This window comes from Paraburkholderia phymatum, assembly GCF_038900715.1.
GTDB lineage: Bacteria > Pseudomonadota > Gammaproteobacteria > Burkholderiales > Burkholderiaceae > Paraburkholderia > Paraburkholderia phymatum_A.
Genome location: NZ_JAYMRZ010000005.1, coordinates 169,706 through 227,376, shown reverse-complemented (window position 1 = coordinate 227,376; position 57,671 = coordinate 169,706). Strand labels below are relative to the sequence as shown.

The following is a 57,671-nucleotide window of genomic DNA, read 5'->3' as shown; positions in this document are numbered from 1 at the left end:
GTATGCCGCTCGATCATCAGCCGTTCGGAATGCGCATCGGGCAGCGCGTCGCGGCCGAAGCGGATGTTGCAGTGACAGTCGTCGGTGGGCTCCGTGCGCACCGAAAGCACGACGTCGGGCAGCTCGATCGCGAGCGAGCCCAGGCGCGGCGAAAACCATTGCGTCGCGAAGGTCGGCGGCACGGAGAGCACGAGCCGCCGGCGGCCCTTTGCCGTCGTGACGAGGAGCGTGCCGCGCTCGAGCGTATCGAATGCTTCGGACACGCACGGCAGCAGTTGCTGGCCGGCCGTCGTCAGGCGGATGCCTTTGTGATCGCGCTCGAACAGCTTCGCGCCGAGCGATTCTTCGAGAATCTTGATCTGCCGGCTGACGGCGCCCTGCGTGACGCATAGCGCGACGGCCGCGCGGTTGAAACTCATGTGCCGGGCCGTCTCATCGAAAAAGCGCAACGCAATCAGCGAGGGCAGACGCCGCATGGATTTTCCTTCAGTCTCATCGTTCTTTTGTGTCCCGCTTCCGGCAGACAGCCCGCGGGCGCGCTTCCCCCTGGCCCGGCAACTCGAGTGCAACGTGAGCGCAACCTGAATGCACCTGAGCGCGCCGGCCACGGCGCCGCAACGCAGAGCCGCGCCGCGCGTCGTCGGGCGATTCTACATGGTGCGCAAGACGGCGCGAAAGCGGGCGCAGGCCGCATTGCAAAAGGCGCGGCGGGGTGTCGCATTGGCGGAATGCAAGCTCTGGCCCCAAAGGCATCCGCTAACATCGGACGCAAACCGGCGGCGATAGCGCACGACGGGCGGCACCGTGCCCGCGCGGACATCACGGTGTCGTTGCTCTTCGCCTATCCTGATGAAATCGCGCGCGCGTACTGGGCAAAGCCGGTCAAACCCGGTCAAACCCAGCCGAACCCAGCCGAGCCTCGCCAAATAGCCGGGCCGAACCCAGCCGCGCGCCCACCTCACTCGCGGAGCGACCGTGACCGTACGCAATCTCGACGCGTTGTTTCGACCGAAATCCGTCGCCGTGATCGGCGCCTCGAATCGCGAGGGCAGCACGGGCGCGATGGTGTGGAAGCGCCTGATCGAAGGCGGCTTCGACGGCCCCGTCTGGGCCGTCAATCCGAAGTACGACATGCTCGACGGCCACGCGTGCGTCGGCAACGCGGGCGATCTGCCCGATGCGCCGACGGTCGCCATCGTCTGCACGCCGCCGTCGACGTGGCCGGGCATCGTCCACACGCTCGGCGGCCACGGCACGCGCGCGGCGATCATCGTCGGCGAGGCGCGCGACGACGACGGCCGCGCCGACGTCCGGCACACGCTCGCGGCCGCGCGACCGCATCTGCTGCGCGTCGTCGGGCCGGGCAGCCTCGGCATCGTGACGCCCGCGCTCAAGGCGCATCTCGGCGCGCCTTCCGTGACGGTGCGCTCGGGCGGCGTCGCGTGGGTATCGCAGTCGAACGCGCTGACGAACGCGGTGCTCGGCTGGGCGCATGCGCGCGGCCTCGGCTTTTCGCACGCGGTGGCGCTCGGCGACGAAGCCGACGTCGATGCCGGCGACGTGCTCGACTATCTCGCGAGCGACCCCAGCACGCGCGCGATCCTGCTCGAAGTGGATTCGGTGAAGGCGGCGCGCAAGTTCATGTCGGCGGCGCGCGCGGCGGCGCGCAACAAGCCGGTGCTTGCGCTGCGCTCGGGCCGCAGCGATCCCGCCGATGCGCTGTACACCGCCGCGTTCCGCCGCGCGGGCGTGGTGCGCGTCGATACCCTCGACGATCTGCTCGACGAAATCGAAACGCTCGGCGTGGGACGCGTCGCGGCGGGCGCGACGGCGACGCTGATCACGAGCGACCGCGGCGTCGCGACGCTCGCCACCGACGCCTTCAAGGCCGCCGGCGACACGCTCGCGCCGTGTCCGCCTGGTGCCGTCGATGCGCTCGCACAGGCGTTGCCGCGCGCGAGGCCGGGCAATCCGCTGCTGCTCGGCAGCGACGCGCGCGCCGAGCACTTCGGCACGGCGCTGAAGGTGCTGGCCGACCAGCGCTCGACGGGCACCGCGTTCGTCGTGCATGCGTCGACGCACAGCGCGCCCGTCGAGGAAGTGGCGCAGGCGCTGATCGCGAATCAGCGTTACGCGTATCGCGGACTGCTCGCGTGCTTTTTCGGCGGCGTGAAGCGCGAGACGCGCGATGCGTTGCACGAGCACGGCATCCCCGTGCACACGACGCCGCAGCGGCTCGCGCGCGCGTTCGAGCGTCTCGTCGAATACCGGCTCGTGCGCGAGCTGCTGATGCAGACGCCCGAAGGCCAGCCCGCGCGCGTGCCCGAAGCCATCGATGCGGCCCAGGCGCAGGCGTGCGCCGCGCTGTCGTCGGGCGTGACGGAGCTCGACGGCGACGAAGCGGCGCGGCTGCTTGCGCACTTCGGCCTGCGGACGGTGCCCGACGACGCGCGCGACGATGCCGTCGTCGATATCACCGTCGAGCTGCGCGACGACGACAACTTCGGCCCCGTGTTCCGCTTCACCGCGCCGCCCGAGCACGACGAGGCGCGGCCGATGTGCGTGTTCGGCCTGCCGCCCCTCAACCCGGTTCTGTCGGACGACATCCTGTCGAATTCGGCGTATGCGCGCGAGGTCGCGCACGAGCCGGTTCTCAACGCGCTGACGTCGATTTCGCAGGCGGTGTCGGAGATCCGCGAGATCGTCTCGCTCAAGCTCGTGCTACGCGTGATGCGTAACGGCGTGGCCATCGTCGGGCCGCGTCTGCGGCTGTCGGCGAACCGCACGCGCTTCGCGATCATGCCGTATCCGCGCCGCTACGAAGAAACGCTCGACTGGCGCGGCCAGCGCATCACCGTGCGGCCGATCCGCCCCGAGGACGAGGACGCGCATCGCGAGTTCGTCGAGTCGATGACACCCGACGATCTGCGCTTGCGCTTCTTCGGCGCCGTTGGCCGGTTCGACCATTCGCAGCTCGCGCGCATGACGCAGATCGACTACGACCGCGAGATGGCGCTGATCGCGACGACGCGAAACGATGACGGCTCGATCCGTACGCTCGGCGTCGTGCGCGCGGTCGCGGACCCCGACAACGAAACGGCCGAGTTCGCGATGGCCGTGCGCTCGGACCAGAAGGGCAAGGGACTGGGGCGTCTGCTGATGGAGCGCATCATCGCGTACGCGCGCTCGCGCGGCACGCATTGGCTCATCGGCGAGGCGCTGCGCGAGAACTCGGCGATGATCGGGCTCGCGACGGCCGTCGGCTTTACGGCCTCGCGGACGGAGGATCCGGGCGTCGTGGGCTTCAGGATGGCGCTCGATCAGCCTGAATCACCGCGAGGCGGCGACAAGGGCGGCGCGCCCGGCTATGGCGCATCGCGCGCGTGCCAAGGCGCGCGTTGACGAAGCACGCAGAAGCGGCGAAGTCACGACTCGTGAGCCGGCGCGCACTGGCTTCCGATCGGGCAAGGCTTTCTGTCGTCGCGCTCGTTTCCGTCATCGATAGGGTGTGCCGCTGCCCGTCGAATCGGCGTGAGTTCGAATACAGCGGTGCCGTCTCACGCATAAAAAAACGGCGCGCCGGATTTCGGCGCGCCGTTTTCATGTGCTGTCATGCGCTGTGATGTTCTGGCAGGCACCGACGAAGCGTCTGCCGTGTGGAAACTCTCATCAAGCCGCGAGCTTCGCCGCCGCCGCATCGACCTGTTCGCGCGACACCGACAATTCCTCCAGCCACTCGGGCGCGTACGCCGCGCCCGCTTCGCGCTCCAGACGCGCGATCGTCGCGGCGCAGCGCATCGCGTCCTTCGGCGTCGCGATGAACGCCTTCACCGATTGCCCCGCCGTGAACGCTTCGAAGAGCGGCACGCGCACTTCGTCGGGCAGCGCGCGCGTCCATTGATACGGCTTGCCATTGAACGTCACCGTCGGCGGCAGCACGCGCTCTTTCTTTGCAGCGGGAATCAAGCCGAAGTTGCGGGCCGCGTCGCCGATCTGATCGGCCGAAAAGAGTTCGTCGGGCGTGATGTCGAACTGCGCGATGAAGGTCTCGATCTGCTGCATCGCGGCGGCGCGGTCGTCGCGCTTCTGCTGCGCGCGAGCCACGATGTCGCGCAGTTCATCGGCTTCAACGCTCGTGATCGTGAAGCTTGCCTGCTTCTGCTGGAGTTCGGAAAAACGCTGGAATTCGAGGTCGGACAGAAGTTTGGCCATTGCGTATCAGTGAGCGCGCATGCGCGAGAACGCATGCGGCGAAAGTCGTCGATTCGGAAAAGGGCCGACATTCTAACGCAACGTGTTTGCCCATTCGGATCGAATGCGCGCGCGATGCACGACAGCTCGCGCATCGGTCGCGCATCGGTCGCGCATCGGTCGCTCAGGAAGCCGCGCGCATCTCCGGTTCCGCGAACACCGACAGGCCCTGCACCGTCTCGCGCAGCATCTGCGTGACTTCGTCGAGCGACGGCGCGACGTATTCGTCGATGCGCTTGAGGAACGGACACGTCATCGCCGCAATCGCCTGGCCCGATGCCGTCAGCAGCGGAAAGGTCAGATCGGTCACGCCGAATATCTGCTGGCTGTCCTTCTGCGAGAAACCGGCCGCGCGGATTTTCGCGCACGCGGCTTCGAGCGCATTGTGATCGACGGTCACTTCGCCCTTGACCTTCGTGTGCTCGGCGAGCATGTGCGTGCGCTGCTCGGGCGTCTGGAACGCGAGCATCGTGCGTCCCGAACTCGTGTCGATCAGACCGACGCGCGCGCCCAGCCGCACCGAAATGCCCCACGTGCCCGGGCCGTCCACCTGCGCGATCACGAGCAGATTGCCTCGGTCGTAGACGGCCAGGTGGCACGACTGCTCGGCTTGCGCCGCGAAGCGCTGCATCAGCGGCAACGCTTCGGAAATCAGCCGGTTCATCGGCGGATGACGATGCGCGAGCGCATAGAGCTTCAGGCTCAGCGAGTAACGGTCGCCGCCCGCCGAGCGAACGACGTACTGGCGCGCGACGAGCCGCTCCAGCATCCGGTACATCTCGCTGGCGTTGCGTCCCAGCAGCTTCGTGATCTCGGCGCGCGTCAGGCCGCTTTTCTGCTCGGCGAGCAATTCGAGTATGTCGAGCCCCTTGTCGAGCGCGGGGGCGCGATAACGGTCGGCGTCTTCCTTGTCTTCCACGTCCATCGTCGGAAATCGGTTGGTGTTTGACATTTGCATCGATTATCGGCCGTCAACGGACTGACACACAGGGCACGGCGCGCCAGGGAAAACACCCACGCCAATCAGTCGGCCACCGGTTGACTTGCCAAAGTTCGAATATGAATAATACGTTCATTAATGAATTAAGAGAATGGCATGACCGATCCCCGCCTGATTTTGCTGAACCCCGACGACAACTGCCTGATCGCCGCCGTGCGGCTGGATGCAGGGACGCAGATCGATATCGAAGGCGAGCGCGTGACGCTCGCGAAGACGATCGATCTCGGCCACAAGGTCGCGCGCCGCCCGTTGCGCGCCGACGAAAAGGTGCTGCGCTACGGCGCCGCGATCGGCCATGTGACGGCCGACGTCGCGCGCGGCGAGCATCTGCATACGCACAACCTCGAAAGCGACTACCTGCCGACGTACACGCACGAAGCAGGCCACGCATTCGTCCATCACTGACACGGGCAAGGAACTCATGACCCACACTTCAGCAACAGAAAACGGCGCCGAGCTGCAAGGCTATTTGCGCAGCGACGGACGCAAGGGCATCCGCAACGTGGTTGCGGTGGCGTACCTCGTCGAATGCGCGCATCACGTCGCACGCGAGATCGTCGCGCAGTTTCGCCCTTCGTTCGATGCGTTCGACGATCCTTCGGCGGATCAGGAGCCCGTTCATCTGATCGGCTTTCCCGGCTGCTATCCGAACAGCTACGCCGAAAAGATGATGGAGCAGCTGACGACGCATCCGAACGTCGGCGCCGTGCTGTTCGTCTCGCTCGGATGCGAGAGCATGAACAAGCACTATCTGGCCGATCTCGTGCGCGCGAGCGGACGCCCCGCGCACGTGCTGACGATCCAGGAAAAGGGCGGCACGCGCAGCACGATTCAATATGGCGTCGACTGGGTGCGCAACGCGCGCAGCGAACTCGCGCAGCAGCAGAAAGTGCCGATGGCGCTGTCCGAACTGGTGATCGGCACGATCTGCGGCGGCTCGGACAGTACGAGCGGCATCACCGCGAATCCCGCCGTGGGCCGCGCGTTCGATCGTTTCATCGAGCAGGGCGCGACCTGCATCTTCGAGGAGACGGGCGAACTGGTCGGCTGCGAGTTCCATATGAAGAGCCGCGCGGCGCGCGACGATCTGGGCGACGAGATCGTCGCGTGCGTGGCGAAGGCCGCGCGCTATTACTCGATCCTCGGCCATGGCAGCTTCGCGCCCGGCAATGCGGACGGCGGACTCACGACGCAGGAAGAGAAGTCGCTCGGCGCGTATGCGAAGAGCGGCGCATCGCCGATCGTCGGCATCGTGAAGCCCGGCGACGTGCCGCCGACGGGCGGCCTCTACCTGCTCGACGTCGTGCCCGACGGCGAGCCGCGCTTCGGCTTTCCGAACATCAGCGACAACGCGGAAATCGCGGAGCTGATCGCGTGCGGCGCGCATGTGATTCTGTTCACGACGGGGCGCGGCTCGGTGGTCGGCTCGGCGATCTCGCCCGTCATCAAGGTCTGCGCGAACCCGAACACGTATCGCAATCTGTCCGGCGACATGGATGTCGATGCCGGGCGTATCCTTGAAGGCCGCGCGACGCTCGACGACGTGGGCCGCGAGGTGTTCGACGTCACGCTCGCCGTCGCGCGGGGCGCGGCGTCGAAATCGGAGTCGCTCGGGCATCAGGAGTTTATTCTTACGTACAAGACTTTCGAGCCCGTGGGGCCCGCGTGCTTGCCTTTCCATGCGGCTTCGCTACAGCGGGTCGTTGGATTGACGGAGCGGTGAGCGCTGCATCGCTTCACGCGCACGACATGAGTCACGACAGGAGAGACTCGTAATGACGAACACGCCGGGTTCTAACGTGTGCAAGCGCCGCAGCATCGGCGCACGCGCGCTGCAAGTGACGGGCCTCGGTCTCGGCACGGCGCCGCTTGGCGGGCTCTATCGCGATCTCTCCGACGACGAGGCATTCGGCGCCGTCGAGGCCGCGTGGGACGCCGGCGTGCGCTTCTTCGACACCGCGCCGCATTACGGCCACACGAAAGCCGAGCATCGTCTCGGCGATGCGTTGCGCCGCTATCCGCGCGGCGATTTCGTGCTGTCGACGAAAGTCGGGCGCCGCTTCGTGCCGCGCAGGAATCCGTATGACGGCAGCGAAGGCTGGCAAAACCCGTTGCCGTTCGAAGCGATCTACGACTACACGCACGACGGCATTCTGCGTTCGTTCGAAGACAGCCAGCAGCGGCTCGGCATCGTCGATATCGACATTCTTCTCGTACACGACATCGGCCGCTTTACGCACGGCGACAGCAACGCGCACTACTGGCAGCAGCTGACGCAAGGCGGCGGCTTTCGCGCGCTCGACGATCTGCGCTCGCAAGGCGTCGTGAAAGCGGTGGGCCTCGGCGTGAACGAAGGCGCGGCGATACTCGATGCGATGCGCGATTTCGACATCGACTGCGCGCTGCTCGCCGGCCGCTATACGCTGCTCGAACAGGCGACGCTCGACGATCTGCTGCCCGAATGCGAAAAGCGCAACGTCAGCATTCTGCTCGGCGGCGCGTTCAATTCGGGGATTCTCGCGCGGGGCGTCGAAGGCGATCTGAAGTTCAATTACGGCGAAGCGCCCGACGACGTGATTGCGCGCGTCGCACGTCTCGAAGCGGTGTGCAAGGTGCATGGCGTGCCGCTTGCTGCCGCTGCATTGCAGTTTCCGTATGCGCATCCCGCCGTCGCGAACGTGCTGACGGGCGCGCGCAATGCGGATGAACTGCGTGAGAACGTCGCGTCGTTCGATCGACCGATACCCGCTGAACTGTGGCAGGCGCTGCGCGACAAGGACTTGCTCGATCCGCGCGCGCCCGTGCCGAAGAACTAGTTGCTCAACGACATCATGCAAATCGACGCACATCAGCATTACTGGAATCCGGAGCGCGGCGACTACGGCTGGCTCACGCCCGATCTCGCCCCGCTCTATCGCACCTTCCGTCCCGCCGATCTCGCGCCGCTGCGCGAAAAGGCGGGCGTGGCGCAAACGGTCGTCGTGCAGGCCGCGCCAACCGTCGAAGAAACGCGCTATCTGCTCGAACTCGCGCGCAACGAGGCGTCGATTGCGGGCGTCGTCGGATGGGTGCCGATGCTCGACGCCGATGCGCCCGCGCTGATCGAAGCGCTCGCGCGCGAGCCGAAATTCAAGGGCGTGCGGCCGATGCTGCAAGACCTGCCCGACGACAACTGGATCGCCAATCCCGCGCTGAAGCCGGCCGTCGATGCGCTGATCGCGAACGATCTCGCCTTCGATGCGCTGATCTTCACCCGCCACGTCGACGCGCTGGAGACGTTCATCAAGCGCTTTTCGCAGTTGCGCATCGTCGTCGATCACGGCGCAAAGCCGGCGATCCGCGACGGCAGCGCGGGCTGGCACGCATGGGCCGAAGGCATCACGCGGCTCGCGCAATCGCCGCATGTGCACTGCAAGCTGTCGGGCCTCGCGACGGAGGCCGCGCAAGGCTGGACGGAAGCGACGCTGCGCCCATACGTCGATCATCTGCTTGCCGCGTTCGGGCCGAAGCGACTGATGTGGGGCAGCGACTGGCCGGTGCTGAACCTGAACGGCGACTATCTGCTGTGGCATTCGATCGCGACGCTGCTGCTCGCGCAACTCTCCGACGCGGAGCGCGATGACATCTTCGGCGGCAACGCGGCCGCGTTCTATCGCCTCTGAATCGAGCCTCTGAATCGAGCCGCTGAATGCGGCCTCTGAATCGAGCCGCTGAATCCGCACGGCGACATTTTCACGATCGCGCCGGTGAGCAGCCGCTGCAATACCCGGTATGACTCAAACGCCAATCCAACAGGAGCCGTAGATGATACAAAGACTGGCCGGCAAGACGGCCTTGATCACCGCCGCGGGGCAAGGCATCGGACTCGCGACGGCCGAGCTTTTCGCGCGTGAAGGCGCGCGCGTCATCGCGACCGACATCCGCATCGACGCGCTGAAGGACAAGCCGGTCGAAGCGCGCAAGCTCGACGTGCTCGACGGCGCGGCGATCAAGGCGCTCGCCGACGAGCTAGGCGCGATCGACGTGCTGTTCAATTGCGCGGGCTACGTGCACGCGGGCTCGATTCTCGAAGCGAGCGAGGAAGACTGGGACTTCGCTTTCGCTCTGAACGCGAAGGCGATGTACCGGACGATCCGCGCGTTTCTGCCCGCGATGCTGGAGAAGGGCGGCGGGTCGATCATCAACATGTCGTCGGCGGCATCGAGCGTGAAGGGCGTGCCGAATCGCTTCGCGTATGGCGCATCGAAAGCGGCCGTGATCGGACTGACCAAGTCCGTCGCCGCCGATTTCGTCACGCGCGGCATACGCTGCAACGCGATCTGTCCGGGCACGGTACACTCGCCTTCGCTCGAAGAGCGCATCGCGGAACAGGCGAAGGCGCAAGGCGCGACGGTCGAAGCGGTGCACGCGGCGTTCGTCGCGCGCCAGCCGATGGGCCGCGTGGGCAAGCCGGAAGAGATCGCGGCGCTGGCGCTGTATCTGGCGTCGGACGAATCGGCGTTCACGACGGGCCAGGCGCATGTGATCGACGGCGGCTGGTCGAACTGAGCCGCGCAGCGTAGGCATCGATGAACCTGAATCACTGAACTGAGGAAACTGCAGCGATGAAATTGCTTCGTTATGGACCGAAAGGCCAGGAAAAGCCGGGCTTGCTGGATGCGCAAGGCAAGATTCGCGATCTGTCGAAAGTGGTCGCCGACATCGACGGCAGCACGCTGACGGACGCCGCGCTCGCGAAACTGCGCGCAGTCGATCCGGCGTCGCTGCCGGTGGTCGAAGGCAATCCGCGCATCGGGCCGTGCGTCGGCAAGATCGGCAAGTTCGTGTGCATCGGCCTGAACTACGCGGACCACGCGGCCGAATCGAATCTGCCCGTGCCGACCGAGCCCGTCGTCTTCAACAAGTGGACGAGCGCGATCGTCGGTCCGAACGACGGCATCGAAATTCCGCGCGGCTCGAAGAAGACCGACTGGGAAGTGGAACTGGGCGTCGTGATCGGCAAGGAAGCGAAGTACGTCGACGAAGCGAATGCACTCGATTATGTGGCGGGCTATTGCGTGATCAACGATGTGTCCGAGCGCGAATGGCAGATCGAGCGCGCGGGGCAATGGGACAAGGGCAAGGGCTTCGATACGTTCGGCCCGATCGGTCCGTGGGTCGTCACGCGCGACGAGGTGCCCGACCCGCAGAACCTGAAGCTGTGGCTCGAAGTGGACGGCCATCGCTATCAGAACGGCAGCACGAAGACGATGGTGTTCGGCGTCGCGAAGCTGGTGTCGTATCTGTCGCAGTGCATGAGCCTGCAACCGGGCGACGTGATCTCGACGGGCACGCCGCCGGGCGTCGGCATGGGCGTGAAGCCCGAGCCCGTTTATCTGAAGGCGGGGCAGACGGTGCGGCTCGGCATCGAAGGTCTCGGCGAGCAGCAGCAGAAGACGTATGCGGCGGAGTGATTCGCGCTGAGTCCTGATCCATCGAACGGCGCGTTGCGCGTTCATTTGCGCATACAGAGCATCATCTACGAAGAGAAAAAGCCGTCCGGACACACGATGTCCGGATGGCTTTTTTCTTTTCATTCGCGATGACGTCTTTCGTCCGCGCGCAAGGGTTCGTCTTCCGTGCCGTCGCCGATCCGGTTGATCGTGCCCTGTGCGACGGCGATCAGCCGTTCCCTGTCGCCATCGGTGACGAACACGTTGCACTGACACGTCGCCTGCTGCCTGCCGACGTACACCACTTCCGCGCGCGCCATCAGCACGCCCGTCACCGCGGGCCGCAGATAGTTGATCTTGTACTCGCCCGTCACGACCCTCGGCCCGAGGGCCAGCGCGCCCGCGAAGGTCAGCGCGTTATCGGCGAGATAGCTGATCACCCCGCCATGCACGAAACCATGCTGTTGCCGCAATTCATCGCGGATCGGCAGACACAGCGTCAGTTCGTTCGCCCCGACGTACATCAGTTCGGTGCCGAGCAATACGCTGAATGGCTGGGCGTGCAGTGCGCCGCGCGCCCGATCGAGTAGATCGGTCATCGTCGTTCCTTCGGGCAGGGCCCGCATGGCGATGTCCCCACTCTAGGAAGCATGAATGCGGCGCGTCAAGGGAATTCGAAAAGATTGCGCGGCAATTATTGCGGAATTCGATGCGACGCAACGGCGCGCCTTTCAGAATTCGCATGTACGGGTAATTTTTCCGGCGAAGGCTCAAGGGCACGGCGGGCACTGCCGTAAACCCGGATGCACTCCCGTCCTCTCAGCTATTCAGGTGTCTCGATGTTCAGCAAGATCAAGGTCGCATCCGGCCTGCTATGTGTTCTGGCCGCTTTCTGCATTTTCCAGCTGGTGACGGCGGGCCTCGGTTTCTGGTCGATGACGCGCACGCATGACGACGTCGGCGATCTGGCGAATGTCGCGCTGCGCCAGGTGAACGCCGTCAACGAGACGACGCAGCATCTGATGGACGCGCGCATCAACCTCTCGCGCGCCGGCACGCGGATGGTGCGCGGCGGCGCGGAGCCGACCGACATCGTTCAGCATGCGCGCGAGCAGATCGCCGCCGCCGAGCGTTCGTTCGCGGTGTTCATGAACGCGCAGAAGCTCAACGACGAAAACAGCGCGCGCGCCGCCGCGCTCAACGAGAAGTACCAGAAACTGCATACGGCGCTCGGCGAGCTCGCGCAGTATCTCGACACCAACAACATCCAGGCGTTCCTCGATCAGCCGACGCAAGGCATGCAGGACGCGTATCTGACGGAACTGCGCAACTTCACGCAATTCGGCGATGCGGCGGGCCGTGCGTCGCTCGACTCGATCGATGCGCGCGAGACGATGTTCCGCGCGGTCGGTCTCGTGATTCTCGCGCTGCTGCTGGGCGGCACGATCGGCGTACACGTGGTGCTGCGCCGTGGCGTCGTCGGGCCGCTCGAAGAAGTGGGCCGCCATTTCGAGCGCATCGCGCAGGGCCGCCTGAACCAGCCGATCGCCGAGCGCGGCACGAACGAAATCGGCCGTCTTTTCCTGGGCCTCTCGCATATGCAGGCGAGCGTCGCGCGCACCGTGAAGACCGTGCGCGAAGCAGCCGATTCGATTCATATCGGCGCGGACGAAATCGCGACGGGCAACGCCGATCTGTCGGCGCGCACCGAGAACCAGGCGGCGTCGCTCGAAGAGACGGCGTCGAGCATGGAGGAGCTGACGGCGACCGTGCGCCAGAACGCCGAACACGCGCGCGAAGCGAACACGCTCGCCGAGACGGCGCTCGATGCAACCTCGCGCGGCACGGATGTCGTCAACCAGGTCGTGACGAAGATGCACGGCATCGCGCAAAGCTCGGACCGCATCGCGGAGATCATCACGGTGATCGACGGAATCGCGTTCCAGACCAACATCCTGGCGCTGAACGCGGCCGTTGAAGCGGCGCGCGCGGGCGAGCAGGGACGCGGCTTTGCCGTCGTCGCGGGCGAAGTGCGCGGGCTCGCGCAGCGCAGCGCGCAGTCGGCGAAGGAAATCAAGGAACTGATCAGCGAATCGGTGGCCGAGATTCAGGGCGGATCGGCGCTCGTCGAACGCGCGGGCGAAGCGATGCGCAACGTGTCGGATTCGATCTCGCGCGTCACGCAGATGATGGCCGAGATCAGCGCGTCGTCGCACGAACAGAGCACGGGCATCGAGCAGGTCAATCAGGCCGTCGTGCAGATGGACCAGATGACGCAGCAAAACGCGGCCCTCGTCGAGGAAGCGGCGGCGGCGGCTTCGTCGCTGCATCAGCAGACGCGGCAGTTGAAGGACGCCGTGTCGGCGTTCGAGATCGCCGATGTCGTGTTCGCGTCGCAACGCACGCGTCACGCGATCGCGCCTGGGTTCAGCGAGCCGGTTGGCAGTTGAGCGCATGCGTTAGCGCCTGGGGCGCGGATAGATCGCAGATCGCAGATCGCATATGACAAAGCCCGCGAAGCGACTTGCTTCGCGGGCTTTGTCTTTGCGGTGCTCGTGTTGTTCTGCGTCGCCGCCGTCGTTAAAGGCGCCTGTTATGCGGAAGGCAATGCGGCGTAGGCGGTGGCGAGGTGATAGGGCGTCGTCGAAGGCATGTCGGCGCGAGCGACCTCGCCCGCGAGCGTCTTGCATTCGACCCAGCCCTGCGCGTGCAGGAAGCGCGGCTTGAAGCGCTCGATCTGTTGCGGCAGCAGCGCGCGGATGGCGGCGTCGTCGTGCACGGCCAGCGCGCGCAGATATTCCGTCTGCGCCCAGATGCGCTGCGTCGAGTCCTTGATGCCGCCCGTCTCGTCGAGCGCGGCATGCACGCCGCCCGTGGCCGCATCGACGCCCCGTTCGTGCGCGAACGTGAACGCGCGCGCCAGCGCTTCGCGCAAGCCCGAGCCCGCGAGCACATCGCCCGCCTGCTGCACGAGCCAGAACCATTCGAACTGATGGCCGGGCTCGAGCCTGTTGTCCGCGCTGCCTGTGCCGCCTGCGCCGCCCGCGCTGTCAACAGGCAGTTCAGCGATGCAGCCCGTCGGCTCATGCACGAAGGTGCGCGCAATCGCTTCGCCGAGCTTCACGAGCGCCGTGTCGAACGCGGCGTCCTGCGTGGCCGCGCGCGCTGCGAGCCACGCTTCCGTCAGATGCATCAACGGATTTTGCAGCGGCATCTCGCCCTTCGTCGCGAAGTCGGCGCCGAGTGCCGCGTGCAGCAGGCCATCGTTCGCGGCGAAGCGGTCTTGGATCAGCGACGATGCGCGATGCACGACGTCGAGCGCATCGCGGTTGCCCGAGCGGGCGCCGTATTCGGCGCATGCGAACACAACGAACGCATGCGTGTAGAGATCCTTGGTCGTGTCGAGCGGCGCGCCTTGCGCATCGACGCTATAGAACCATCCTCCATGCTTGCTGTCCTGAAAGACACGCATCAGCGATTCGAACAGGCGCAGCGCATGCTCCATCTCACCTGCAAGCGCAAACACGAACATCTGCCGCGCGCACGCCATCGCGCGATAGCGGACGACGGGCAGCGGCGTGTGGCCATCGGCTGCGACGGCTTCATACGGCAGGCCGAGCGACGCGTTGAAGCCCGGCCCTCGCCAGATCGGCAGGATGACGCGCGCGAAGTGGTCGCGCAGCGCGGCTGCAAGTTCGGGCGTGGATGCGGTTGGGTTCATGGTTGCAGGAATTCGATGAGTGGAGTCGTGGGCGCGATGTGAAGCGCATGCGGGCCGTATGCGCGCCGGGGCTACAGCATAGCAAACCGCGCGCGATGCTTATTGCGCAAACTGGGGCAGCGGCGATGTCGCGGTGAGGTTGTTTCTGGGGCGGGGTGATGCATGGGGCTTGGAGTAAGTGCTTTGCATGGGGCTGGAGTAAGTGCCGACGCATTAACTCCAGCCGACAGCTAAAGCGCCGACTCTGGTCGACCGCTCTGCGTGCGGCTGGGTAAGTGCTAAAGGACCAACTCTGGCCGACCGCTCTGCATGGGACCAGAGTAAGGCGCCAAAGCACCAACTCCAGCCGACCGCTCTGCGTGGGGCTGGAGTAAGTGCTAAAGCACTAACTCCAGCCGACAGGAGAACAACATGATTAGCAACGTCGAACTGATCTCCCGGCTCGTCCTCGCGGCGGTGCTCGGCAGCGTGATCGGCTTCGAACGCGAGCGGCTTTCGTGGGCCGCGGGGCTGCGCACGCATATGCTCGTGTGCGTCGGCTCGGCGCTCTTCATGATCGTCTCCGCGTTCGGCTTCGCGGACGTGCTAGGCACCGAGCACGTCGTGCTCGATCCGTCGCGTGTCGCCGCGCAGGTCGTCTCCGGGATCGGCTTCCTCGGCGCGGGCTCGATTCTGCTGCGCGGCTCGATCATTCGCGGGCTGACCACGGCGGCGAGTCTGTGGTCCGTCGCGGCCGTCGGCCTTGCTGTCGGCGGCGGACTGTACACGGCGTCGATCGCCGCGACGATCATCGTTCTGGCCATCCTCGCAGGCGTCAAGCCGATCGAAAAACGCTTCATCACGGTCAAGCAGCGCCGCCAGCTGACGCTCGTCGTCGAGCGCGGCTCGATGACGTTCCATTCGCTGCACGAAGCGCTGGGTCCGGCGAGCCCGCGCGTCAAGCAATTCGTGATGCAGCAGAGCGACGACGATCCCCAGTTCGACGAAGTGCTGATCACGCTGAATCGCGTGTCGACGACGGAATACACGGCGATTTGCGATCAGCTGAAAGCGCTGCCGGGCGTGAAGGACTTTCGCGAAAACGGGGAGCCGGCCTGAGCGGGCATCAGCGGACGCGGACCTGCGCCGAACGGATCAACGACGCGCGCCGCTCGCACGCGAAGCCCGTCGCAAAAAGGCCAGCGATCCATTTCTGTGTCCCCTTTTGCGTGAGACAATGCGGGCTCTAAAACACGCTGACGGCATGTTGTAGCGGCGCCTGACAGGCGACGAACGCTGCCTTTCCCGCTTTCCTTCATGGCAGATTCCGCAGATTCCACGATTTCCCGCCCGGCGCGCGCCCGTTCGCAGAAGCGGCGCGCGTCCGCTGTCTCTCCCGAAACGGAAAACAAGCTCGCGCGGGCGGCGCGCTCGGCGCAGCGTCTCGCGCAATTGAGCGATGCCGTGCGCGACGACAGCACGCTCGACCTGTTTCCCGACGACACGGCCCGCGCCGAGCAGCATGCGATGAACATCGACGTGCGGCAGGGCACGCTGGCCGGCTTCGAGTTGCCCGATGTCGTGCTGGCTGCGGCGGGCGCGTCGGATGCGAGCGGCTTTGCGGCGGGGCCGGTGGAAGCGAAAGCGGGGCTGCGCGCGGCGCGCGCGGCGGCGTCGCCGTCGAAAGAACCGACGCCAGCCGATGATCCGCACGCCGGGCAGATGCTGATCGAAACGGAAGCGGGCTTGCCGGAATCGGCTGCGGCTGTGGCTGAAAGCAGTGCAGCTGATGGACAAGCGTCGCGTGCTGCTGCGGCTGAAGACGGCATGGCGACGCAGACGGCGACGTCGGCGAGCATTGCAAAGGTGACGGGCGATACGGCGTCGCAGACTGCATCGCTGGCAGCAGCAAGCGTGATGCGAAGCGTGGCGGCGCTGCGCCAGGCTTCCGCAACGGCGGCTGAATCTGCCGAGCCGAAGGAAGGCGCAAAGGCGTTGGCGTCCGGCGGCGCGGCGCAGCGCTCCGTCGCGGCGAACGCCAAAGCCGCGACGGCTGAGCGCGGCGTGACGGCATCGGATGCGTTGGCGGAGCCAGGTGGTGGAAGAGGGGCAATCGACGGAAAGGGCGGGAACGGCGCGACAGGCACGACAGGCACGACAGGCACGACAGGCACGACAGGCACGAACGCGACGGCCTCAGCCACGCAGCCGACCCGCGCAAACGCAACCGGCCCAGCCGCACAAACGACACGCGCAAACGCACCCGGCCCAGCCACGCCGATGACCCGCGCGCCCTACGTCGCAACGGCGTCGCATCATCATTCGCCGCGCGCCACGCCCGAACTGGATCAGGCTCGTGCGACCGCCTTCGCCGATACCGTCGACGCCTTGTATGGCGTGATCGCCGACCAGCGCCGCGCTGCCGGCGACCACTCGCGGCGCATGAAATGGCTGCTGACGATCGTCGTTTGCGCGCTGCTGATGACGATTGCAATCGGTATCGCGCAGACGTTGCTGCTGTTGCGACTCGCGCATCAGTCGACGGCGCAGGAACAGCGCATCGAGCAGATGATGCTGAACCAGCAGGCCACGCTGGCGACGCTGCTCGACACGGATTCCTCGACGACGAGCCTTCCCGTCAGTGCGCAAGCTCCGGCGCCTGCTTCACCGGCTGCCGCGACCGCGCCGGCAAAGCCCGCCGATACGCACGTCGCGCACGCCCAGCACGCGCAGCGGCGGAAGTCAGCGCACGCTCACTAGGCATCGACGCTGGCTGCGTCGGTGCGCGGCCGGCAATCCCTCCTGTTTCGACATCGGCGATTTACGCGCGAACGATATGACGGCGTTTCGCCATTGGGCCTTCCGCAGGCGCAAAACGCATCTAACGGTCTACTCCGCGCCGACGCCATCAACGCTCAGCGGGCTGTTGCATTTACACATCGACGTCTCGAAAAAACAGGGGCGGGTCTGCAAGCCTGATTTAGCGGGCTTGACGCATCGCAACATCCTCCCAAACGCCCTGCGACGAAAGACTGTGCCCGATAAATTGCTGCATTGCACTAGCTTTTGACTAGGGAAAACCCTATACTTCTTCTTACGGGAAAACCCTAGATCACCACCAACCGGGAGTCGCCATGAACTATCTTTTCGCGCTGTTCCAAAAGGTTAGCGAGCTCTTCGCGTCGCCTCACTTGCCTCTGGATTCGGATTACTCGTACGAAGCACGCCATCGCGAAGCGGAGCGTGTTCGCAAGTCGCAATCAACGCTGTTCGGCATCCGCCTGACCGACTGATCGCTGATTGGCCGGCCGTCGGACAAAAAGACGTCGCACTGCGCATGTCGCCGCCATCCAGAAGCGGCGAACAATTCAAGGAACCTGGCTACGCCGGGTTTTTTGTTATTTGCGTTGCTATTTGCGCTTTATGCCTCGATTGGCGTGAATTCAGTCCGTAGCCAAGTTCCGTATTGCGCGCGGCGTCGCAATCCGTCGCTCATTATTTCGATGGCGAAATGAATGTAACGCGCGATTCGCGCCCGGCCAGCCAGGAAAACGATCGGAAGCGCATTTAGCGTTGTGAAATCAGGGCGTGTCGGCTTCAAGCCTCATCCGTTGATGTGTCTCGCTTTTGAATGTGCGCTTACAAGTCCTCACGTCTGTGAAAGGTCTGCGCCGCTAAAGTGCTTCTCAAGCGAAGGGCACGAATCTCAGACCAACCCGGTCGATTCAGCCGTCGCTCGCAACGAAACTCGATAGGGAGAATAGTCATGAAGGCCTTGAATAAGACAACGCGTTCGATCATCGCGGCAGTGCTTGCAGGCGGCGCACTGCTTGGCGCGACCAGCGCCTTTGCGCAGCATGCGCCCGTCTACGGGCAGCCGCACATGATGCCGGTGGGCGTGCAGATCAACATCGGCTGGCACGGCGACCGCTACTGGGACGGCCACCGCTACTGGGCGCACGACGACTGGATGCGTCACCACCCGCATGACCGCGATCCGTATCACGATCGCGATCACGGCCACCGTCCGCCGCCCCCGCGTTACTACTAACGCGTTGAGGTCAGCCTGACGGCATCGGCTGGAGATGCCGCCGGGGCGAAAACAGGGCCGGCCGCTCGCAAGAGCGCGCCGGCCCTGTCGTATCCGGCGTCGGAAAAACGCATGCTGCGCTATGCTTTCGTGCTTTGATCAGCGGCACGGTACCAGCAAGGGGAATGAGGATTGAGCAAGCCAGTCGTAGGCGTGGTGGGAACGGGATTGATGGGCGTCGGCATCGCGACGCAGAGCGCGCTGCACGGACACCGGACGATCGTCAACGACGTCGACCCCGCGCGGCTCGCCAGCGTCGCGCCGAAGGCACAGGCGGTGCTCGACGAACTGATCGACGCCGGCTGCATCGATGAGCAGGCGAAAGCGGCGGCGCTTGCGAACATCGAAACGAGCGCATCGCTCGACGTCATGGCCGATGCGCACTTCGTCATCGAAGCGATCCCGGAAGTGCTCGACCTGAAGCATCGGCTTTACGCGGCGCTGACGGGCATACTGCGCGACGACGCGATCCTCGCGAGCAACACAAGCGGCTTTCCGCCGGATCAACTCTCGGTGCCGCTGCGCGCGAAAGAGCGCTTCCTGATCGCGCACTACTGGAATCCGCCGCATATGATCCCGCTCGTCGAAGTGGTGCCGGGCAGCGATACGTCGCAAGAGGTCATCGATGCGACCGTCGCGCTGATGAACGCGACGGGCATGGAGCCCGTCGTGCTGTCGAAAGCGATTCCGGGCTTCGTCGGCAACCGTCTGCAGTTCGCTGTGTTGCGCGAAGCGCTGAACATCGTGCGCTCGGGCGCGGCGACACCCGAAGTCGTCGACCGCGTGATGAAGGCGTCGCTGGGCAAGCGCTGGGGCATCGTCGGACCGTTCGAAGGCGCGGATATGGGCGGCCTCGATACGTTCGTCGATATCGCGAGCCATCTGATGCCGGCGCTCGCGAAAGACGAAGACGTGCTCGATCTGCTGCGCGAGCAAGTGCGGGCGGGACGCGTCGGCGTGCGCAGCGGCGCGGGCTTTTACGACTGGGACGACGCGCAGGCCGCGAAGGTGAAGGCGGGACGCAGGCGCGTGATCCAGTCGAACGGGCAGAAGCGCGGAGAACGCTGAGCGGTGGCGCAGAGCAGCGCCGCCGAGCAGCGCCGCTGAGCATCGCGAACCAGATGCAGGCGAGCCGGATGCACGCAAACCAGGCCCAAGCGAACCCGGCGCAAGCGAATCCGACGCAAGCGAATCCGACGCAAGCGAACCAGACGCAAGCGAACCAGGCCCAAGCGAACCAGACGCAAGCGAACCAGACGCAAGCGAATCAGATGCAGGCGAGCCGGATGCACGCGAACCCGGCGCACGCGAACCCGGCGCACGCAAACCCGGCGCAAGGGAACCCGGCCCAAGCAAACCACGCGCAAGCGTACGAAACCAAAGCGAAACAAAGGAAGCGACATCATGTCGGACGTCTATTTCTACGACCCTGCCGCCGGTCACGGCCTGCCACACGATCCGTTCAAGGCGATCGTCGCGCCCCGCCTGATCGGCTGGGTCTCGACGCGCGCGGCAAGCGGCCAGTTGAATCTCGCGCCCTACAGCTTCTTCGGCGCGTTCGCGACGTTTCCGTCGATCATCGGTTTTTGCAGCGAAGGCCGCAAAGACAGCATCCGCAACATCGAAGAGACGCGCGAGTTCGTCTGGAATCTCGCGACGCGTCCGCTCGCCGAGCAGATGAACCGCACGTCGGCGCCCGTTGCACCCGACGTCGACGAGTTTCAGCTTTCGGGCCTCACGCCCGCGCCGGGACGCAACGTGTCAGTGCCGCATGTCGGCGAATCGCCGGCGGCGCTCGAATGCAAGCTGCTGCAAATCGTCCAGTTGCACGACCTCAGCGGCAAGCCGATGGACAACTGGCTCGCGCTCGGCCAGGTGGTCGGCGTGCATATCCGGAGCGAGTATCTGAAAGACGGCCTGTTCGACACGCACGCCGCGCAGCCGATCATGCGCGCGGGCTATCGCGCCGACTACGCGCAGATCGGCGACATGTTCCAGATGATCCGTCCGACATCCTGACGATTCCCGCTTCAAGTCAGCGCGACGAACGCCACGTTCGTAGCAGCAGCGCGTTCGTCACGACGCTGACGCTCGAAAACGCCATCGCCGCGCCCGCGATCATCGGATTCAGCAGCCCGAACGCCGCGAGCGGAATGCCGATCAGGTTATAGACGAACGCCCAGAACAGGTTCTGCCGGATCTTGCGCCACGTGCGCCGCGAGATGTCGATCGCATCGGCGACGAGCGCCGGGTCGCCGCGCATCAGCGTGATGCCCGCCGCGTGCATCGCGACGTCGGTGCCCGTCGCCATCGCAATGCCGATGTCGGCGGCGGCGAGCGCGGGCGCGTCGTTGATGCCGTCGCCCGCCATCGCGACGACGCTCGACGTGCGGATCTTCAGGTCGTGTACGACGCGCGCCTTGTCGGACGGCAGCACCTGCGCGTGCACTTCGTCGATGCCGAGCGCTGCCGCGACGCTTTTCGCACTGCCTTCGTTGTCGCCCGTCACGAGCGCGCTGGTCACGCCCATCCGCGACAGGCGCTCGACGGCGGCACGCGCGCCGGGCTTCAACGTGTCGCCGAATGCGATCAGCGCGAGGACTTCTGCCGACGCGTCCGCGTCGCCGCGCTTCATCAGCCACGACACGGTATTGCCTTGCGCTTCGAGTTCGCGTGCCCGCTCGGCGAGCGCGGGCGGCAGCGCGGCATTCAGTTCGCGCAGCCAGCGGCTGCTGCCGATCGCGACCGTTGCTCCGCCGATGTCCGCTTCCACGCCGCGCCCCGCGACAGCGCGCGCCTCGCCTGACGCGGGCAGCGCGTTGGCGCTGGCCTGCGCTTCCGGCTCTGCGTCGAACGCCTTCACGACCGCCTTCGCAAGCGGATGATCGCTGTGCCGCTGCACCGCGGCCGCCAGCGCGAGCGCATCCGCGCGGTCGATGCCCGGTGCCGCGTCGAAGGCCGTCACCGACGGCTGGCCGACCGTCAGCGTCCCCGTCTTGTCGAACGCGACCACGCGGATCTGATGCGCGATTTCGAGCGCCTGCGCATCCTTGATCAGCACGCCGTGACGCGCGGCGACGCCCGTGCCCGCCATGATGGCCGTCGGCGTCGCGAGACCGAGCGCACACGGGCACGCGATCACCAGCACCGCGACCGCGTTGAGAATGGCCGTCTCCGCGTCGTTCCCCGTCAGCAGCCAGCCTGTCAACGTGACGAGCGCGATCGCGAGAATCGCCGGCACGAAGATCTCGCTGACGCGATCGACGAGCCGTTGAATCGGCGCCTTCTCCGCCTGCGCCGTCTCGACGAGCCGGATGATCCGCGCAAGCGTCGTCTCCGCGCCGATGGCCGTCGTCGTCACCGTGATCGCGCCCTCGCCGTTGATCGAGCCCGCCGTCACGCGGTCATCCGGCTGCTTCGGCACGGGCAGGCTTTCACCCGTGATCAGCGATTCGTCGATATGCGTGCGGCCTTGCAGCACGGCGCCGTCGACGGGCACGCGCTCGCCCGGCCGCACCGCGACGATCATGCCGACGCGCACCTGCGCAAGCGGCACCTCGTGCTCCTGCGCGCCGACGACGATGCGCGCGCGATCGGGCCGCAGCGCGTTGAGCGCGCGGATCGCGTCGGTGGTCTGGCGCTTCGCGCGCGCTTCGAGCCACTTGCCGAAGCGCACCAGCGTAATGACGACGGCCGACGCTTCGAAGTAGAGATGCATCGTGTCGCCGGGATGGAGCGCCATCTGATAGACGCTCACGCCATATGCCGCCGACGTGCCGAGCGCGACCAGCAGATCCATGTTGCCCGAGCCTGCGCGCACGGCTTTCCACGCGGCACGGTAGAAGCGCGCGCCGAACGCGAACTGGACGACGGTGGCGAGCGCAAGCTGCAACGAGGCGGGCAGCATCGCGTCAAGGCCGAGCGGTTCCGCGATCATCGGGACGATGAGCGGCAGCGTCAGCAGCGCGCAGAGCACGACGGCGCCCAGCTCGCGGCGCACGGCCTGGCGCGCGAGGGCGTCCTTGTCGCGACCGGCGGGCGCGGTGCCGGCGTCGGCAGCATCGGTCGCGACGGGCATCGCCTGATAGCCGGCTTTCGTGACAGCCGCAATCAGCTGATCGATGCCGACCGCGCCGTTGGCCGTCACGGCGGCCTTTTCGGTCGCGAGATTGACGGACGCCGACGTCACGCCCGGCACTTTCGCGAGCGCCTTTTCGACGCGCAGCGCGCACGCCGCGCACGTCATGCCGCCGATCGCGAGTTCCGCGCTCGTGCTGCTCGTGGCTGCGACATCGTTCGCGGACAGCGGCGCTTCCTCCAAGGCTTGCGCGTCGTAGCCCGCCTTACGCACAGCGGCGATGAGCGTATCGACGGCAACGGAGGCGTCGGCCTCGACGCTGGCCTTTTCCGTCGCCAGATTCACCGACGCGCCCGAGACGCCCGGCACTTTCGCGAGCGCCTTCTCGACGCGCAGCGCGCATGACGCGCACGTCATGCCGCGGATGTCGAGTTCGGCGGTTTTCACGTCGACGTGGGAAGTGTCGGCGGCGCGCGGCGTGGCGAGATCGGTCATAGCGGCGAGGCTCCGGTTACGGCGCATGAGTTCTTGATGGAGCCAGTATCGACCTTCCCATGATGGGAAGGTCAAGAGCTGTCGAAAATCGGTTGTTGCGCGTGGTCAATCGAGGTCGGGCGGCGCGGCCAGCATCGCGTCCGCGACGGCGCGCTGCTCGTCGCTGTTGCGTTCGTTGAGTGCGTCGGCGGCGCCGCGCCGGTCGGCGGAAGCCTTGTTCTGGCTCAGCTTCCATTTGCCCGTCAGCTTCGTGAGCTCGATCTCGATGCCGACGATCGCGCCCAGCATCTGCGAGATGTAGTCGGACGGCGCGTCGCCCATTTTCCACGGCACCGGCTCGCCCGCTTCCATCTTGCGCGTGAGCCGCGCGACGAGTCCGCGCACGAACGCTTCGTCGTCGCGCACCGTGATCGGGCCGTGCGCATGCACGACCATGTAGTTGTACGTCGGCACCTGGCGATGCGTTTCATGCTTGCTCGGATACCACGTCGGCGAAATGTACGCGCTCGGTCCCTGGAAAATCACCAGCGCATCCGGCCGTTCGGCCACTTCCTGCCAGACGGGATTCGCTCGCGCGACGTGCGCGCGCAACGTGCCGTGCGGACCTTTGCCGGCGTCGAACTCGAACGGCACGTGATTCGCGTCGAGTCCGTTCGGGCCGACGGTCACGAGCGATCCGAGCGGATAGTCGGCGATCAGCCGATGGAGAACTTCCAGACGGTTCTCTTCGAAATGGGCGGGAATGTACATGAATCGGCTCCGGGTAAAAGGCGGCGACGGCGATGCTCAGAAGTGTGCTCAGAAGTGTGCTTAAAAGTGCGCGTAAAAGTGCGCGTAAAAGCGCAACCGTATCTCAAAATGCAAGGCAATGTTCACGTTCGTGCCTTATTGCTTGCCGCCGCGCCGCGGATAAGATAAAACGCGGTGTCGGAAAAGCAATGTCAGGACAATGCGACGGGTTGACGCGAGCGGGGGCTCGGCGGATCTAGTCGGTTCTGACCCGAGAGATACATCCAGGACCGCGGTTCATCGAATGATAAAAAATCGCCGAGAACAGTTTCCGTTTCGCCTTGCCTGTGCGGCGCTCGCAGGCGTTGCACTTCTTGCCGGCTGCTCGTCGACTCCCACCGTGGCGCCCAAGCCTACTGGATGGATCAAGGACGAGGTTGCCGATTCCTACGTTTTTGCGTATCCGCTCGTGCTGATGGGCACGGCGCGCGATGCCGCCGTCGGCACGGGCCCGGGCCAGGCGCCCATCAACACGGTGCGCCACGCGACCGCGCTGCCGCCCGTCGGCGCGCACAATCCGCCGACGCCCGGCATCGATACGCTCGACTCGACCGCATGGCTCGACGTCGGCGACGAGCCGGTGATCGTATCGCTGCCGGCGTCGCCGGGGCGCTACGTCGATGCGCGCGCGCTGGACATGTGGACCAACGTGTTGTGGTCGACGGCGGCTTCGCAGGGCGCCTCCCGGGCGACGGGCGTCAAGGCGCAGACGGTCGCGTTCGCGAAGCCCGACTGGAAGGGCGATCTGCCGAAGGGCGTGAAGCGCATCGACGCGCCGACCCGCAATGTCTGGCTCGACGTGCGCATCCAGACCAGCGGCGCGCACGACCTGACGGCCGTGCGCAAGGTGCAGCGCGGCATCCGCGTGGCGCCGCTGAGCGTCTATACGGGCGACGCGTCCGCGGCGTCCGCGGCGTCCGCGGCGCCGCGCAGCCTTTCCGCCGATACGGGCGCATCGGGCTCGCCCGCCGACCAGGTCGCCGCGCTCGATGCGAAAGGCTTCTTCGATCGCGTCGCGCAACTGCTGCCCGATAATCCGCCTTCGCCCGCCGACCCGCATGCGCTCAAATTTCTCGCGGACCTCGGCGTGCAGCCGGACGAGCCCGTCGAGTTGCCGTCGTCGGCGACGGGCGCGATCGCGGGCGGTCTGGCGGACGGCCACGCGCGCGTCGCCACGCCGCCGACCAACATGGTGATGGGCAACGGCTGGAGCTGGTTCGGCGATGGCGTCGGCAGCTACGGTCCTGATTACGCATTGCGCGCGTATGCCGCTTATGCGCAGCCGGGCATCGGTACGAAGGACGACGAAGTGCGCGCGAGCGTGTCGCTCGACAGCGACGGTCACGCGCTGAACGGCGCGAACCGCTACGTGATGCATTTCGCGCCGAAGCAGGTGCCGCCCGTGCGCGGCTTCTGGTCGGTCACGGCCTACACGAAGGACGGCGCGCTCGGCGAAAGCGCGCCCGCGCATGCGGCCGTCGGCGACAAGGCGGGCGTGCGGCGCAATCGCGACGGCTCGATCGACGTGACGGTGTCGTCGGTGCGGCCGCGCAAGGCAGCGAACTGGCTGCCCGCGCCGCGCGGCGATTTCCAGCTCGTGCTGCGTCTCTATGCGCCGAAGCCGGAAGCGAGCGATGGAACCTGGGCGCCGCCCGCCGTCGTGCGTCAATAGAGAATGAAGGCGGCGGCCGCATGACGGCGATGGTCGTGCGTGCGACCAGAGCAGGTGCTCTGCATGGGGCTGGAGTAAGTGTCAAAGCACCAATTCCAGCGGACAGTCGAAGCGCCCACTCCAGCCGACCGCTCTGCGTGGGACCGGAGTAAGTGCTGTGCATGGGGCTGGAGTAAGTGCTAAAGCACCGACTCCAGCCGACAGCTAAAAGCGCCCACTCCGCTTAACAATACCCTTGGTTCGACGGGTATCCGCGGCTTTACACTTTCTCACCTTTATTTGCCTGCAACGGTCGGCATTCCCATGACATTTGATGGTTTGCCCGAAGTACACGACTTATACTTTGGGCAAGCTGGATCTTCGTCACAGCGGCGAGCTTTGCGCCGCACTACCCGCGACCGAGCATGGCAAGCCCCACCAAAGCAACACTCATTTCTTCCATTCAAACCGTCCGCGAAGTCGCGCAAGGACGACGCGCCCGGCGCATCGTACTCATCCTGTTCATCGTGGTGGCCGTATTCGGCCTGCTCGGCTTTTTCGCCGCGCCGCCGCTGATTCGCCACATCGCCGAACAGCAGCTCAGCGAGCAACTGGACCGGCCCGCTACGATCGGCCGCATCGCGCTCAACCCGTACACGCTCAATTTCGAAGCGGACCGCGTGCATATCGGCGAGCGCGGCGGCAAGGGCGATTTCGTCGACATCGAACGGCTGATCGTGCGCACGTCGTGGAGTTCGATTTTCCGGCTCGCGCCCATCGTCGATGAAGTGCATCTGGACTCGCCGCGCTTCACGATCGTCCGCTACGACGCGCAGCACTTCAATTTCAGCGACCTGATCGAGAAGTTCGCGAAGCAGCCGTCGAAGCCCGAAAGCAAGCCCGCGCAGTTCTCGGTTTCGAACATCCGGATCGAGAACGGCAAGATCACCTTCGACGACCGCCTGCTCGGCGTCACGCACGTCGTCGATCAATGGAAGCTCGGCATTCCGTTCATCGCGACGCTGCCTTCGAAAACCGATATCTTCGTCGAGCCTTTGCTGCGCGCGCGCATCGACGGCAGCCCCCTTGCCATCGACGGCCGCACGAAGCCGTTCGCGAAGTCGCGCGAGTCGGAAGTGTCGCTGCGCTTCCAGGGGCTCGACGTGCCGAAGCTGCTGTCCTATTCCCCGACGAAGCTGCCCGTCACGGTGCAGGCGGGCAAGCTGTCGAGCGATCTGAACGTCAACTTCGTGATGGCGGGTGATGCGCCGACACTGCGCATCACGGGGACGACGGATCTCGCCGACATCGACGTGCTCGACGAGCACAAGGCGCCGTTCTTCGCGGCGCGCTCGCTGCATGTGGCGGCGGCGACGCTCGAGCCGCTCAAGAGCGTCTATCACTTCGACGATATCCGTCTCGATGCGCCTGACGTACACCTCGCGCGCGACAAGAGCGGCATTCTGAGCGTGCAGCATACGTTCGCCCCGGCGCCCGCAGCCGGCGCGGCGAATCAGGCCGCGTCCGCGCCCGCACCCGCGTCCGGTGCGCAGGCGAAGCCGGAAGCGGCGAAGGCCGCGCCGCCCATCGACTTGCAGATCAAGCGCTTCGCGCTCTCCAACGGGACTGTCGACGTGCAGGACGACGCGGCGTCGCGACCCGTGTCGGCGGGGCTGGCGAATCTCACCGTGTCGCTCGACGACTTCTCGACGCTCGGGAAGACGCCCGCGCGCTATAGCGTCAACAGCGGCCTCAAGAACCAGCCGAAGAGCGCGCTTGCTGTGACGGGCAACCTGACGCTCGCCGCGAAGACCGCCGATGCGAAGATCGACTTGAAGTCGCTGTCGCTGCCCCTCGCGCAGCCGTATCTCGACACGGTGACGGCGGCCAAGCTGGTCGACGGCACGATCAGCGTGCAGACGAACCTCACGGCGAACTGGTCGAAAGAGCCCATCGACCTGCAGATCGGCGAAAGCCAGATCGGCCTGCAATCGGTCAAGGTGGCGGCGGCGGGCGAGAAGCAGCCGGCCATCGCGATCGCGGACGGCAAGGCGAGCGTGAAGCACGTCGACCTGCCGGCTCGCAAGGCGGAAATCGACGGCGTGGACCTGACGGGCCTGTCCGTCGATGCACAGCGCCTTAAGGACGGCACGATCGATCTCGCGACGCTCGCCGGTCCGCCGCACGAAGACGTGCACCAGCACACGGTGATCCATGCGGCGAAGAAAGCATCGCAGGAAGGGCCGGCCTGGCGTTACAGCATCGGCGAGCTGAACGTGAAGAACTCGTCGGCCACGTTCACCGACAACACGACCGCGCGTCCCGTCAAAGTCGTCGTGACGCCGCTGCAGCTGAAAGTGCAGAAGATCAGCGAGGACATGAGCCACGCGCTGCCCGTCGAGCTCCAGGCGACGGTGAACGGCAAGGGCACGCTCGGCGTGACGGGCGACGTGACGGCGACGCCGCTCAAGCTCGGGCTCAAGATCAACGCGAACCGGCTCGATGCCGCCGCGTTCGAACCGTACTTCGGCAGCAAGCTGAACGCGACCGTCGCGAGCGCGCTGCTGAACGCGAACGGCGAAGTGACGATGGCGCAGGAAGAAAAATCGAAGGGCGTGCGCGCGACGTATCACGGCGACGCGGCGCTCGTCGACGTGCGGATGATCGACAAGGCGACGTCCGACCCGTTCGGGGGCTGGCGCTCGCTTGCGCTCACGGGCCTGAAGGCGAACTACGACGCGCATGGCACGGATGTCGATGCGGCCAAGGTCACGTTCACGAACTTCTACGGCCGCGTGCTGCTCGATGCGCAGGGCAAGCTGAATCTGAAGGACGTGGTCGCGCAACAATCGGGCGAGTCGCAGTCGCTTACGCGCGAGAAGAACGCCAAGGGTCGTGAGCCGATTCCGCTGAGCCCGCCTGCCGCATCGGAAGCGCGCGTTGCTGCCGCACCGGCGGCGGCGTCGACTGCCACGTCGGCGGCTGCGCCGGCTGCGGCGTCGGCGGCCTCAAGCGCGGCCGTGACGGTGACGGGGACGCCGCAAAACCCGGTGCGTCTGCATTTCGGTCAGCTCGTCTTGCAGAACGGCCGCGTCAACTACACCGACAACTTCATCAAGCCGAACTACTCGGCGACCCTGGTCGCGATTCAGGGGACGGTCGGCGCGTTCGGCACGGACTCGAAGCAGCCGGCGCCCGTCGATGTGTCGGCGAAGCTCGCGGCCAATGGACCGATCACGATCCGCGGCTCGGTCAATCCGCTGATCGCGAAGCCGTCGCTCGATCTGACGGCGACGGCGCACGACATCGAACTGACCAACCTCACGCCGTACTCGGCGAAGTACGCGGGTTATCCCATCACGAAGGGCAAGCTGAACGTCGATCTGCACTATCAGCTCGCGAATGACCAACTGACGGCGAACAACCACATCTTCATCGACCAGCTGACATTCGGCGATCACGTCGACAACGACACGGCAACCAAGCTGCCCGTGCGGCTCGCGATCTCGCTGTTGAAGAACTCGCGCGGCGAGATCGACGTGAATATTCCCGTGTCGGGTTCGCTGAACAATCCGGAGTTCAGCATCGGCGGGCTGATCTGGCATGCCGTGCTGAACCTGCTGCAAAAGGCCGTGACGGCGCCGTTCTCGCTGCTCGCGCATGCGTTCGGCGGCAATGGCGAGGAACTCGGGTATGTCGAGTTCGATGCCGGTTCCGCCGCGCTCTCCGACGCGTCGCAGAAGAAGCTCGACGCGATCGTGAAGGCGCTCGCCGACAAGCCGTCGGTGCGTATCGAAATCATCGGCCGCGTCGATCCCGCCGTCGATCAGCCTGGCCTGCGCACGGCATATGTCGATCGGCTCGTGCGTCAGCAGAAGATCAAGGACGTGGTGGGCAATGGCGAGAGCGTCGACCCGATGAGCATCAAGGTCGACGACAAGGAATACGACAAGTATCTGACCAGGGCCTACAAGGATGCGGACTTCAAGAAGCCGCGCAATTTCGTGGGCCTGACGAAGACGCTGCCCGATGACGAGATGAAGGCCGCGCTCGCCGAGCATGCGCCCGTGACGGATGCGAGCTTGCGCGACCTCGCGCAGCGGCGCGCGCAGGCGGTGCAGCAGTACTTCGAAGGCAAGATCGACAGCAGCCGCGTGTTCATCGTCGCGCCGAAGCTCGACGCGTCGGGGATCAGCGACAAGGGCGCGACGACGCGAGTCGATTTCGGCCTTAAATAAGGCGTCGGCGCGTTCACGTGCGTATGGCGTCGCCGGCCGTGTGCCGGCGGCGGTTAGCAACGTGCTCGCATACGCACATTTGCGCGCGTGAAGCACACGAAGCACACGAAGCACCCGCACAAACCGCCGCGCGCACCCCCCAGCCTCACCTCAGGCGGCTCGCGTCGGCGCCGCCGGTGTCTTCAATGCCGTCTGCTCGATCACGCGCGCGAGCGTGTCGAACGCGGGGCCGATGCGATCGTTCGGCACGCACGCATAGCCGAGCAGCAGACCGCGTCGCTCAGGCGTCTCGCTGTTGTAGTACGACGCGAGCGGCCGCACGATCACGCCGGCGTCGTATGAAGCCGCCGTCACTTCGCGGTCGTCCGCATGATCGGGCAGGCCGAGCACCAGATGCAGCCCCGCTTCGTCGCCCATCACGGGCAGCGTGTCGCCGAAGCGCGCGGTGATCGCATCGATCAGGATCTGGCGGCGCTCGCCGTACAGCGCCCGCATGCGCCGCACGTGCGACGTCAGATAGCCGTCCATGATGAACTCGGTCAGCACGGCCTGCTGCATCAGCTGACCTTCGCGATACAGCTCGGCGAGGCCCGTGCGAAACCTGTCGACGAGATGTTCCGGCGCGATCATGTAGCCGATCCGCAAGCCCGGAAACAGCATCTTCCCCAGACTGCCGACGTAGATCACCTGGCCCGCGTCGTCGAGCCCTTGCAGCGACGCGAGCGGCCGGCTGCCATAGCGGAACTCGCTGTCGTAATCGTCCTCGATGATCCACACGCCGTGCTGGCGCGCGTATTCGAGCAGCGTGCGGCGGCGCGCGAGGCTCATCACCATGCCGAGCGGATACTGATGCGACGGCGTGACGAGCGCGATGCGCGGCGGCGACTTCAGATCCGGCTCGCGCGGATTGAGCCCTTCGTCGTCGACGGGCACGGGCACGAGCGTCAGCCCCGACGCCTGCAGCACGCTGCGTGCGCCCCAGTAGCACGGCTCCTCGACCCACGCGCGGTCGCCGACGTCGGTCAGCAGCCGCACGGCGAGATCGATCGACTGATGAATGCCCGTCGTGATGATGATCTGGTCCGGCGTGCACTTCGCCGAGCGCGCGACCCGCAGATAGTCCGACAACGCCCGCCGCAACGGACGATAGCCGCCGCCCGGCGCGTACGTCAGCAGATCGGGGTTCGCCTGCTTCCACAGCTTCGATTGCAAGCGGCTCCACGTGCGTGCGGGGAATTCGGAGACATCCGGCACGCCCGGCATGAACGCGCCCCATTGCCGCGCCGACACGCCCGCCTTGCTGATGAGCCGCGAGCCGCGCATCGACAGGCCGCCGCGCTCTGGCGCGCCGGATTGCGCTGGCGCCGTGCCCGTGACGACGCCGACGGGGCCACTTGCCGCGCGTGGCGCCTTGCGCGCGTTGACGGCGGTCGTATCCGGACGCGTGTCGGCGACGTAGGTGCCGCTGCCCGTCGTCGAAATCACATAGCCTTCGGCCGTGAGCTGGTCGTAGACGTGCAGCACCGTGTTGCGCGCGATGCCGAGATCGACGGCGAGCGTGCGCGAGCTGGGCAGCTTCGCGCCGGGCGGCAGCTGGCCCGTGAGGATGGCCTGCTGCATCAGCTCGAGCACTTGCCGGTAGACGGGTTCGGTGGCCGTCCGGTCGAGCCGCGCGGCGAGCCAGTCCGACAGGATGACAGTGTCCAAGTGGTTCTATCCGGAATTATGAAATGGTTCCCTATTGTAGAACCGTAAGCGGCTATAGTGGATCACGCAATCGATGCGATTCTGCGCGATGAGTAGAACCATCTGGGTAGAAACCCGTACATGCGACGGCAGGCCATGGAGACGGACACGATGAGAACCGAAGACGTAATCGTCAGCTTTCGGGGTGTGCGCAAGACCTATGACGGCGAAACGCTCGTCGTCAAGCAACTCGATCTCGACATCTATCAGGGCGAATTCCTCACGCTGCTCGGGCCGTCCGGCTCCGGCAAGACGACCTGCCTGATGATGCTTGCGGGCTTCGAGTTTCCGACGGGCGGCGAGATCTGGCTCGACGGCCAGTTGCTCAACAACGTGCCGCCGCACAAGCGCAACATCGGCATGGTGTTTCAGAACTACGCGCTGTTTCCGCATCTGACCGTCGAGCAGAACGTCGCGTATCCGCTGACCGTGCGCAAGCTCTCCGCCGACGAACGCGCGCACAAGGTCAACAACGCGTTGAAGATGGTGCGCATGGAGGGCTTCGCGAAGCGTTATCCGGCGCAACTGTCGGGCGGCCAGCAGCAGCGCATCGCGCTGGCTCGCGCGCTCGTCTTCGAGCCCAAGCTCGTGCTGATGGACGAGCCGCTCGGTGCACTCGACAAACAGTTGCGCGAGCACATGCAAATCGAACTGAAGTCGCTGCACGAAAAGCTCGGCGTCACGTTCGTCTACGTGACGCACGATCAGGGCGAAGCATTGACGATGTCCGATCGCGTCGCAGTGTTCGACAAGGGCATCGTGCAACAGCTCGATACCGTCGACCGCCTCTATGAATCGCCGTGCAACGAGTTCGTCGCGAACTTCATCGGCGACAGCAACCGGCTGCGCGGCACGGTTGCGAATGTCGACGGCGATTACTGCGAGTTTCACCTGATCGACGGCACGCGGCTCGTCGGGCGCAATATCGGTGGCGCAAAAGCGGGCGCGCAAGGCATCGCGTGCATCCGGCCCGAGCGGATGAAGCTCGCGGCGGGTGCGTCGAAAGCCGGCGCGAATGCAGTGGCAGGCGAAGCGCGCGGTCTCATCTATTTCGGCGACCACGTGCGCATGCGCTGCCGTCTGCCGGAACAGGACGAGTGCTTCGTGAAGGTGCCGCTCGGCACGGAAGCGCTCGAAGGCTTCGCGCCGGGCGTGCCCGTCGCGCTCGAGTTCGCGCCGGAGCATCTGCGCGTGTTCGCGTGAGCAGAAGCGGGAAACGGTAAACACCAACGAGAAACGCAAACCAGAAACGCAAACCAGAAAGAGAAGAACGTCCACGTCGTAAGCAACACTCATCACACCATCACACACGGAAGAGGAACCACCATGAAGAAGATCGTGCAATCGCGCTGTGCCGTGGCTGTCGGCGCATTCGTCCTCGCACTCGGCTCGGCGGCGATGAATCAGGCGAACGCGGCGGAACTGACGGTCGTGAACTTCGGCGGCGCGAATGGCGACGCGCAGAAGGCGGCCTTCAACCAGCCGTTCGAAACGCAAAACGGCGCGAAGGTGACGGCCGTCGAGTACAACGGCGAGCAGGCCAAGGTGAAGGCGATGGTCGAGGCGAAGCACGTGAACTGGGACGTCGTCGAAGTGGAATCGGGCGATCTGGGCCGCGGCTGTGACGAAGGCCTGTATGAAAAGCTCGACTGGTCGAAGCTCGGCAAGAAGTCGGATCTGATTCCCGAGGCGCCGCAAACGTGCGGCGTCGGCATCTTCGTGTGGTCGACGGCGATGGCATACAACGCCGACAAGCTGAAGACGGCGCCGGCAAGCTGGGCCGACTTCTGGGACACGAAGAAATTCCCGGGCAAGCGCGGCATGCGCAAGGGCGCGCGCTACAACCTCGAGTTCGCGCTGATGGCCGACGGCGTCGCGCCGAAGGACGTCTACAAGGTGCTCGCGACGAAGGAAGGTCAGGACCGTGCATTCAAGAAGCTCGACGAACTGAAGCCGAATATCCAGTGGTGGGAAGCGGGCGCGCAGCCGCCGCAATTTCTCGTGGCAGGCGACGTCGTGATGTCGACGGCCTATAACGGCCGTATCGATGCCGCGCAGAAAGAAGGCAAGAACCTGAAGGTCGTGTGGAACGGCAGCATCTACGACCTCGACTACTGGGCGATGCCGAAGGGCACGCCGAACAAGGCGCTGGCCGAGAAGTACATCGCATACACGATCTCGTCGAAGCCGCAGCAGGAATACGCGAAGCACATCGCGTACGGCCCGGTGAACGAATCGGCCATCAAGTCGCTCGACGCGAAGACGCTCTCGAATCTGCCGAACTCGCCGGCCAACGGCAAGAACGCGGTGCTGCAGAACCTCACGTTCTGGACCGATCACGGCGACGAACTGGAGCAGCGCTTCGCGTCGTGGGCGTCGAAGTAAGCATCAGGAGAATGCGATGCGGCGTCTGTTGAAAGAGGCCGCATCGCGGCGGTACTGAAGTGACGTCAGATGGAGAAACGTGTGACGACGATGACGATCGCCGCCGACTCGGCACCCGAGTCGGCGAACAAACTCAAGCGCGAACTGAAGGCCGCGGAAGCGAAGAAGCGCGCGATGGCGCTGCTGCTGATCGCGCCGCTCGCGATTTTTCTGCTGATGATCTTCGTCGTGCCGATCGGCGCGCTGCTCACGCGCGCCGTGCAGAACCCGGAGATCGCGACGGCGCTGCCGCATACCGTGACGGCGCTGCGCGACTGGGACCGCAAGTCCGCGCCCACCGACGCTGCGTATGCCGCGCTCGCCACCGATCTGACGGCCATCGCCGACGGCGAAGCAATGGGCGCGCTGGCACGCCGTTTGAACACGGAAATCCCCGGTTATCGTTCGCTCGTCGCGAAGACGGCGCGCGCGATGCCGCTGAACGACGATGCGGGCCATGCGCTGCCGCCCGCTCAGACGAAGGCGAAGATTCTCGAAACGGATGAGCGCTGGGGCGACGTGAAGTACTGGCAGGCAATCGCGAAGAACGGCGGCACGTACTCGCCGTTCTATCTGCTCGCCGCGCTCGATCACAAGCAGGACGCGTTCGGTCAAATCATTCCGACCGACCCCGAGCAACAGATCTATCTCGCGGTGTTCAGCCGCACGTTCGTGATCGGCTTTGCCGTGACCGTGTTCGCGCTGCTGCTCGGCTATCCGCTTGCGTACTGGATCTCGACGCTCAATGAACGGCGCGCGAATCTCGTGATGATCCTCGTGCTGATTCCGTTCTGGACGTCGATTCTCGTGCGCGTCGCTGCGTGGATCGTGATTCTGCAAAGCGAAGGGCTCGTCAACAAGGCGCTGCTCGGCACGGGGCTGATACACGATCCTCTGGCGCTGCTGTTCAACCGCGTCGGCGTCTATATCTCGATGACGCATATCCTTTTGCCGTTCATGATCTTGCCGCTCTACAGCGTGATGAAGTCGATTCCGCCGAGCTATCAGCGCGCGGCGATCTCGCTCGGCTCGCATCCGTTCGCGGCGTTCTGGCGCGTGTACGTGCCGCAGACATATCCGGGCGTCGGCGCGGGCGCGCTGCTCGTGTTCATTCTCGCGATCGGCTACTACATCACGCCGGCGCTGCTCGGCGGACCGAACGACCAGATGGTCAGCTACTACGTCGCGTACTTCACGAACGTGACGATCAACTGGGGCATGGCGTGCGCGCTCGGCGGTCTGCTGCTCGCGGCGACGCTCGTGCTGTATGTGATCTACGGACGCTTCACGCGTTCGCAAGTGAGCCTCGGCTGACGGCAAGGAGCATGCGATGAAACTGGCCAAACCGATGTTCGCGCCGCACACGTCGATGATCGAGCGCGTGTGGTACTTCACGCTGCGTGGGCTTGCCGTGCTGACGCTGCTGTATCTGATCCTGCCCGTGCTTGCGATCGTGCCGCTGTCGTTTTCGTCGAGCACGTTCCTTGTCTATCCGATACCGGGCTGGTCGCTGCGCTGGTATCAGAACCTGATCGCTTCCGACGAATGGCGGATGGCCGCGAAGAACAGCTTTATCGTCGCGCCGTCCGCGACGGTGCTCGCCACCGTGCTCGGCACGCTCGCGGCGATCGGGCTCACCAAGGCGAACTTCAAGGGCAAGGCGCTGCTGATGGCGGTGCTGATCTCGCCGATGATCGTGCCCGTGGTGGTGGTCGGCGTCGGCATGTATCTGTTCTTTGCGCCGCTGGGGCTGGCCAATACGTACATCGGGCTGATCATGGCGCATGCTTCGCTGGGCGTGCCGTTCGTCGTGACGACGGTGGCCGCGACGTTGCAGGGCTTCAACTACAACCTCGTGCGCGCGAGCCTGTCGCTCGGCGCGAGCCCCGTGAAAACCTTCTTCAACATCACGTTGCCGGTCATTGCGCCGGGCGTGATCTCGGGCGCGCTGTTCGCGTTCGCGACGTCGTTCGATGAAGTGGTGGTCACGCTGTTTCTCGCGGGCGCGGATCAGACGACGCTGCCGCGTCAGATGTTCACGGGCATTCGCGAGAACATCAGTCCGACGATCGCAGCGCTCGCAACGATCCTCATCGTGTTTTCAACTTGCCTGCTGCTGGCGCTCGAATGGCTGCGCGGCAGGAATGCGGCGCGGGCGGTGGCGGTGTAGGGGCGGTTGCTCGCGGTCTTCTGCCGCTGCGCGCGAGGCGCGCAATGCCGCGCAGTTCGCGTTGAAAAGGGCCTCACGATTTTTGTAGAAAATCGTGAGGCCCTGATTTTTTGCGAGGCGATTCCTGTATAGATCGGCATTGCAAATGACCGTGGAGAACACGCTGCAATGCTCGAACAATCACTGACGATACGCCCACTGATCGAAGCCGACGCCGACGCCTTTCGAACGCTGCGGCTCGAAGCCATCCAGGACTCTCCGATGGCGATATGGCCGACGCTCGAAGAAGAGCGCGCGAAACCACACGATGTCGTTCACGCGCAAATCCGGCACACTGAGCGGCAAGTGGTGTGGGGCGCGTTCGATGGCGAAGCGCTTGTCGGCATCGCGGGCATGAGGCGCGAGCCGTTCAGGCAACTGGAACACAAGGCGCTGCTGTGGGGCGTGTTCGTTAGACCGGCGTATCGGAAGTGCGGCATTGCTCGCGAACTGCTGAACCACGCATTTGCGCGAGCGCGCGAACAAGGCGTGCTGCAAGTCTCGCTGTGCGTGAACGCGGAGAACGATCGGGCGCAGCGGTTGTATGCGTCGATCGGTTTCGTCAGCTACGGCATCGAGCCGCGCGCACTACGCGTCGACGGCCGATACTTCGACGAAAAGCACATGATGCTCTATCTGGATCGCGGAGCCGCATCGTAGCTGCGATCTGATTTCGCTCTTCACCCCACGCTTTGACAAACGTTCACAACCCAGGTCGATCGCTGCTGTACAACCCACGCTGACCCCATGAGTGGCGTCAACGAAAGCGGGTTACGGCATCGTCGTGGCTCGTTCCAATAACTGCAATACAACCTGGGAAAACTATGGAACACGGAATCATTGCGTGGTTGATCATCGGCTGCGTGGCGGGCTGGCTTGCCAGCGTGCTCGTGGATGGCGGCGGCTTCGGCGTCCTGATCGATATCGTCGTCGGGATTGCGGGCGCGTTTATCGGCGGCTGGCTGTCGGGCGTGCTGCACCTTTCGCTGGGCAACGGATGGATCGGCTCGATTGCCACGGCTTTTGTCGGCGCGGTTATCCTGCTGTTCGTCATTCGCCTCATCAAGCGTCGATGACGGCGCGGCGCGGGTGGTGTGTGCGATAGCCGTCCGCGCTTCGCGTCACCGCCTCGCCGCCTGATCCACGGGCGCAATGGGCGTCATGCCACCCAACGCCTGAAACAGCGCAGCCGTATCCGCAAGACGATCGCCCTCTGCCCGCGTCCGGTCGATCGCCGTCTGCAACGCCTGGCGTTGCGTATCGATCAGACCGAATTGGCTGACACCCCCCGCCGCATACCGCGCCTGCGCGATCTTCACACTCGCTTGCGCCTCCGACGCCGCGTCGTCGCGCGCCTGAAGTTCATGCGCATCGTCGTTCAACGCATGCAGCGTATCGGCGACCTGTTGCAGCGCCTGCAGCACGGTCTGCCGGTACGACGCGAAAGCCGCATCGTAAGCGGCCTGCGCCGCGCGCTTCTTCGCGTGCAGTTCGCCGCCGTGAAAAATCGGCTGCGTCAGATTGAGGCCGATGTTCCATATGTTCATGCCGTTGACGATATCCTCGATGCGCGTGCGCTCGGAACCCGCACCCGCCGACACCACGAATTGCGGATAAAGATTCGCCGTCGCAACGCCGACGTTCGCGCTCGCCTGATGCAGCAGCGCTTCCGATGCGCGGATATCGGGGCGTTCGCGCGCGAGCGTCGACGGCAGGGTGACGGGCACGGTGTCGGGCAAATGCAGCGCATCGAGGGTGACGTCGTTGAAATCCGCTTTCGACGGCGCCACGCCGAGCAGAATCGCCAGCTGATGATCGGCCTGCGCGCGTTGCGTCGCGAGCGGCGCAAGCTGTGCGCGCGTCTGTGCGAGCAGCGTGCGCTGCGTGCGCACGTCGAGTTCCGCGACGCCGCCCGCCGCATAACGTCCTTCGATAATCTTCAGCTGCTGCGCCTGTGCATCGGCGAGTTGTTCCGTCAGCGCGAGTTGCTGTTGCAGCGACGCGCGCCGGATCGTCGTCGATACGACATTGCCCGCGAGCGTCAGACGCGCGGCGTCCAGTTCATACGTCTGATAGTCGACCTGCGCGAGCAGCGCTTCGAGCGCGCGCCGGTTGCCGCCGAAAACATCGAGCACATACGATACGCTCACCGACGCATTGAACAGCGTGAACGGTCCGGGATTCGGCACATTCGGAATGCCGAACGCAGCAGGGTCGACCTTCTGGCGCGCGCCGGAAAGCTTTGCGTCGATCGACGGAAACTGCGTCGCGCCCGCTTGCGCGACATAGTTTTCTCGCGCTTCGACGAGCTTCGCGTGCGCTTCCTCGAGCGTCGGGCTTTGCTGTAGCGCCATATCGACGAGACGATTGAGCGCGTCGGAATGAAATTGCGTCCACCACGTCGGCAACGCATGATCGGCGGCGACGAGCGTTTGCGTTGCGCCTGCTGCCTGCGTCGACGCAGCTAGCGTTTCGCGCGTATAGGTCTGCGCATCGGGCGCGGACGGCGCATGGAAGTCCGGGCCAACGGCGCAACCGCCCAGCAAGAGCCCAGCGACGAAGACGCAGCGTTTCATGATCGAGTCCTCCTAGTCGAGCGTGCGCCGGTAGAAGCGCACTGCAATCGCCAGCACGATGACCGTGAAGATCGCGACAGGCCACACGGAAGGCCACAGGTCCACCCAGCCGTTGCCCTTCAGAAGAATGCCGCGCACGAGGCGATTGAAGTACGTGAGAGGCAGCAGATTGCCGATCCATTGCGCCCACACGGGCATGCCCGCGAACGGAAACATGAAGCCCGACAGCAGCAGGCTCGGCAGAAAATAGAAGACGGTGAGCTGCATCGCCTGCAACTGGTTTTGCGCAATCGACGACAGCGTGATGCCGACCGTCAGGTTCGCCGCGATGAAAAGCAGCGCGGCCACATAGAGCGCAATCAGGCTGCCGACGAACGGCACATGAAACACGTAGCGCGCGGCCGCGAGGATGATCGACGACTGCACGAGTCCGATCGCGATGTACGGCACCAGCTTGCCCGCAATCACTTCGAGGGGAAGAACGGGCGTCGCGAGCAGATTTTCCATCGTGCCGCGTTCGCGTTCGCGCGTCATCGCGAGGCCCGTCATCATGACCATCGTCAGCGTGAGGATCGTGCCCATCAGGCCCGGCACGACGTTGTATTGCGTGATGCCTTCGGGGTTGTACAGCTTGTGGATCTGCACGTCGAACGCGGCGGGTGCGCCGTTCAGATGCGCGAGCGGCCCCGTGATGTCCTTGTCCGCGACCGATTGCACGAGACCGGGCAGCGCGGCGAGGGGCGCTTGCGTTGCCGTCGGATCGGTTGCGTCGGCTTCGACCAGCAGCGCGGGACGTTCGCCGCGCAACAGCCGCCGAGAAAAATCGACGGGTATCGACACGACGAACTGCACGTTGCCTTGCGCGAGCGCATGCCGTCCGGCGGCATCGTTGGGCAGCGTCTCGACGATGTTGAAGTAGTCGGAGTTCTGCATCGCCGCGACGAAGCTGCGCGAGAACGGGCTGTCGTCGCTGACGATGACGGCCGTGCGCAGATGCTTCGGATCGGTGTTGATCGCAAAGCCGAACAGCGCGAGCTGAAGGATCGGCAGGCCGACGATCATGCCGAACGTGATGCGGTCACGCCGCAACTGGATGAATTCCTTCAGCACGATGCCCCACCAGCGCGTGACGGAAAAGAAGCGGTTCACGATGGCTTGCCCGGTTGCGCGTAGTTGTCGGTCGAGCGGCTCATCATGTAGATGAACACGTCTTCGAGGCCCGTGTCGATCGGCTCGATACGCACGGACATGCCGGACGTCGCCTGCCGGATGGCTTTTTCGAGCGCCGCGTGATCGTGGCCGCTCGCATGCAGCGCGGAGCCGAACACGACGGTCTGATCGACGCCCGGCGTGTTGCGCAACCGTTCCGATAGCTCGGTCAGACGCTCGCCATGAATCGCCCACGTGGCGAGTGCCTGCGAATCGATCACCTGTTGCGCGGTGCCCTGCGCGAGCAGCTTGCCGTATGCGATATACGCGAGCTTGTGGCAGCGTTCCGCTTCGTCCATGTAGTGCGTGCTCACCAGCACCGAGATCCCTTGCGCCGCGAGACGATGCAGCTCTTCCCAGAAGTCGCGGCGCGCGGTCGGATCGACGCCCGCCGTCGGCTCGTCGAGCAGCAGCAGCCTCGGCTCGTGCAGCATGCACGCAGCGAGCGCGAGCCGCTGTTTCCAGCCGCCCGACAGCGCGCCCGTCATCTGGCCCGCGCGCGTTTGCAGCCCGAGCGTTTCGAGCGCGCGGTCCACTTTCTCCTTGCGGTTCTTCATCTGATAGATGCGCGCGACGAAATCGAGGTTCTCGCGAATCGTCATGTCTTCCCAGTACGAGAAGCGCTGCGTCATGTAGCCGACATTGCGCTTGATCTGCGCGCTCTCGCGCACGATGTCGTAGCCGAGGCACGTGCCGCTGCCGGAGTCCGGCGTGAGCAGTCCGCACATCAGGCGGATCGACGTCGTCTTGCCGCTGCCGTTCGGTCCGAGAAAGCCGAAGATCTCGCCGTGCGCGACCTGCAGCGTCACGTCGTTGACCACGTGCCTGTCGCCGAAGTGCTTGTTCAGGTTGTGCACGTCGATGGCGAGCGTTCCGTTCTGCGTGTTCATCGCAAGCTCACCGAAACGGGCTGGCCGGGATGCAGGCGCGGCGCATCGTCGACGGAAGGGCGCGCTTCGATCATGAACACGAGTTTTCCGCGGCTCTCGTTGCTGTAGATGACGGGCGGCGTGTACTCGGACGAACTCGACACATAGGTGATCTTCGCGTTCACGTCCGACGCGCAGCCGTCGCAATGAATGGCCAGCGCGCGGCCGGGCTGGAGCGAGCCGACCAGCGTTTCCGGCACGAAGAAGCGCACCTTCACGTTCTGCGGCGGCAGCATCTGCACGACGGGGCTGCCCGCCTGCACCCATTCGCCGACGCGATACAGCGTGTCGTACACACGGCCTTTCGCGGGCGCGTTCACGCGCTTCTGGTCGAGCTTCCATTGCGCCTGTGCGACGGCGGCCTGCGCCGCATCGACTTGCGCCGCCTGCGCGGTCAGTTGCTGCGAACGCCCAGGCAGACGCGCGACATCGACTTCATGCGTGAGCTCGCGCACCTGCGCGTTGGCGGCATCGGCGGCGGCGCGGGTATCGTCGAGCTGTCCCTTCGGAATGCCGCCGACGCGATACTGCGCTTCGTCGCGCGTCAGTTGCAGCGTCGCCTTGCGCGCATTTGCGATGGACTGCGCAAGCTGCGCTTTCGTCACGTCGATTTCGGGCGGGCGCTTGCCCGTCTGGATGTCCGCGAGCTGCGCGCGGGCCGCGGCGAGTTGTTGCTGCGCCTGTTGCAGCGCGGCCGTTTCGTCGACGGATTCGAGTGCGAAGACGGGCGCGTTCACGGCGATCTCGTCGCCGCGAGCGACATCGAGCTGCGTCAGCTTGCCCGATTGCGACGAGCCGAGATACACGAATTCGCCTTCGACGTAGCCCTGCCATGTGTTGTCGTCGTGATGCGAGCATGCAGCGAGCGCGCTGCATGCGACGAACGCGATGAACACGACGAATAGCCGCAGCGTGCTCGCGGATGAACGGGACGGCGTCATGACCTGGACCTCGTGGTGGCGCGCCGCGTGGTCTTGCGCGCGGTACGAACGATAGGCGCTTTGTCGGCAGTCGTTGCGGGCGGACGCATGCCGCCCAGCAGCAGCGCCGTCACGTGCCGCTGCAGCGTCTCGCGCTCGATCGCCGGGAAGCCGCGAATGCTTTGCCATACCTTCGCGGCGGCTTGCGGCAGCATCACGAGCGCGAGGATCGAGTTGAACATCAGCAGCGGATCGAGCCCGGCGTTCACGTCGCCCGCCTGCTGCGCGTGCATGATGCGCGCGCCGAAGCGCCTGATGTTGTCGAACGGAATGCGCGTGAGCATGCGATCGCGCAGCATGCCGCCTTCGTTGATGACCTCGCGCAGCCACAGCGGCGGTAGCCACGGCATGCGGCGCGTCACGTCGAAAAGACGTGTGACGAGATCGTCGACCATCGCGAACGCATCGGCGTTCGAATCGTCGCCTGCGGCGCTCCATACGAAGCTGATGGACGGCGCGAGCCGTTCTTCGACGATCGCATCGAGCAGCGTTTCGCGATTCGTGAAGTAGTAATGCACGAGCGCCGACGTGACGCCCGCGGCCGAGGCGATCTGCGCGACGGTGGTCGCCGCGATGCCACGCTCGGAGAAAAGACGCGTGGCCGTGTCGAGCAGATGCTCGCGCACGTCGAAGTTCTCGACGACGGGGCGCCGGCCGCGCGGCTTGGCCGGTGGACGTTTCGGGTTCATGAGACGCAAGCTTAATTGACGAGTTAGTTAAATTCAAGCGGGTTTACCTGAAGTGCGATGCGCCGCCTCGGCCTGGCACGGGAGCATGTCCGCGAGGCAAGATTTTGCCCGGCTGATTTACTTTTTTATGCGCGGGGTATTTATTGGGACTCTGGATAACATTCGAATTGAATACGCAATAGAATGCAGAATATTCCGCAGACTAGATGCGTCAATAATGAACTAGAATCTTCCCGTAAAGTGGCGCGCGGAAATTTGTCAGGAGTCCGCGAAATTGACGAACGCGCGATAAAAGAGATATCTGGAGAATGGGAGTTGGCTTCTATATTAATCGTGGACGATCATCCCGCATTTCGCCTTGTTATCAAGACTCATCTATTGCAAATGCTCGGTACGCAGGAAGTATTTGAAGCGGACAACGGTCAGGCGGCAATGGAAATGGCGCGTCAATTCGCGCCGGATCTCACTATTCTCGATCTGGATATTCCGCGAATAAATGGTCTCGATGTTCTTTCCCGTCTGAAAACCGCGCATCCCGGCATGCGCGTGCTGATTCTGTCGAGCCACGATGCGGTCACTTTCGTTACTCGTGCGATGCGGGCGGGCGCGCAGGGTTTCGTCAGCAAGTCGCAGGACGTGAAGGAAATCATGCGCAGCGTGGAGGCGGTGTTGTCGGGCTATAGCGTGTTTCCCGTGGCGCCTTGCGCGAACGGTTCCGGGTCCGCCCATGCCGTTGCGGAAGCCGACAAGCTCGACATGCTGTCCGACAAGGAACTCGTGATCTTGCAGATGCTGGCCAAGGGCATGTCCAACAAGTCGATCGGCGATGCGCTCTTCATCAGCAACAAGACGGTCAGCAGTCACAAGACCCGGCTGATGAACAAGGTGGGCGTCGAGACGCTCGTCGAGCTTGTCGATTTCGCGCGGCGTTGTGGCATCACGGCCGCGCAACAATGACGCCGCTTGCCATGTGCACCGCATTCGACTGCACGCTGCGCGCGCGAATCGATGCCCTCGCGCTGGGCGATCACACTGTTGCGCGCGACGTGACGTGTGCGCTGATCGAGACGAATCGCACAACGCTCGTGTTCATGTTGGCGGCCCGTCATAGCGAGGCATGGGACGATCTGGGCCGTGCCGCCCATCGTCTCGCCGGTTCGCTGAGCATGCTGCAACGCAGCCGCGAAATCGCGCTGGCGCGGCGCCTGGAGCGCGCGGCATTCGAGCGCGATGCGCTGACTATCGTCGCGCTGCTTCCATTCGTGGCGGAAGCGGTCGATCAACTGAACGAACAGCTCAACGACTTGTTGACCGGGTAGGCATGACAGGCGAATGGGATGGGCGCCTGTGCCTATCATCCCGCTTGCGGCAATTAATACTTGTTAGCGCAAAGATTGGCATTTTCTCCTGCACAGACAAAATCGCGCTCTATACTGGTCATTAGCGCGGCTGAGCAGCTTTCCCCGAGGTTGCACGAACCAGCCGCGCTGACCGCACACGGTTCTCTGATCGTCTCCACCGTGGTTCGCGGAATTTCCGGCCCGCATTCTGCGGGCCTTTTGTCGTTTGATCGTTTTGTTTTTTCGCGCGCGTCGCGTCGGCTGTCGGTGCCGCCGCTGCTTATGGCCTGAATGTCCAGCGCGCGCCGGAACGGCCGAGTTCGATCATCAGCGAATTCATTTGATCGACGAGGCCATCGAGCAATCCGCCATCGACTGGCTGCTGCGCGGCGCTTGCCCGCTGCAACGCGTTCATCATGCCTCGGTTTCCGATCGCGATGAAGTTCATGCAGGAGGGGCTGCTATGAAACGCGCGTGCCTGATCCATCGCGGCGAGGCGACGCGCGTCACGCTCGACGTGGCCGAACACGCGCTCGAACGCATGCGTGGTTTGCTCGGCCGCTCATGCCTCGATGCGGCGCAAGCGCTGTGGCTCGAACCGTGCAATGCGGTGCATACGTTCGGCATGCGCTTTCCGATCGACGTCGTCTTTATCGACGATCGCAATCGCGTGCTGGCGATCCATCGCAACGTGCAACGTGGGCGCATGCTGTTTTGCTGGCGCGCGCGCAGCGTGCTGGAGATGAATGCGAACTCGGTACATGTGTGCGGTATCGGTATCGGCGACAGGCTCGCGTGGAGGGTGCTGCCGTGATGCATGAATACACGCGCAAGCGACGCATGACGGCGCAGGCGATGACGGAATTTCTAATCGTCGCGCCGCTGCTGCTGTTCTTCGGTTTCGCGACCGTGCAGTTCGTGCTGCTGTATCAGGCGAAGTCGACGCTCGACGTCGCCGTGCTCGAAGCGGCGCGCGAGGGCTCGGTGAATCACGGATCGATGCAGGCGATGCAAGCAGGTCTCGCTCGCGGTCTCGCGCCGTTGTATGCGCGGCATGCCGATGCGCCGGGTGTGCAGTCGGCCATGCTTGCGGCGCGAAGCGCGGTGACGAAGGCGGCGTCGATTGCGATAGTCAGCCCGACAGCGGCGATGACGCGTGACTTCGCGCGCACGCGCTTCTATCCCGACGAGGGCATCACGCACGAAGAGATTCCGAACGATACGCTGATGTATCGCGATGCGTCGCGTGGCATGGAGTCGAACGTGAATGTGCAGGATGCGAATCTATTGAAGCTGCGCGTGCACTACTGCTTCGATCTGATCGTGCCTCTGGTCAACAAGATCTTCTACTACGCGACGAACGTGATCGGCAACGTCGCGGCGAATGGCCTGTTTTCGCGCGAGCCCGCTGACGCGAACGTCGATGCATATGGTTCGCCGCGACGGCCCGACAGCCTGTGCCGGACAACGCTCGCCGATGGATTGCAGAGCCAGCGCTGGCCGATTGCGCTGGAGTCGGAGGCGATCGTGCGGATGCAGTCGCCGTTTCGCGCGGACGCGGCCAACGATGCGGCTACCGTGACGGCGCGTTGATGCTGCGCGTCGTGTTGCTCGCGTTGCTGTTGAGCGTCGCGCTCGGCGATGTCGATGATGCGCGGTCGGCCGGACGCGTCGAGATGGTGATCGGCGGATTGAAGGGCGGCGATGCGGCCGGCCAGTCGCTGGTGATCGAACTGGATGCGTCGTTTGCGGCGCCGACGGGCGCGCGCGGCGCGTTGTCGAAGGTGCTGGCGTGGACGCCGCTCGTCGATGACGTTGCGAAGCGCGTCGGCGTCGACAGAGCGCTGCTGATGGCCGTCATCGATGTCGAGTCGGGCGGCAATCCATTTGCCGTGTCGCCGAAAGGGGCAACGGGCTTGATGCAATTGATGCCGCAAACAGGCAGACAGCAGGGCGCGGACGATCTGTTCGATCCCGTGCAGAATCTTCTGGCGGGCGCGCGTTTGCTCGATGCGTTGCTTGCGACGTTCGGCTACGTGTCGCTGGCGCTCGCGGCGTATAACGCGGGTGAGGGCGCCGTGCGGAAGTTCGGCGGCGGGATTCCGCCGTATGCGGAGACGCGGCGCTATGTGGAGCGGGTGATGGAGCGGGTAGGGTTTTATCAGCGATAGCCGGCGCGTGCGGCTAAAACCTGTGCGTTGAGCGTCGGCTGAAAGTGGGTAATGCTGGCCGACGCTCTCGCTTGCACGCAATGTAGACCGCTTTTTTGTTCGTCAGCCTGCCGTCCCTGCATAGGCGGCTTTCAACGCGGCGACATCGAACTTGATCATCGTCATCATGGTCTCCGCGACGCGCTTTGCCTTGACGGGATCGGGGTCTGCGATCATCGGGATGAGATCGTTCGGCACGATCTGCCACGAAATGCCGAAACGGTCTTTGAGCCAGCCGCATGCCATGGTCGAACCGCCGCCCTCGAGAAGGGCGTTCCAATAGCGGTCGAGCTCCGCCTGGTCGTCACAGCTGACCAGCAGCGATATCGATGAGTTGAACGGATCGGGCTGCCCGGAGCTCATCGCGAAGAAGGGCTGGCCAAACAGAACGAATTCGACGACCTTCGTGGAACCGGCGCTTGGCACGCCAGTGACCCGGATGATGCGTGAGTCCGGAAAGATTCCCGCATAGAAAGCAGCGGCTTCCTCGGCTTCGTTGGAGTACCAGAGAAACGGCGTGATCTTTTGAATCTTCATGGCAAATCTCCTGTCAGTGTTGGCTCGATGCGGAGGCAAAACCGCATGCTGCATGCTGCCGTAGAGACGACGAACGAAGACTATCAAATTCGACACGCCGAGAAGAAGTGTTTTGGTTTTTCGTCAGCGCAGGCGATGCGGTATGACCCCGGTTGAGATGCTGTTCGCGATCGCGTTTGCGCTTCGTGCTTCCTGTTGTTCTCGGGCGGGGACGCGCTCAGCGCCGCAAGAACCAGAGCAGCGCGGATACCACGACCGAAATCACGACGCACGTGACGATCGGGAAATGCAGGTCGAGCCCGTCACGGACGATGTGAATGTCGCCAGGCAGCCTGCCGAACGGGATGCGCGCGAGCCAGCGCCAGCCGAGGCCGGCGAGAATGCACAGCACGCCGATAACGATGAGGAAACGGTTCATGGGTCCGGTCGATAACGGGTGGCCTCATGGGGCATCATAGGCCTTCTGAGCCCGTCACGCGTCCCAGAGCCAGTGACATTCCGAGGAGAAATGTATGGGCAGCGCCGCGCACCCAACGCTCGCGAACACAGCGGCGTCACGTTTGATTCGACGAATGCTTGCCTGGCTTTGTTTTACTGTGCCTATGTTTCCTGGCCTGGCGCTCGGGATGGACTTCAGGATCTACTACCAGCCTCAACTTGCGTTAAAGATGGTTATCGGTGAAGGAAAGATTCAGGAAGGCGATGCACAGAAATTTCTCGCAGTCGCCAAAATGGCGGACCGTGATGAAGAAGGACTCGTCGTCCTTGTTTTAAATAGCCCGGGAGGAAATGTCGAGGCCGCTTTTCGCGTCGTCGATGCAATGGATAAGGTACGCGTCTATACGACGGTTCCAGATAATGCCAAATGTGCGTCCGCTTGCGCTTCGATCCTGTTCGCTTCAGGAGAACGCCGAAGTCTTGTCGGCGCCGCGCTGCTCGGTTTTCACAGTTGCTACCGGCGCGATGGGCGAACCTACGCCGAGGACTCGCTTTGCAACGAAATAATCGCGGCAAACGCAATGCAAAGGGGCGTCAGCCATGCGGGCATCAATCGTTTCGTCAAGCAATATGGTGCACAAGACATGGCATGGGTTGGACGCAACGTCGCGTGCAAATCGCTGCAAGGGCTATGCAAACCGGGATTGCTGGAAACTCGATACGAGACGAAGGCTGCGTTGATGCATAGTCTCGATTGCAGCAAGCTCATATCTATTCAGGCGCGGCTTGTTTGCGGGGATGCGGAACTTGCCCGTGTCGATAAAACATTGGCAGAGCTCTATCATCAAAAGATAAAAGAATCGGCTAACAAGACGCGATTGCGAGCGGACCAACGCGCATGGCTTCGCAATTCTCGCAACGCGTGTGGCGATAAGGCTTGTCTGCTGCGCAGCTATCGTCTGCGCATCGATGAACTCAAGCGGTCGTCATGATGTGGCGATCGTTCATTGGCTATCTGAAATGCGTTTGAAACTGACGTAGTAATCGTCGGTGTAGTAGCAGTCACTGGTCTGCTTGCGCGGTCCACCACATACGATGCGGCGCAGCCCGCGATCCTTCGAGCCGGGCGTGCGAACCGTGTATGTGTGGTAGTAGCCGCGCGGATGCTGCGGCAGCAATCCCGCGCTGTTGCGGAACAGGACACCGTCCTCGCCAAAAGGGTAGGGGCCGCCCGCTTTGATCAGACGCAGTGTTTCCGCCGCTTCCCCGGGCAACTGCGCCTTGGTGACGGCGGCTGGCGCGCTCCGCTCCTGCGCGCCCGATGCGGCGGCTGTGTTGCTCGCGGCCTGACCGGGTGCCTGACTCGCGGACGCGTCCGGTTCCTTGGTAGCGTTTTGCGATCCATCCTTGCCGCATCCGCCGAGGATCGCGCTCAAGGCAAGGATGCAGGAGAAAGCCCACGTTCGATTCACGAAACGGTTGCCTCCGGGTTGACCAGCATTCGACGACTACGAACGAGTCAAGGGTATCGCTAATGGCAGAGTGAATCAATGTTCGGCCGGAAACAGGCATTTTTTACCCGACAACCAGGCCGATGCGCGGCTCACGGCGAAATTGGCCGACTCCATGCACTCCCATCCCGCACAAAATGAAAAAAAAGCCCGGCATAACCGGGCTCTCAAAAGTCACTGCGTCCTCAACGAGAACGCAGCACCTGCAAAGCAATGACTTACGCTGCGAGCAGCGAGCGCAGCACGAACGGCAGGATACCGCCGTGCTTGTAGTAGTCGACTTCGATCGGCGTATCGATACGCAGCAGAACGGGGACGCGCTGCTCCGAACCGTCCTTGCGATGGATCACCAGCGTGACTTCCTGTTGCGGCTTGAAGTCGTCGCCGAGGCCTTCGACGTCATACGTTTCTTCGCCCGTGATGTTCAGCGACTGGATGCTATCCGAGCCCTTGAACTGCAGCGGCAGAACGCCCATGCCGACCAGGTTCGAACGGTGGATACGCTCGAAGCTGCGCGCGACAACCGCCTTCACGCCCAGCAGTTGCGTGCCCTTCGCCGCCCAGTCGCGCGACGAGCCCGTGCCGTACTCTTCGCCCGCGAACACGACGGTCGGCGTGCCGGCGTCGATGTACTTCATCGCTGCGTCGTAGATCGACAGTTGTTCGCCGCTCGGCTGGTGAATCGTCAGGCCGCCTTCGACGCGCGTGCCGTCTGCCTTCACCGGGATCATCAGGTTCTTGATGCGGACGTTCGCGAACGTGCCGCGCATCATCACGTCGTGGTTCCCGCGGCGCGAGCCGTAGCTGTTGAAATCGGCCTTCTGCACGCCGTTTTCCTTCAGCCACTTGCCTGCGGGCGAGTCTTCCTTGATCGAGCCTGCCGGGCTGATGTGGTCGGTCGTGACCGAGTCACCGAAGATGCCCAGTGCGCGCGCGCCCTTCACGGCAGCGATGCTCGAAGCCGGCTCCATCGAGAAGTCCGAGCCGAAGAACGGCGGCTCCGCGATGTACGTCGACTTCGGCCAGTCGTAGACCTGACCTTCTTCGCCTTCGATCTTGCTCCACAGATCACCCTTCTTCGTGAGCTGCGAGTAGTTCGTGCGGAAAGCGTCGGCGTCAAGTGCGAACTTCAGCAGCGCGTTGACTTCTTCGCTCGACGGCCAGATGTCGCCGAGGTAGATGTCCTTGCCGCCCTTGCCCTTGCCGACCGGCTCGGTCATCAGGTCGCGCGTGATGTTGCCCGCGATCGCGTAAGCGACGACCAGCGGCGGCGATGCGAGGAAGTTCGCGCGGATGTTCGGGTGAATACGTGCTTCGAAGTTGCGGTTGCCCGACAGCACAGCTGCCGCGACGATGTCGTTCTTCGTGATCGACTCGTTCAGTTCCGGCGTCAGATCGCCCGCGTTGCCGATACAGGTCGTGCAGCCATATGCAGCCAGCGTGAAGCCGAGCTTGTCGAGGTAGGGCAGCAGGCCCGTCTTCGTCAGGTACTCGGTGACGATGCGCGATCCCGGAGCCAGCGACGTCTTGATGTGCGGCGCGACTTCCAGACCGGCTTCGACGGCCTTCTTCGCCAGCAGGCCGGCTGCCAGCAGCACGCTCGGGTTCGACGTGTTCGTGCACGACGTGATCGCGGCGATCAGGATGTCGCCGTTCTTCACGTTGACGCCGTTGCTCGTCGTGTATTGCGCGTTCAGGTCTTCAGCCTTCTTCGCGAAGCCGTTCTCGTTGACGGGCTTCGAGAACAGATCGCTGAACGTCGACTTGACGTTGGTGATCTCGATGCGGTCTTGCGGACGCTTCGGACCGGCCAGCGACGGCGCGACCGTGCCGAGATCGAGCGTGACGACCTTCGTGTAGTCGATGTCGCCAGCGTCGGGGATGCCGAACAGCTCCTGCGCCTTGAAGTAGTTTTCGAACGACGAGATTTCTGCGTCCGTGCGGCCCGTGCCCTTGAAGTAGTCGATCGTCTTTTCGTCGACGGGGAAGAAGCCCATCGTCGCGCCGTATTCCGGCGCCATGTTGCCGATCGTCGCGCGGTCCGGCAGCGACAGCGAGCGCGTGCCTTCGCCGAAGAACTCGACGAACTTGCCGACAACCTTTTCCTTGCGCAGCAGCTCGGTGATGGTCAGCACGAGGTCCGTCGCCGTCACGCCTTCGCGCAGCTTGCCCTTCAGGTGAACGCCGACGACATCAGGCGTCAGGAAGTACACCGGCTGGCCGAGCATGCCTGCTTCCGCTTCGATGCCGCCCACGCCCCAGCCGACCACGCCGATGCCGTTGATCATCGTCGTGTGGCTGTCCGTGCCGACGAGCGTATCCGGGTAGTACACGGAATCGCCGTTGTCAGCCTTCTTGTGAACGCCGCGTGCGAGGTACTCGAGGTTCACCTGGTGAACGATGCCGACGCCCGGCGGCACGACCTTGAACGTGTCGAATGCCTGCATGCCCCACTTCATGAACTGGTAGCGCTCGTTGTTGCGCTGGAATTCCAGCTTCATGTTCAGGTCCAGCGCGCCCTTCTCGCGGAAGTGGTCGATCTGCACCGAGTGGTCGACGACGAGATCCACGGGAACCAGCGGCTCGATCGACTTCGGGTTCTTGCCCGCGCGCTGCGCGACGCCGCGCATAGCCGCGATGTCGGCGAGCAGCGGCACGCCCGTGAAGTCCTGCAGCACGACGCGCGCGACGACGAACGGAATTTCGTCGACGCGTGCAGCCGTCGGCTTCCAGTTCGCGAGCTGCTCGATGTGTTCTTCCGAGATCTTCTTGCCGTCGTAGTTACGCAGCACCGATTCCAGCACGAGGCGGATCGAAACCGGCAGGCGGTCGATCTTGACGTTCAGTGCCTTACCGAGCTGCGGCAGCGAATAGAACTTGCCTTTGCCGGAACCGCTGTCGAATTCCTTGAGCGTTTTGTGGAGGTTGTGGGCCATGGTAGTTTTCCTGGGGTTTTCGAGGAAATGACGTTGCTACGTTTCTGAACTCAAATGACGTACAGATCGACGTATTCATTGACCGGCATCGCTTCTAGCTTTGCCTTGTCCAGCGACACATCGAGGATCGCTTGTTGTTGCTTCGCCGGAAAGCGCCGCGCGAGGTTCGTCCTGAACTTCTCGACGAGCAGCGGGATGCCTTCGGCGCGGCGACGCTTGTGACCGATCGGATATTCGACGACCACTTCGTCGAACGTCGATCCGTCGGTGAACTCGACCGTCAGCGCATTCGCAATCGAGCGCTTGTCCGGGTCGTGATACTCCTTCGTGAACTGCGGGTCTTCCACGCACTCCATCTTGTTGCGCAGCGCGTCGATGCGCGGGTCCTGCGCGACGGCGTCTTCGTAATCGGCGGCCGTCAGGCGTCCGAAAATGAGCGGCACGGCGATCATGTACTGGATGCAGTGATCGCGGTCGGCGGGATTGTCGAGCGGCCCTTTCTTGTCGATGATGCGGATCGCCGCTTCATGCGTGCGAATCGTGATCTTCGCGATGTCTTCGATCCGCCTGCCGCTCGCGATCATCTGCTCATGCAGCGCCATCGCCGCTTCAGCGCCCGTTTGCGCGTGGAATTCGGCGGGGAACGAAATCTTGAAGAGCACGTTCTCCATCACATACGAGCTGTACGGGCGCTGGAATTTAAAGGGCTGCCCTTTGAACAGCACATCGTAGAAGCCCCACGTCTTTGCCGTCAGCACCGACGGGTAGCCCATTTCACCCGTCTTCGCGATCAGCGCGAGACGCACCGCGCGCGACGTCGCATCGCCTGCTGCCCAGGACTTGCGCGAGCCCGTGTTCGGCGCATGGCGGTACGTGCGCAGCGAATGTCCATCGACGAACGCTTGCGAGACTGCGTTGATCAGCTCATCGCGCGTGAGTCCCATCAACTGGCCGACCACTGCCGTCGAAGCGAGCTTCACGAGCAGCACATGGTCGAGGCCGACCTTGTTGAACGAGTTTTCGAGCGCGATGCAGCCTTGAATTTCGTGCGCCTTGATCATCGCGATCAGGACGTCTTTCATCACGAGCGGCTTCTTGCCGTTCGCGATCGCGGTACGCGAGAGCCAGTCGGCCGTCGCCAGAATGCCGCCGAGGTTGTCGGACGGATGGCCCCATTCGGCCGCGAGCCATGTGTCGTTGAAGTCGAGCCAGCGGATCATCGCGCCGATGTTGAACGCGGCTTGCACTGGGTCCAGCTGGAACTGCGTGCCCGGCACCTTGGCGCCGTTCGGGACGATCGTGCCGGGCACGAGCGGTCCCATCAGCTTGGTACAGGCAGGGTAGGACAGGGCCTCGAGTCCGCAGCCGAGCGTGTCGATGAGGCAGTTGCGCGCGGTCTCCAGCGCGAGATCGCTCTCGAGCTTTTCATTCAGCACATAGTCGACGATATCGACCAGTACTGTGTCCGGTTTTGGGCGGACGTTGGAGATCGGTGCGGACATCGAGGTTTCCTGGTTGGCCCGCTTACTGGGCCTTGTTGATGGCGTTCGACTGCGTCGGAGCCGGCGAGCCTTGCACCATGGCCGCCGTCTTGCACTCGTCGGCGAGGCGCGAGCTGTCCTTGTCCGAGAACAGCATCGCCTTGGTCGGGATCACGACGAGGTCCATGCCGCTTGCGGCGTCGTGGAAGCGGTCCGCGCCAGTCGTCGTCGCTTCACGCGGCAGGTTGTAGTTCTTGTTGGCCCAGTGGACGGTCACGATCTGGTCGCGCTTCATGTCGCCCTTCAGGTCGAACGCGAGACCTTCGTTGCACGACCACTTCTCCGAACCTTCCGGCACGGGATCGACCTTCGCTTCCTTGGCAGGGTTGGCCTTGCGCTTGAACAGGCGCTTCGGCGCCGGTGCCTTCGGCTTGGCGTGGGGCGTCGTCGTCGATTGTGCGAACGCGCTGGGCGCCGTCACCAGCAGCGTCGAGGACAGAGCGCCAATAACGGTAGCGATCAGCAGTTTTTTCATGGGAGAGAACCTTTCTATCGAATTTCAAAGTTTAAACAGTGCGCGGCTGCAGCATCTCAACCGCCGGGGGCTGCACGCACGCACCCCCGGAGCGCACAGCGGACGCTATTTTCTCCTATTTAGCGCCACGAATTTCAAATTCTCCGGTCCCGTGTAATTCGCGCTCGGACGAATGATCTTGTTGTCGATGCGCTGCTCGATGATGTGCGCGGCCCAGCCGGACGTGCGCGAGATCACAAACAGCGGCGTGAACATCGCGGTCGGCACGCCCATCATGTGATACGACACCGCGCTGAACCAGTCGAGGTTCGGGAACATCTTCTTGACGTCCCACATGACCGTCTCCAGCCGCTCGGCGATATCGAACATCTTCATGTTCGACGCTTCCTTCGACAGCTTCTTCGCCACGTCCTTGATGACCTTGTTGCGCGGATCGGAAATCGTATACACCGGGTGGCCGAAGCCGATCACGACTTCCTTGTTCTCGACGCGTCGGCGGATGTCCGCTTCCGCTTCGTCAGGCGTCTGGTAGCGCGACTGGATCTCGAACGCGGCTTCATTGGCGCCGCCGTGCTTCGGCCCGCGCAGCGCGCCGATCGCGCCCGTGATCGCCGAATGCATGTCCGAGCCCGTGCCCGCGATCACGCGGCCGGTGAACGTCGATGCATTGAATTCGTGCTCCGCGTACAGGTTCAGCGACACGTGCATCGCGTCGACCCACGACTTCGACGGCTCCACGCCGTGCAGCAGATGCAGGAAGTGGCCGCCGATCGAATCGTCGTCGGTTTCGACTTCGATCCGCTTGCCGTTGTGCGAATAGTGATACCAGTACAGCAGCATCGAGCCGAGCGAGGCCATCAGGCGGTCGGCGATGTCGCGCGCGCCCGCGATGTTGTGATCGTCCTTCTCCGGCAGCACCGTGCCCAGCGCGGAGACGCCCGTGCGCATCACGTCCATCGGGTGGGCTGCGGCGGGAATCCATTCGAGCACGGCCTTCACGTTCGCGGGCAGGCCGCGCAACGCCTTGAGCTTCGTCTTGTATGCGGCGAGTTCGGCGACGTTCGGCAGCTTGCCGTGCACGAGCAGATACGCAACCTCTTCGAATTCGCAGGCGCCCGCGATGTCGAGAATGTCGTAGCCGCGATAGTGCAAATCGTTGCCCGTCTTGCCGACCGTGCACAGCGCGGTGTTGCCCGCCGTCACGCCCGACAGCGCCACGGATTTCTTCGGCTTGAAGCCGCTTGTCGTTCCGGGTGCAGCCGCTTGCGTCGTATCGCTCATGCCAGGGGTCTCCTCGAGGTGCCGCTTGCGTTAGTTGTCTTGCCCGTTTTTCTGCGCGTTCTGGCTGAACAGCGCGTCGAGCTTCTGCTCGTACGCGTGATAGCCGATGCGGTCGTACAGTTCGGCGCGCGTCTGCATCGTCTCGACGACGGCCTTTTGCGTGCCGTCGCGGCGGATCGCCGTGTAAACGTTTTCGGCCGCCTTGTTCATCGCGCGGAACGCCGACAGCGGATACAGCACCAGCGAGACGTCCGCGCCGCGTAGCTCTTCGACGGTAAAGAGCGGCGTCGCCCCGAATTCGGTGATGTTCGCGAGGATGGGCACCTTCACGGCTTGCGCGAACTGCTTGTACATGCCGAGCTCGGTCATCGCTTCGGGGAAGATCATGTCCGCGCCCGCTTCGACGCAGGCCGCCGCGCGGTCCATGGCCGACTGCAAGCCTTCGACGGCGAGCGCATCCGTGCGCGCCATGATGACGAAATTCGAATCAGTGCGCGCGTCGACGGCCGCCTTGATGCGGTCGACCATTTCGGCTTGCGACACGATCGCCTTGCCCGGCCGGTGTCCGCAGCGCTTTGCGCCGACCTGGTCTTCGATGTGCATCGCGCCCGCGCCCGCTTTCGTGAGCGCCTTCACGGTGCGCGCGATGTTGAACGCCGACGGGCCGAAGCCCGTATCGACATCGACGAGCAGCGGCAGATCGCATACGTCGGTGATGCGGCGCACGTCGGTCAACACGTCGTCGAGCGTCGAGATGCCGAGATCGGGCAAGCCCAGCGAGCCGGCCGCGACGCCGCCGCCCGACACGTAGATCGCCTTGAAGCCCGCGCGTTGCGCGAGCAGCGCGTGATTCGCGTTGATCGTGCCGACGACCTGCAACGGTTTTTCGGCAGCGACGGCCGCGCGAAACGCGGCGCCCGCGGACTGATGTGCGGTCGTGCTCATGATGCGGACTCCTTCGTCGTGGGCATGTCGTTCGGGCCGAAAAGCGGCGCGGCTTCGGCGGGCACGGCGCGGCCCGTCGAGCGGGCGCGGCGCAGCACCGACCAGTAATAGCGATAGCTCGCGCGATCGTGCAGCGAGTCGCGATGGCGCGTCGGGCCCCATTGCGCCGATTGCGCGGCGAGCAGGATTTCCGTCGCCGTCGCGATCTCTTCATCGCGCGGCGCGAAGGCCGACACGATCGCGGGAATCTGCGCCGGGTGGATGCTCCACATGCGCGTGTAGCCGAATTCGTTGCGCGCGCGCAGCGCGTCGTTCGCGACCACGTCCATGTCGCGCACTTCCGTCGATACGTTGTGCGACGGCACCTTGCCGTGCGCATGGCAAGCCGCCGCAATCTCGAGCTTCGCGCGCCGCACGAGCGGGTGATCGAACTGGCCCGGCGAGCGCATTGCGCTGTCGGGAATCGCGCCGTCGTGCGCGGACACGAAGTCCATCAGGCCGAAGCTCAGTGCCTCGACGCCAGGCAGCGCGGCGAGATCGAACACGCGCGCGAGCGCGCCGTGCGTTTCGATCAGCAAGTGGACGGGGACGGGCTTCGCGATGCCGAGTTCGCGCCGCGTGGCCTCGATGAATGCGCACATTTCGGCGGCATCGGGAACATTGCGGACTTTAGGCAGCGTGATGTAGGCAGGGGCGCGCTTCGCGGCGCGCAGGATGAGGCGCACGTCGTCGCGCCAGTGCGCGTGGTCGAAATCGTGAATGCGCACGCCGACGCGGCCGAACCGGTCGTGCTCGCCGCCGACGAGCGACGCGACCAGCTCGGCATGCTCCGCCTCGCGGCCCACTTGCGCGCCGTCTTCGCAATCGAGCGTGACATCGAAGACGGGCCCGAGCTGCTGCTGCAACGCGAGCGATTTGAGCATCAGCTTTTCGCTGCCCGCGTAGTGATCGCAGGCAGGCAGCACAGCAGGCGGCGCTTCGCCGTCAAACAGGACTTCGGCGGGAGTCAGTGCGCGCATTGTCGGCGTCGGGAGCGTGTTTGAAAATTCCGATTCGGGCGCGTTCTGTTCGTTTCGACGCGCGTCGAAGCAGGTCGCGCGAAGCAGGTCGAACAGGCCGTTGAATCAAAACGCGTTCGGATCAGTTGCGATCTCCTGCATGACGCTCTGCGCAGAGCGTCATGCAGGAGATCGCACGTAAAAAACCGGAACCCGCCGCGCTGCAACGGAGTCCCGGTTCGTGTCTGCATCCGGCGATTAGCCGAGCAGGTGCTGAACGCCGTCGCGCTCTTCGAGCAGCTCGTTCAGCGTGTTGTCCATCTTCTCGCGCGAGAACGCGTCGATCGACAGGCCTTCGACACGCTTGTACTCGCCGTTTTCGCACGTCACGGCCACGCCGTAGACGATGTCTTCGGGGATGCCATACGAGCCGTCCGACGGAATACCCATCGTCACCCACTTGCCGTTCGTTCCGAGCACCCAGTCACGCACGTGGTCGATTGCCGCGTTGGCCGCCGAAGCCGCCGACGACAGGCCGCGCGCTTCGATGATCGCCGCGCCGCGCTTGCCGACCGTCGGGATGAACGTGTTGCGGTTCCATTCGTCGTCGTTGATCAGCTTCGTCAGGTCCTTGCCTTCGGCCGTTGCGACGCGGAAGTCCGGGTACATCGTCGGCGAGTGGTTGCCCCACACGACGAGTTTTTCGATCGACGAAACGGGCTTGCCCGACTTCGCGGCCAGTTGCGACAGCGCGCGGTTGTGGTCGAGGCGCAGCATGGCCGTGAAGTTCTTCTTCGGCAGATCGGCTGCCGACTTCATTGCGATGTATGCGTTCGTGTTCGCCGGGTTGCCGACGACCAGCACCTTCACGTCGCGGCTTGCGACTTCGTTCAGCGCCTTGCCCTGAACAGTGAAGATTTCGGCGTTCGCCGACAGCAGGTCTTTACGCTCCATGCCTTTCGAACGCGGACGC

52 protein-coding genes (2 of these 52 running past the window's edge) are annotated in these 57,671 nt (G+C 64.3%); 28 read left to right on the top strand and 24 right to left on the bottom strand.

Features of this window, described 5'->3' with window-relative positions:
• A protein-coding gene (locus tag VSR68_RS12080; protein ID WP_342940066.1) for a LysR family transcriptional regulator crosses the window boundary here: on the bottom strand, positions 1–476 show its 5' portion. It extends 394 nt beyond the left edge of the window; the window shows 476 of its 870 coding nt (coding positions 1–476); its start codon is at positions 474–476; its stop codon lies beyond the left edge, outside the window.
• A gap of 499 nt (positions 477–975) precedes the next feature.
• On the opposite strand from VSR68_RS12080, the gene VSR68_RS12075 reads away from it, so the two are divergent.
• Entirely contained in the window at positions 976–3,402 is a 2,427-nt protein-coding gene (locus tag VSR68_RS12075) for a GNAT family N-acetyltransferase (protein WP_342940065.1), read from the top strand.
• A 267-nt stretch (positions 3,403–3,669) separates the two neighbouring features.
• Here VSR68_RS12075 and VSR68_RS12070 read toward each other — a convergent pair whose 3' ends face one another.
• Both VSR68_RS12070 and VSR68_RS12065 read right to left on the bottom strand, forming a co-directional pair.
• Complete coding sequence (locus VSR68_RS12070; RefSeq protein WP_342940064.1) at positions 3,670–4,212, bottom strand: hypothetical protein; 543 nt, start codon at positions 4,210–4,212, stop codon at positions 3,670–3,672.
• Positions 4,213–4,375: 163 nt separating this feature from the next.
• A complete protein-coding gene (locus tag VSR68_RS12065) occupies positions 4,376–5,176 on the bottom strand; it encodes an IclR family transcriptional regulator (RefSeq protein ID WP_342940252.1) in 801 nt (266 codons plus the stop codon).
• Between the two features lie 171 nt (positions 5,177–5,347).
• On the opposite strand from VSR68_RS12065, the gene VSR68_RS12060 reads away from it, so the two are divergent.
• From VSR68_RS12060 to VSR68_RS12035, 6 genes are all read left to right on the top strand, one after another.
• On the top strand, positions 5,348–5,656 hold the full coding sequence (locus tag VSR68_RS12060) for a UxaA family hydrolase (protein ID WP_342940063.1): 309 nt from the start codon (positions 5,348–5,350) through the stop codon (positions 5,654–5,656).
• 16 nt (positions 5,657–5,672) lie between these two features.
• Positions 5,673–6,974 carry a UxaA family hydrolase gene (locus VSR68_RS12055; protein WP_342940062.1) on the top strand — a complete coding sequence of 434 codons (1,302 nt, stop codon included), beginning with the start codon at positions 5,673–5,675 and terminating at the stop codon, positions 6,972–6,974.
• A 52-nt stretch (positions 6,975–7,026) separates the two neighbouring features.
• Positions 7,027–8,067 (top strand): aldo/keto reductase, encoded by a 1,041-nt coding sequence (locus VSR68_RS12050; protein WP_342940061.1) that lies wholly within the window; start codon positions 7,027–7,029, stop codon positions 8,065–8,067.
• A 15-nt stretch (positions 8,068–8,082) separates the two neighbouring features.
• Positions 8,083–8,913, top strand: coding sequence for an amidohydrolase family protein (locus tag VSR68_RS12045; RefSeq protein WP_342940060.1), 831 nt, complete (start codon positions 8,083–8,085; stop codon positions 8,911–8,913).
• A gap of 142 nt (positions 8,914–9,055) precedes the next feature.
• Positions 9,056–9,799: an SDR family oxidoreductase gene (locus VSR68_RS12040; RefSeq protein ID WP_342940059.1), complete on the top strand. Its 744-nt coding sequence runs from the start codon at positions 9,056–9,058 to the stop codon at positions 9,797–9,799.
• A 56-nt stretch (positions 9,800–9,855) separates the two neighbouring features.
• Positions 9,856–10,704: an ureidoglycolate lyase gene (locus VSR68_RS12035; RefSeq protein ID WP_342940058.1), complete on the top strand. Its 849-nt coding sequence runs from the start codon at positions 9,856–9,858 to the stop codon at positions 10,702–10,704.
• 119 nt (positions 10,705–10,823) lie between these two features.
• Here the strand turns inward: VSR68_RS12035 and VSR68_RS12030 are convergent, their stop codons facing one another.
• The gene (locus tag VSR68_RS12030) at positions 10,824–11,282 is read right to left on the bottom strand and encodes a PaaI family thioesterase (RefSeq protein WP_090869765.1); all 459 of its coding nucleotides are present in this window, start codon (positions 11,280–11,282) and stop codon (positions 10,824–10,826) included.
• A 240-nt stretch (positions 11,283–11,522) separates the two neighbouring features.
• Here VSR68_RS12030 and VSR68_RS12025 point away from each other — a divergent pair, with 240 nt between their 5' ends.
• Positions 11,523–13,133: a methyl-accepting chemotaxis protein gene (locus VSR68_RS12025; protein ID WP_342940057.1), complete on the top strand. Its 1,611-nt coding sequence runs from the start codon at positions 11,523–11,525 to the stop codon at positions 13,131–13,133.
• Positions 13,134–13,276: 143 nt separating this feature from the next.
• Here VSR68_RS12025 and VSR68_RS12020 read toward each other — a convergent pair whose 3' ends face one another.
• Complete coding sequence (locus tag VSR68_RS12020; RefSeq protein WP_342940056.1) at positions 13,277–14,404, bottom strand: AGE family epimerase/isomerase; 1,128 nt, start codon at positions 14,402–14,404, stop codon at positions 13,277–13,279.
• Positions 14,405–14,815: 411 nt separating this feature from the next.
• Here VSR68_RS12020 and VSR68_RS12015 point away from each other — a divergent pair, with 411 nt between their 5' ends.
• The 6 genes from VSR68_RS12015 (at position 14,816) to VSR68_RS11990 (ending at position 20,492) form a co-directional block, all read left to right on the top strand.
• Complete coding sequence (locus VSR68_RS12015) at positions 14,816–15,502, top strand: MgtC/SapB family protein (RefSeq protein WP_342940055.1); 687 nt, start codon at positions 14,816–14,818, stop codon at positions 15,500–15,502.
• 198 nt (positions 15,503–15,700) lie between these two features.
• On the top strand, positions 15,701–17,143 hold the full coding sequence (locus VSR68_RS12010; RefSeq protein WP_342940054.1) for a hypothetical protein: 1,443 nt from the start codon (positions 15,701–15,703) through the stop codon (positions 17,141–17,143).
• A 374-nt stretch (positions 17,144–17,517) separates the two neighbouring features.
• Entirely contained in the window at positions 17,518–17,676 is a 159-nt protein-coding gene (locus VSR68_RS12005; RefSeq protein ID WP_342940053.1) for a hypothetical protein, read from the top strand.
• Between the two features lie 473 nt (positions 17,677–18,149).
• Positions 18,150–18,434 carry a hypothetical protein gene (locus VSR68_RS12000; protein ID WP_342940052.1) on the top strand — a complete coding sequence of 95 codons (285 nt, stop codon included), beginning with the start codon at positions 18,150–18,152 and terminating at the stop codon, positions 18,432–18,434.
• Between the two features lie 171 nt (positions 18,435–18,605).
• Positions 18,606–19,541, top strand: a complete 936-nt coding sequence (locus VSR68_RS11995) for a 3-hydroxyacyl-CoA dehydrogenase family protein (protein ID WP_342940051.1) — start codon at positions 18,606–18,608, stop codon at positions 19,539–19,541.
• Between the two features lie 336 nt (positions 19,542–19,877).
• Positions 19,878–20,492, top strand: a complete 615-nt coding sequence (locus VSR68_RS11990) for a flavin reductase family protein (RefSeq protein WP_342940050.1) — start codon at positions 19,878–19,880, stop codon at positions 20,490–20,492.
• Positions 20,493–20,508: 16 nt separating this feature from the next.
• Here VSR68_RS11990 and VSR68_RS11985 read toward each other — a convergent pair whose 3' ends face one another.
• On the bottom strand, positions 20,509–23,046 hold the full coding sequence (locus VSR68_RS11985) for a heavy metal translocating P-type ATPase (protein ID WP_342940049.1): 2,538 nt from the start codon (positions 23,044–23,046) through the stop codon (positions 20,509–20,511).
• Positions 23,047–23,151: 105 nt separating this feature from the next.
• Entirely contained in the window at positions 23,152–23,796 is a 645-nt protein-coding gene (locus VSR68_RS11980; protein WP_342940048.1) for an FMN-binding negative transcriptional regulator, read from the bottom strand.
• 283 nt (positions 23,797–24,079) lie between these two features.
• Between VSR68_RS11980 and VSR68_RS11975 the strand changes: the two genes are divergently transcribed.
• A complete protein-coding gene (locus VSR68_RS11975) occupies positions 24,080–25,507 on the top strand; it encodes a DUF1254 domain-containing protein (RefSeq protein ID WP_342940047.1) in 1,428 nt (475 codons plus the stop codon).
• Between the two features lie 404 nt (positions 25,508–25,911).
• Positions 25,912–29,724, top strand: coding sequence for a DUF748 domain-containing protein (locus VSR68_RS11970; protein WP_342940046.1), 3,813 nt, complete (start codon positions 25,912–25,914; stop codon positions 29,722–29,724).
• 150 nt (positions 29,725–29,874) lie between these two features.
• On the opposite strand, the gene VSR68_RS11965 is transcribed toward VSR68_RS11970, so the two are convergent.
• Positions 29,875–31,431 (bottom strand): PLP-dependent aminotransferase family protein, encoded by a 1,557-nt coding sequence (locus tag VSR68_RS11965; RefSeq protein ID WP_342940045.1) that lies wholly within the window; start codon positions 31,429–31,431, stop codon positions 29,875–29,877.
• Between the two features lie 150 nt (positions 31,432–31,581).
• Here VSR68_RS11965 and VSR68_RS11960 point away from each other — a divergent pair, with 150 nt between their 5' ends.
• The 6 genes from VSR68_RS11960 to VSR68_RS11935 all read left to right on the top strand — a co-directional run bounded on the left by VSR68_RS11960 (position 31,582) and on the right by VSR68_RS11935 (position 37,179).
• Complete coding sequence (locus VSR68_RS11960; protein ID WP_342940044.1) at positions 31,582–32,673, top strand: ABC transporter ATP-binding protein; 1,092 nt, start codon at positions 31,582–31,584, stop codon at positions 32,671–32,673.
• A 123-nt stretch (positions 32,674–32,796) separates the two neighbouring features.
• The gene (locus VSR68_RS11955) at positions 32,797–33,855 is read left to right on the top strand and encodes an ABC transporter substrate-binding protein (protein WP_342940043.1); all 1,059 of its coding nucleotides are present in this window, start codon (positions 32,797–32,799) and stop codon (positions 33,853–33,855) included.
• Positions 33,856–33,945: 90 nt separating this feature from the next.
• Positions 33,946–35,208, top strand: coding sequence for an ABC transporter permease (locus VSR68_RS11950; protein ID WP_342940251.1), 1,263 nt, complete (start codon positions 33,946–33,948; stop codon positions 35,206–35,208).
• A gap of 16 nt (positions 35,209–35,224) precedes the next feature.
• Positions 35,225–36,064 carry an ABC transporter permease gene (locus VSR68_RS11945; RefSeq protein WP_090869733.1) on the top strand — a complete coding sequence of 280 codons (840 nt, stop codon included), beginning with the start codon at positions 35,225–35,227 and terminating at the stop codon, positions 36,062–36,064.
• Positions 36,065–36,232: 168 nt separating this feature from the next.
• Entirely contained in the window at positions 36,233–36,763 is a 531-nt protein-coding gene (locus VSR68_RS11940; protein ID WP_342940042.1) for a GNAT family N-acetyltransferase, read from the top strand.
• Positions 36,764–36,927: 164 nt separating this feature from the next.
• Positions 36,928–37,179, top strand: a complete 252-nt coding sequence (locus VSR68_RS11935; RefSeq protein ID WP_342940041.1) for a GlsB/YeaQ/YmgE family stress response membrane protein — start codon at positions 36,928–36,930, stop codon at positions 37,177–37,179.
• A 45-nt stretch (positions 37,180–37,224) separates the two neighbouring features.
• Here VSR68_RS11935 and VSR68_RS11930 read toward each other — a convergent pair whose 3' ends face one another.
• From VSR68_RS11930 to VSR68_RS11910, 5 genes are read right to left on the bottom strand one after another with little or no spacing between them, the layout of a single operon-like run.
• On the bottom strand, positions 37,225–38,679 hold the full coding sequence (locus tag VSR68_RS11930; protein WP_342940040.1) for an efflux transporter outer membrane subunit: 1,455 nt from the start codon (positions 38,677–38,679) through the stop codon (positions 37,225–37,227).
• A gap of 12 nt (positions 38,680–38,691) precedes the next feature.
• A complete protein-coding gene (locus VSR68_RS11925) occupies positions 38,692–39,828 on the bottom strand; it encodes an ABC transporter permease (protein ID WP_342940039.1) in 1,137 nt (378 codons plus the stop codon).
• Positions 39,825–40,778, bottom strand: a complete 954-nt coding sequence (locus VSR68_RS11920) for an ABC transporter ATP-binding protein (protein ID WP_342940038.1) — start codon at positions 40,776–40,778, stop codon at positions 39,825–39,827. The genes VSR68_RS11925 and VSR68_RS11920 overlap by 4 nt, the downstream gene beginning before the upstream one ends.
• On the bottom strand, positions 40,775–41,758 hold the full coding sequence (locus tag VSR68_RS11915; protein ID WP_342940037.1) for an HlyD family secretion protein: 984 nt from the start codon (positions 41,756–41,758) through the stop codon (positions 40,775–40,777). The genes VSR68_RS11920 and VSR68_RS11915 overlap by 4 nt, the downstream gene beginning before the upstream one ends.
• On the bottom strand, positions 41,755–42,486 hold the full coding sequence (locus VSR68_RS11910; RefSeq protein WP_342940036.1) for a TetR/AcrR family transcriptional regulator: 732 nt from the start codon (positions 42,484–42,486) through the stop codon (positions 41,755–41,757). Before VSR68_RS11910 ends, VSR68_RS11915 begins: the two co-directional genes overlap by 4 nt.
• Before the next feature lie 315 nt (positions 42,487–42,801).
• Between VSR68_RS11910 and VSR68_RS11905 the strand changes: the two genes are divergently transcribed.
• Together VSR68_RS11905 and VSR68_RS11900 are read left to right on the top strand one after the other, a co-directional pair.
• Entirely contained in the window at positions 42,802–43,443 is a 642-nt protein-coding gene (locus tag VSR68_RS11905; protein ID WP_342940250.1) for a response regulator transcription factor, read from the top strand.
• Positions 43,440–43,805: an Hpt domain-containing protein gene (locus VSR68_RS11900; protein WP_342940035.1), complete on the top strand. Its 366-nt coding sequence runs from the start codon at positions 43,440–43,442 to the stop codon at positions 43,803–43,805. Before VSR68_RS11905 ends, VSR68_RS11900 begins: the two co-directional genes overlap by 4 nt.
• A 301-nt stretch (positions 43,806–44,106) precedes the next feature.
• On the opposite strand, the gene VSR68_RS11895 is transcribed toward VSR68_RS11900, so the two are convergent.
• A complete protein-coding gene (locus VSR68_RS11895; RefSeq protein ID WP_342940034.1) occupies positions 44,107–44,244 on the bottom strand; it encodes a hypothetical protein in 138 nt (45 codons plus the stop codon).
• Positions 44,245–44,289: 45 nt separating this feature from the next.
• Between VSR68_RS11895 and VSR68_RS11890 the strand changes: the two genes are divergently transcribed.
• Genes VSR68_RS11890 through VSR68_RS11880 form a run of 3 tightly spaced genes read left to right on the top strand, consistent with a single transcriptional unit; the run spans position 44,290 to position 45,997 of the window.
• Positions 44,290–44,640 carry a DUF192 domain-containing protein gene (locus VSR68_RS11890; protein WP_342940033.1) on the top strand — a complete coding sequence of 117 codons (351 nt, stop codon included), beginning with the start codon at positions 44,290–44,292 and terminating at the stop codon, positions 44,638–44,640.
• A complete protein-coding gene (locus VSR68_RS11885) occupies positions 44,640–45,419 on the top strand; it encodes a TadE family protein (protein ID WP_342940249.1) in 780 nt (259 codons plus the stop codon). Before VSR68_RS11890 ends, VSR68_RS11885 begins: the two co-directional genes overlap by 1 nt.
• Positions 45,419–45,997, top strand: coding sequence for a lytic transglycosylase domain-containing protein (locus tag VSR68_RS11880; RefSeq protein ID WP_342940032.1), 579 nt, complete (start codon positions 45,419–45,421; stop codon positions 45,995–45,997). Before VSR68_RS11885 ends, VSR68_RS11880 begins: the two co-directional genes overlap by 1 nt.
• 102 nt (positions 45,998–46,099) lie before the next feature.
• On the opposite strand, the gene VSR68_RS11875 is transcribed toward VSR68_RS11880, so the two are convergent.
• Complete coding sequence (locus VSR68_RS11875; RefSeq protein WP_342940248.1) at positions 46,100–46,573, bottom strand: VOC family protein; 474 nt, start codon at positions 46,571–46,573, stop codon at positions 46,100–46,102.
• Between the two features lie 217 nt (positions 46,574–46,790).
• Complete coding sequence (locus VSR68_RS11870; protein ID WP_342940031.1) at positions 46,791–46,991, bottom strand: DUF2905 domain-containing protein; 201 nt, start codon at positions 46,989–46,991, stop codon at positions 46,791–46,793.
• Between the two features lie 94 nt (positions 46,992–47,085).
• Between VSR68_RS11870 and VSR68_RS11865 the strand changes: the two genes are divergently transcribed.
• Entirely contained in the window at positions 47,086–48,003 is a 918-nt protein-coding gene (locus VSR68_RS11865; protein WP_342940030.1) for an ATP-dependent Clp protease proteolytic subunit, read from the top strand.
• Positions 48,004–48,015: 12 nt separating this feature from the next.
• On the opposite strand, the gene VSR68_RS11860 is transcribed toward VSR68_RS11865, so the two are convergent.
• The 8 genes from VSR68_RS11860 to VSR68_RS11825 form a co-directional block, all read right to left on the bottom strand.
• Positions 48,016–48,483, bottom strand: a complete 468-nt coding sequence (locus tag VSR68_RS11860) for a ribonuclease (protein WP_342940029.1) — start codon at positions 48,481–48,483, stop codon at positions 48,016–48,018.
• Between the two features lie 257 nt (positions 48,484–48,740).
• Positions 48,741–51,458: an aconitate hydratase AcnA gene (acnA, locus tag VSR68_RS11855; RefSeq protein WP_342940028.1), complete on the bottom strand. Its 2,718-nt coding sequence runs from the start codon at positions 51,456–51,458 to the stop codon at positions 48,741–48,743.
• 50 nt (positions 51,459–51,508) lie between these two features.
• Positions 51,509–52,960 carry a bifunctional 2-methylcitrate dehydratase/aconitate hydratase gene (locus VSR68_RS11850; RefSeq protein WP_342940027.1) on the bottom strand — a complete coding sequence of 484 codons (1,452 nt, stop codon included), beginning with the start codon at positions 52,958–52,960 and terminating at the stop codon, positions 51,509–51,511.
• Positions 52,961–52,982: 22 nt separating this feature from the next.
• On the bottom strand, positions 52,983–53,474 hold the full coding sequence (locus VSR68_RS11845; protein ID WP_342940026.1) for a hypothetical protein: 492 nt from the start codon (positions 53,472–53,474) through the stop codon (positions 52,983–52,985).
• Positions 53,475–53,579: 105 nt separating this feature from the next.
• Positions 53,580–54,755 (bottom strand): bifunctional 2-methylcitrate synthase/citrate synthase, encoded by a 1,176-nt coding sequence (gene prpC, locus VSR68_RS11840; protein WP_342940025.1) that lies wholly within the window; start codon positions 54,753–54,755, stop codon positions 53,580–53,582.
• Between the two features lie 30 nt (positions 54,756–54,785).
• Complete coding sequence (gene prpB / locus VSR68_RS11835) at positions 54,786–55,700, bottom strand: methylisocitrate lyase (protein ID WP_342940024.1); 915 nt, start codon at positions 55,698–55,700, stop codon at positions 54,786–54,788.
• A complete protein-coding gene (locus tag VSR68_RS11830; RefSeq protein ID WP_342940023.1) occupies positions 55,697–56,719 on the bottom strand; it encodes an HpcH/HpaI aldolase/citrate lyase family protein in 1,023 nt (340 codons plus the stop codon). The genes prpB and VSR68_RS11830 overlap by 4 nt, the downstream gene beginning before the upstream one ends.
• 237 nt (positions 56,720–56,956) lie before the next feature.
• Positions 56,957–57,671, bottom strand: the 3' portion of a protein-coding gene (locus tag VSR68_RS11825; RefSeq protein WP_342940022.1) for a malate dehydrogenase. Its footprint extends 269 nt past the window's final position; 715 of the gene's 984 nt are visible here — the last part of the coding sequence; the start codon falls outside the window, past its right edge; the stop codon is at positions 56,957–56,959.

Coding starts and splice junctions, on each gene's coding strand:
- VSR68_RS12070 (WP_342940064.1), bottom strand. CDS start 4,212: ATGGCCAAACTTCTGTCCGACCTCGAATTCCAGCGTTTTTCCGAACTC.
- VSR68_RS12065 (WP_342940252.1), bottom strand. CDS start 5,176: ATGGACGTGGAAGACAAGGAAGACGCCGACCGTTATCGCGCCCCCGCG.
- VSR68_RS12060 (WP_342940063.1), top strand. CDS start 5,348: ATGACCGATCCCCGCCTGATTTTGCTGAACCCCGACGACAACTGCCTG.
- VSR68_RS12055 (WP_342940062.1), top strand. CDS start 5,673: ATGACCCACACTTCAGCAACAGAAAACGGCGCCGAGCTGCAAGGCTAT.
- VSR68_RS12050 (WP_342940061.1), top strand. CDS start 7,027: ATGACGAACACGCCGGGTTCTAACGTGTGCAAGCGCCGCAGCATCGGC.
- VSR68_RS12045 (WP_342940060.1), top strand. CDS start 8,083: ATGCAAATCGACGCACATCAGCATTACTGGAATCCGGAGCGCGGCGAC.
- VSR68_RS12040 (WP_342940059.1), top strand. CDS start 9,056: ATGATACAAAGACTGGCCGGCAAGACGGCCTTGATCACCGCCGCGGGG.
- VSR68_RS12035 (WP_342940058.1), top strand. CDS start 9,856: ATGAAATTGCTTCGTTATGGACCGAAAGGCCAGGAAAAGCCGGGCTTG.
- VSR68_RS12030 (WP_090869765.1), bottom strand. CDS start 11,282: ATGACCGATCTACTCGATCGGGCGCGCGGCGCACTGCACGCCCAGCCA.
- VSR68_RS12025 (WP_342940057.1), top strand. CDS start 11,523: ATGTTCAGCAAGATCAAGGTCGCATCCGGCCTGCTATGTGTTCTGGCC.
- VSR68_RS12020 (WP_342940056.1), bottom strand. CDS start 14,404: ATGAACCCAACCGCATCCACGCCCGAACTTGCAGCCGCGCTGCGCGAC.
- VSR68_RS12015 (WP_342940055.1), top strand. CDS start 14,816: ATGATTAGCAACGTCGAACTGATCTCCCGGCTCGTCCTCGCGGCGGTG.
- VSR68_RS12010 (WP_342940054.1), top strand. CDS start 15,701: ATGGCAGATTCCGCAGATTCCACGATTTCCCGCCCGGCGCGCGCCCGT.
- VSR68_RS12005 (WP_342940053.1), top strand. CDS start 17,518: ATGAACTATCTTTTCGCGCTGTTCCAAAAGGTTAGCGAGCTCTTCGCG.
- VSR68_RS12000 (WP_342940052.1), top strand. CDS start 18,150: ATGAAGGCCTTGAATAAGACAACGCGTTCGATCATCGCGGCAGTGCTT.
- VSR68_RS11990 (WP_342940050.1), top strand. CDS start 19,878: ATGTCGGACGTCTATTTCTACGACCCTGCCGCCGGTCACGGCCTGCCA.
- VSR68_RS11985 (WP_342940049.1), bottom strand. CDS start 23,046: ATGACCGATCTCGCCACGCCGCGCGCCGCCGACACTTCCCACGTCGAC.
- VSR68_RS11980 (WP_342940048.1), bottom strand. CDS start 23,796: ATGTACATTCCCGCCCATTTCGAAGAGAACCGTCTGGAAGTTCTCCAT.
- VSR68_RS11975 (WP_342940047.1), top strand. CDS start 24,080: ATGATAAAAAATCGCCGAGAACAGTTTCCGTTTCGCCTTGCCTGTGCG.
- VSR68_RS11970 (WP_342940046.1), top strand. CDS start 25,912: ATGGCAAGCCCCACCAAAGCAACACTCATTTCTTCCATTCAAACCGTC.
- VSR68_RS11960 (WP_342940044.1), top strand. CDS start 31,582: ATGAGAACCGAAGACGTAATCGTCAGCTTTCGGGGTGTGCGCAAGACC.
- VSR68_RS11955 (WP_342940043.1), top strand. CDS start 32,797: ATGAAGAAGATCGTGCAATCGCGCTGTGCCGTGGCTGTCGGCGCATTC.
- VSR68_RS11950 (WP_342940251.1), top strand. CDS start 33,946: ATGACGATCGCCGCCGACTCGGCACCCGAGTCGGCGAACAAACTCAAG.
- VSR68_RS11945 (WP_090869733.1), top strand. CDS start 35,225: ATGAAACTGGCCAAACCGATGTTCGCGCCGCACACGTCGATGATCGAG.
- VSR68_RS11940 (WP_342940042.1), top strand. CDS start 36,233: ATGCTCGAACAATCACTGACGATACGCCCACTGATCGAAGCCGACGCC.
- VSR68_RS11935 (WP_342940041.1), top strand. CDS start 36,928: ATGGAACACGGAATCATTGCGTGGTTGATCATCGGCTGCGTGGCGGGC.
- VSR68_RS11930 (WP_342940040.1), bottom strand. CDS start 38,679: ATGAAACGCTGCGTCTTCGTCGCTGGGCTCTTGCTGGGCGGTTGCGCC.
- VSR68_RS11920 (WP_342940038.1), bottom strand. CDS start 40,778: ATGAACACGCAGAACGGAACGCTCGCCATCGACGTGCACAACCTGAAC.
- VSR68_RS11915 (WP_342940037.1), bottom strand. CDS start 41,758: ATGACGCCGTCCCGTTCATCCGCGAGCACGCTGCGGCTATTCGTCGTG.
- VSR68_RS11910 (WP_342940036.1), bottom strand. CDS start 42,486: ATGAACCCGAAACGTCCACCGGCCAAGCCGCGCGGCCGGCGCCCCGTC.
- VSR68_RS11900 (WP_342940035.1), top strand. CDS start 43,440: ATGACGCCGCTTGCCATGTGCACCGCATTCGACTGCACGCTGCGCGCG.
- VSR68_RS11895 (WP_342940034.1), bottom strand. CDS start 44,244: ATGATGAACGCGTTGCAGCGGGCAAGCGCCGCGCAGCAGCCAGTCGAT.
- VSR68_RS11890 (WP_342940033.1), top strand. CDS start 44,290: ATGAAACGCGCGTGCCTGATCCATCGCGGCGAGGCGACGCGCGTCACG.
- VSR68_RS11885 (WP_342940249.1), top strand. CDS start 44,640: ATGCATGAATACACGCGCAAGCGACGCATGACGGCGCAGGCGATGACG.
- VSR68_RS11880 (WP_342940032.1), top strand. CDS start 45,419: ATGCTGCGCGTCGTGTTGCTCGCGTTGCTGTTGAGCGTCGCGCTCGGC.
- VSR68_RS11875 (WP_342940248.1), bottom strand. CDS start 46,573: ATGAAGATTCAAAAGATCACGCCGTTTCTCTGGTACTCCAACGAAGCC.
- VSR68_RS11870 (WP_342940031.1), bottom strand. CDS start 46,991: ATGAACCGTTTCCTCATCGTTATCGGCGTGCTGTGCATTCTCGCCGGC.
- VSR68_RS11865 (WP_342940030.1), top strand. CDS start 47,086: ATGGGCAGCGCCGCGCACCCAACGCTCGCGAACACAGCGGCGTCACGT.
- acnA (WP_342940028.1), bottom strand. CDS start 51,458: ATGGCCCACAACCTCCACAAAACGCTCAAGGAATTCGACAGCGGTTCC.
- VSR68_RS11850 (WP_342940027.1), bottom strand. CDS start 52,960: ATGTCCGCACCGATCTCCAACGTCCGCCCAAAACCGGACACAGTACTG.
- VSR68_RS11845 (WP_342940026.1), bottom strand. CDS start 53,474: ATGAAAAAACTGCTGATCGCTACCGTTATTGGCGCTCTGTCCTCGACG.
- prpC (WP_342940025.1), bottom strand. CDS start 54,755: ATGAGCGATACGACGCAAGCGGCTGCACCCGGAACGACAAGCGGCTTC.
- prpB (WP_342940024.1), bottom strand. CDS start 55,700: ATGAGCACGACCGCACATCAGTCCGCGGGCGCCGCGTTTCGCGCGGCC.
- VSR68_RS11830 (WP_342940023.1), bottom strand. CDS start 56,719: ATGCGCGCACTGACTCCCGCCGAAGTCCTGTTTGACGGCGAAGCGCCG.